Below are 57,671 nucleotides of genomic sequence, written 5' to 3' on the forward strand. Positions count from 1 at the left end.
ACCCTCGCCGTACAGGCCGCCGCGGTCGCCGTACAGACCGGTGTCGCCGCGGCGAGCGAGGTCGCCAACTCCCTGAACGACAACGACGGGATGAAGGGCCACAACCAGTAGCGGCCACGAGGCCGAGAAGCCACGGCCCCGAGCGGGTTCCGGGGCGGCGCGCCTCCCGCCGTCACGGGGGCGGCCACCGCCCCGGAACCCCACCCCAGTCACGTATCCAGCGCTTCGAGCCGGAAGAAGGAACCCCATGTCCACCGACGCCATGACGCGTCCCACGTACGGGAACTGGCGCAGGCCCCGCCGTCCCGGACTCGGTCCGCTGGGTCTGCTCGGCACCGTCGTCGCCTTCGGCGGACTGCTGGTGGCGCTGCTGGCCTCCCTGGTGTCGCTGACGGCCGCGATCGCCGTCCTCGTACCGGTCGGGCTCTTCCTCGCCCCGCTGGCCCTGCGCACGGTCGACGGCCGCAACGTCTACCAGGTCCTCGCGGTCCGCGTCGGCTGGACCCGGCGCAAGTCGTCCGGCTCGCACACCTACCTCTCCGGTCCGCTGTCCAAGCGCCCCGGCGGCCGCTACCAGCCGCCCGGACTGCTCGCGCGCACCCGGATGCACGAGGGCCGCGACGCCTACAACCGTCCCTTCGGCGTGCTGCACCACCCCGGCCGCGGCCTGTACACGGTGGTCCTGGCCTGTGAACCCGACGGCGGTTCCCTGGTCGACCCCTCCCAGGTCGACATCTGGGTGGCCTCCTGGGGCGACTGGCTCGCCCGGCTCTCGCACGAACCGGGCCTGCGCGGAGCCCAGGTCGTCGTGGAGACCGCCCCCGACACCGGGACCCGGCTCGCGGCCGAGGTGCTCCCCCGGATCGCCCCCGACGCGCCGGCCGCCGCGCGCGCCGTGATGGAGGAGGTCGTCGAGCGCTACCCGTCGGCTTCCTCCGAGATGCACACGTACATCGCCCTGACCTACGGTCCGACGGGCGGCCCCAGGCGCGGCACGGACGACATCGTCACCGACCTGTCGATGCGGCTGCCCGGACTGCTGTCCGGACTGGTCGCGGCGGGCGGCGGCAGCGCCTACCCGCTGGCGGCCGACCGGCTCGCCGAGATCGTCCGGGTCGCGTACGACCCCGCCATCGCGCCCGATGTGCTCAGCGCCCGCGCCGAGCACGCCGAGACCGGGGTGGAGTGGGCCGACGCGGGCCCGGCCGCGGCCGTGGAGACCGTCACCGCGTACAAGCACGACTCGGGTGTCTCGCGCACCTGGATGCTGACGCTCGCGCCGCGCGGCACGGTCCGCTCCAGCGTGCTGCGCGGGCTCCTCGAACCGGCCCCTGGCACCCGGCGCAAGCGGGTCTCCCTGATCTACCGGCCGATCGACCCGGCGACCTCGGCCCGCATCGTCGAGTCCGACCGGCGCACCGCGCACTTCATGGCGGGCTCCAAGCGCGGTCTCGTCCAGGCGCGGGCCAGTTCGGAGATGCAGGCGGCCGAGCAGACCGCGGCCGAGGAGGCGGCGGGCGCGGGACTCGTGGAGTTCTCGCTGATGGTGACGGTCACCGTGGACGACGAGGCGCAGTTGCAGGACGCGGGCGTCACCGTGCGCAACCTCCAGGCCTCGTCCCGCATCCTGATGCGCCCCGCCGACCGCATGCAGGCCGCGGCCTTCACCTGCACGCTGCCGGTCGGCCTGCTCCCGTGGGAGCACACCCTCGTCCCGTACCAGATCAGGGAGGCACTGTGAGCAGGCAGCAGGCACCGGGGACCCGGACGGCCCCGGGCGGTCCCGCCGTCGCGCCGCCGCGCGGCTGGTACGGCCCCGCGGGCGGCCAGGTCGGGCACGTCGACCCGCCCGCGCTGTGGCGCGCGACCACCGTGCAGGCGTGCGGGCTGTGGCCGTTCACGGCCGGCTCCGGCGCGCCGATGACCGGCGTCCCGCTCGGCCAGCATCTGCACACCGGCGCGACCGTGTGCGGCGACCCCATCTCCTGGTTCACCCGGGCCCGTTACATCTCCAACCCGTCGCTGTTCATGCTCGGCATGCCCGGCCTCGGCAAGTCGACCCTGGTCAACCGGATGCTCATCGGCATGTCCGCGACCGGCATCACACCGCTGGTGCTCGGCGACCTCAAGCCCGACTACGCCGACACCGTACGGGCGCTGGGCGGCCAGGTGATCTCCATCGGGCGCGGGGTCGGCGGCATCAACGTCCTCGACCCGGGCGCGATGGGCGAGGCCGCGGCCCGGATCGGCGGCGAGCGCGGCCGGATCCTGGCCGCGGAGGCGCACGGCCGGGTGCTGAACATGGTCGCGGCGCTGATCACCATCGTGCGCGGGCGCCCCATGGACGACCACGAGCAGTCGGTGCTGTCCGCCTGTCTGCACCATCTCGCGGAGCGTACGAAGCCGGGGCGGCCGCCGCTCCTGCCGGATCTGCTGAAGGTGCTGGACGAGGGTCCCGACCGGGTCCGCGCGGTGACGCTCGACCGTGGCAACGAGGCCCGCTACCAGGAGGCCGTGGACCCGCTGCACCGCTCGCTGCTCGGCGTGCTCGACGGCCCGCTCGGCGACACCTTCGCCAGCGAGACGTCCACCCGGATCGACCCGGCCTCGCCCGCGGTCTGCGTGGACATCTCCCGGATCGGCGAGGCCGACACCCAGCTGACCGCCGCGGCGATGCTCGCGGCCTGGTCCGACGGGCTCGGCACGGTGGCCGCCGCGCACGCGCTCGCCGACGCCGGACTCGCCCCGCAGCGCTGGTTCTTCACCGTCCTCGACGAGCTGTGGCGCCCGCTGCGGGCCGCCTCCGGCATCGTGGAGCGGATCGACGCGCTGACCCGATTGAACCGGTCGCTCGGCCTCGGCGACGCGAAGATCACCCACACGCTGAAGGACGCCGAGGCCCTCGGCAGCGAGTCCGACCGCGCCAAGGCGCGCGGCTTCGTGGAGCGGGCGGGCATGGTCGTCTGCGCCGGGCTCCCCCGCTCGGAGATGCGGGAGCTCGGCGAGATCGTCGGCATGTCCGAGCGCGAGATCGAGCTCGTGTCGTCCTGGTCGTCGCCGCCCGGCTGGGCCAGCACCGGCGGCAACGAGGAGCCGCCGGGCCGCGGACGCTTCCTGATCAAGGTGGGCGGCCGCCCCGGCATCCCGATCAAGGTGTCCATCACGGACACCGAACGGGCCCTGCACAACACGAACACCCGCTGGTCGGAAGCGGGCAAGCCGTCCTTGCACAAGGGAAGTTCCAGCCCGTCCGGCGTTTGAGGACCCGCGCGGAGCGCGGCAGGGGGGTCCGGGGGCACCACCCCGGAACGGGACGGGCAGGGGCGGCGGGGGCGAGAAAAATCCAACGGGGGAGCAGAGATGCGCAGCACACGCAGGACGGGACCCGGAGCCGGGGAGGACCTCCTCCCCTGGATCGTGCCGGGGACCGCGTTCCTCATCGGCACCGCGTTCTTCGGCGCCTGGCTGGGCGGAACCCTGGGCGCGGCGGCGACCGGCGCGGGCTGGCACCCGCCCCCCTTCGCCCTGTCCACCCTCTCGACCCTGGTGAAGAAGGGCCCGGCCCCCCTGTGGCCGACCACCTCACCGACCGCGCTCGCCGCGGGCATGGCCACCGTCCTCGGCACCGTCGTGGCGGCGATCACCGCCCTGACCGTGCTCGTACGACGCCGGCTCACCGCGCCCACCGGTCTCGCCGGCCGCAAGGAACTGGCCGCCCTCCTGCCCAGGGGCGCCGCCCGGCGGGCCCGTGAACTCCGGCCAGGGCTGGCCAAACTGGGAAAGGTCACCCCTGACGACACCGGGAACCTGATCGGCGACCTCGAACCCCGCGGCCCCGAACTCCGCTCCAGCTACGAGGACGTGGAGCTCGACCTGATGGCACCCCGCGCGGGCAAGTCCACCGGCATCGCGGTCCCGCGCGTCCTGCGGGCCCGCGGCAGCGTGCTGCTGACCTCGAACAAGGCGGACGTGTACAGCGTGACCCGGGCGGAACGCGAACGCGTCGGCCGGGTCTGGACGTTCGACCCCCAGGGCATCGCCCACAGCCCGCGCGGCCTGTGGTGGGACATGCTCGCGGAGGCGGCCACGATCGAGGGCGCCCGCCGGCTGGCCGGGCACTTCGTCGGCGCGGTCAACGACGACGCCTCGCGCCGCGACTTCTGGATCTCCGCCGCCCAGAACACGCTCACGGCCCTCTTCCACGCCGCCCAGCGCGGCGGACGCCCCATCGGCGAGGTCCTCGCCTGGCTGGCCGACCCGGCCGACCGCACCCCCGTCGACCTGCTCCGCGACGCCGGCATGACGGCACTCGCGGACCAGCTGCACGGCACCGTGCAGGGCGCGGTGGAGACCCGGGACGGCATCTACGAGACCAGCCGCCAGTGCGTCGCCTGTCTCCTCGACCCGGGGATCGCCGCCTGGGTCACCCCCGATCCCGCACTCCCCCAGTTCTTCCCCGACCGGCACGTCCTGTCCCGCGACACGCTCTATCTGCTCTCCAAGGACGGCGGCGGCTCCGCGGCCGGTGTCGTCGCCGCCGCCGCGGACTCCGTACTGCGTGCGGGAGTCGTCGCCGCCGAGCGGATGGGCGGACGCCTCGAACCGCCGATGACGGCGGTCCTCGACGAGGCGGCGAACGTCTGCCGCATCTCCGATCTCCCCGATCTGTACTCGCACTTCGGCTCACGGGGCATCAACATCGTGACGCTGCTCCAGAGTTACCGGCAGGGCTCGCGGGTCTGGGGCGAGGCGGGCATGGACGCGCTGTGGTCGGCCGCGACCATCAAGCTGCTCGGCGCGGGACTCGACGACGCCGACTTCGTGGAGAAGGTCTCCCGGCTGGTCGGCGAGCACGAGGTGTCGACGGTCAGCTGGTCCAGGAGCCGGGAAGGACGGTCCCGGTCGACCTCGTACCGCGTGGAGCGCATCCTGCCCGCCGACCGCATCCGCGCCCTGCCCAAGGGCACCGCCCTGCTCCTGGCCACCGGCATCAGACCGGCCCTGGTCCGGCTCCGCCCCTGGTACGCCGAACCGGGCGCCGACCGCGTCGCGACGGCGGCACAGGCCGAGGTGAAGGCCATCACGGCCCGCGCGACAGAGAGGATCACCAGCCGATGACGACCGTCGACTCCGGTCAGCAGTACACCGAGGCACCGCCGTTCATCCTCTGCCTCGACGGCCACGAGTACACCGAGGAGATGGGACGGCTGGCCGTCTGGGTGGCCGATCTGCTCGTGCCCGTCTACGGCCGGGAGGTCAGCTCGCAGCAGCCCTGGTGCCCGCGCTGGTGGGAGCACCCGGAGGCGGTCGCCCGGCTGCACGGGCTGTGGCTGGCCTGGCAGGAGCACACCGACCCGGCGGCCGGCGCGTCAGGACCCGCCGTCTGGCACCGCGACCACCTCGGCGCCGTACTGTCCGAACTGCGTTCCCCCAGTGGCCCGTTCGCGGGCTGCAAGGACGGCAGCCACCGCCCGAAGACACCACCCGCGGTCGAGTCGTACGAGGACGCCGTCGCCGCGTCCCGGCAGCGGCCCGGCCCGGATCCGTACGAGACCAGTCTCTGGTGAAGGAGGAATACTCCGCCCATGAACGACACCCCCGCACCCGGCGCGTCCGCCGCAGGCTCGGCCCCCTCCCTGCGTGCCTACCTCGGCCTCTACGCCGCCGGATTCGTGGAACGTGAGCAGATGATCGCGACCGTCGCCGGCTGGCCCTTCGAGGCCGAGGAAGGGCTCGACGAGGGCCACCCCGAGCCGACCCACCAGGACAACACGCTGTCCGTGCTCGCCGCGGCACGGCTGCTCGGGCAGGTGACCCGCGAGGACGTGGAGGAGATCCAGCGCAGGATCGACGGCCGGCCGGACGGCCCGGCGGACGGGGCCGAGCGGCTGCCATGACCACGGGCGACAGGCCGGAGGCGGGGCTCGGACCCGAATACCGCCCGCTGTACCGGGAGTTGCAGACCCGGATGTCCCCGGGCGGTGATCTCGCGCCGGGCGGCGCCGACACGTTCGGACGGTTCAGGCGCGGTGCGCTGTGGACGCCGGACCGCGAACGGATGCACTCCGCGATTCTGGCGGAGTTCAGGGCGCGCTGCGCGGGCATGCCGCGCGACGGCCACGCCGCCCTGCTCACCGCCGGGGCACCCGGGGCCGGGAAGGGCGGCGCGCTGCGCGCGCTCGACGCGTGGCAGGGGCGCGACGACGAACTGGGCCGGGCCCTGAGACACGCGCACGGCATCGACGTACGCGACTACGTGGTCCTGGACCCGGACGCGTTCAAGGTCGCGATCTTCGAGCACGGCGGATCACCGTATCTTCCGCCGCACGCCCGCGAGTTGTCCGACGGCCGGCCGCTCGCCCCGTCCGAGACGGCCTCGCTCACGCACCGCGAGTCGGCCTTCCTCCAGGGGGTCTTCGAGCAGTGGGCGCGCTCCGAGGGCTACAACCTCCTCTACGACGCGACCCTGCGCGACCAGCACTGGAACGAGAAGCTCCTCGGCGACCTGCGCGCCGACGGCTACGACCGGCGCGTCCTGCTCTCGGTCGAGGTCCCCGTCGAACAGTGCCTCGCCCAGAACGCGGGCCGCTGGCAGCAGGGACGCATCGAGTTCGACGCGGGCCGTGACCCGTACGGGGGTCGCATGGCCCCCGAGGCCATGATCGAGGACCTGTACGCGCGCGGCACCTCGGGGCGCGGGTTCTCGGTCGGCCGCGAGAACGCGGAGAAGCTGGTCGAGGGGGGCCTGGCCACCGCGCTGATCACCTCGGAGCGGGGCGCGTTCCCCACGGGACCGGCCCCGGCGACGGCACCGGGACTCGGCGCGTCGGCCGGGGCGGGGACGGGACTCGGCGCATGGCCGGTCGGGGCGGGTGGGCCGGTGGGGGCCGTGTCCGGGGCGGGTGCGGGTGCGCCGGTGGGAGCGGTGTCCGGGGCGAGCGGGCCCGGTGGGGTGGCGTCAGGGCTCGGTGGCCCGGGTGGGTCGGCGTCCGGGGCGGGTGGGCCGGTCGGGGCCGTGTCCGGGGCCGGTGGGCCCGGTGGTGTGGTGCCGGGGGACGGTGGAGTCGTGTCGGGGGGTGGTGGCGTGGTCGGTTTCCGGCAGGGTGATGCCACGATCCGGGTCGCCACCGCGGCACGCCTGCGGTCGGGAGGCGGGAGCGCCGTCCCGGCGGCCGGCCGGGCACCGGGCACCGCGGGAACCACGGCTCCGGCCGCCGCGGCCGTACCGCGCGCCGCGCCCCGGACCCCGCGGGCGCCGTGAGGGCGGGCAGCACCGGGGGTGCGGGGAGCGCCGGGGGTGCGGGAACCCGGGGGAAGGGGTCAGGCGCCCGGCTGCGGGCCGACGGGGGCGATGCTCTCCAGGATGCGGCGCTTGCGGGCGATGTTCTCCAGGAGCGCGGCCCGCTCGAAGCGGTGCGGGGCCCTCTCGTACTCCTCCCGGCCGCGCTCCGAGGTGAACGACTCCGCCGGGACCCGATCGGCGCCCTGCGGAAGGAACTTGAGGACCTCCTCGACCGCCGCGAGCGCGAACGCGGAGCCCTCGCGCTGCTCGTGCCGCCCGGCGGGCGGGGTGTGCAGCAGCCGCAGCCCCGCGTCCGTGGCCACCTGGTCACCGACCCACAGGAACTCCCCGGGGTCGATGATCCGCGAGGGCTCGGAACCGCCGAACGCCGGTGGCTCGGGCGGGAGTTCGTCGGTGAGCCGGAACGCGAACGAGCGGGCGCTGCCGCACCGGGGGCAGACACCCTCGTACACCGCGACGAGGACCCCGTCACGCTCGTCGAGACGGTGCTCGCGCTCGAAGCCCTCCTCCCCGCACGCACACGCGTGGAGGTCCATGTAGAGGTGTGCTTCCTGCGTCGAACGGGCGATCAGCATGCCAAGATCTTACGTGCCACGAGGCCGTTCAAGGGGGAAAGTGCCAGTGGACCAGGAACCGCTCGGGCCGCGCGCGGAGCCCGTCGTCATCACCGCGACCGACGTCGCGGGCAGCCGTTTCGTCTCGGGCACCGGCGCCGCGCCCGACCCGGGACGGCAGGCGGCCGTCGTCGCGCAGGCGGAGAGCACCCTGCCGATGGTGGTGAGCAGCCTCTACGGACAGCGGCTGGCCTCGGTCGAGCTGCGGTCCGGCGCCGCGGGCGACCGCTTCTTCGCGCTCACCGACGACCGGGGCCGCAACCTCACCCTGCGGCTGGACGCCGTACCGCTCCCCTCCGGCACGGTCGCGCGGACCCACGTCAACACCACCTCGGACCAGCACGTCGTCCAGCTCTCCGACCGGATGGACCCGCGCCAGGTGGGACGGGCGCTGAGCCACGAGGTCGGCGAACTGCTCGCGGTGCGCGACCGGGCGACCCGCGCCGCCGCCGGCGATCCCGGGGCCGCGGGTGTCGCCCCGAACCGCGAGCAGCTGCTCGCCCGCGGCGGGCTCGGGAACGCGGCGCGGCGCCTGAGCCTCACCGAGGAGGACCTCGGCCGGGTCGGTGAGCTCAACCACCTCGCCGCCCGCATGAACGACACCTCTCTCGGCGCCTCCCAACGCGCCGAGTCCAGAGGCGAGTTGTCGGCCCTCATCGACCACCTGGGGCTGCGTCCGCAGGCCCCCGCCGACTCGGACCGCCATACGCCGGAGCTCCGGGCGGCCGACATCCGCCGCGACCTCGTCGACCCCCATCTGACCCCCGCGGCGGTCGGCGCCCTGCGCGAACTGGCCGTCCCCGTCGAGCGGTTGAACGCTGCCGACGCCACCGAGCTGCACGAGTTCCGCTCCCGGGCCGAGCACGCCCGGCCCCTCGGCGCGTCCGCCGAAACCCCTCCCCTGCCCGGGCTGCGGCCCGACGGCTCCCCCGTCCCCCGCGAGCAGCTCGCCGCGGCGGCGGCCGGGGCGGCCGACGAACGCACCCGGGCCGGCGCCGCCACCCTGGACGGGCTGCGCGCGGAGACCGCCGCCACCGGCGAGTGGCCCACCCGCCAGGTCGTCGTCGGCGGCGGCGCCAGCCTCGTCGGACGCGACCCGCGGGCTCTGCTCGTCGACGCACGCGGCCGCTGGCACCTGGACCCGGGCGAGGGCATCGTCCAGTCCCCCGACCAGACGAGGGACATGCGGGCCAACGGGCTCGGCGACGCCCACCAGTTCGCCGATCCGACCGCGCGGGTGCCGCGCGACGCGGTGCGCCTGTGGGAGGACCAGCTCGCCGTGCGCGGACCCCTCGTCGACGGCACCGCGGCCCTGGTCCCGGCCGGCGACGGCCGCCTCTACGCGCACATCCGGCCCGCCGACGGCTCCCCCGACCTCTATGTGAAGGTCGAGGGCACGCCGACCGTGGCCACCGGGCTGCCGCCGGAGATGGTGCCGGGCGTCGACCGCCGGGACGCGGTGGACCTGCCGGAGGCGCTCGACGCCCTACGGGGGCAGCTGCCCGCCGATTCGCCGGCGCGCGCCCGGCTGACCGGGGAGGTCGGCGCGGAGGGGGCGCTGCGGATACTGCGGGAGGAAGGCGTCCTCGACACGCTGCGCTCGGACGGCGGGGCGCGGGCCGCGCTCCAGACCCTCGACGCGACCGCCCGGTGGGAGCAGGCGCGGGCCGCGGCTCCCGGGCGGGTCTTCATCGGCGACGAGATCGCCCTCGGCCGCTTCGACGCGAGTGCCGCGGCGGCGGAGGGTGCTCCGAAGACGTGGCTGGTCGCGGGCGCCGGCGGCACGGGGGTGGCCAACGCCGAGATCATCCTGGAGGCCGACCCCGAGGCGCGGGTCACCATCTACGGGCCGAACCTGCCGCCGGCGCTGGAGAACCAGGTGCAGTTCACGGCGTTGCGGGAGCGGTTCGTGAGCGAGTACGGCGGGGACGGCCGCCTCACCATCGACATCGATCCCGGCAACCGGGTCGGCGCGGTGCGGATGTCCACCGGGGCCGACGGGAGGCCGCGGTTCCGGGAGGGGAACGTGGAGGCGGAGGCGTACGTGGCGAGCCTCGGGCGGACCGCACCGATGCCGGAGGCCCTGCGGGAGCTGAGCGAGCGGACGCGGGCCGGGGGCGGGCAGGTGCGCGGCGACCTGATGTTCGACCGGGACCGGCAGTACCTCGGGTACGGGGTCACCTTCGAGGCGGGGGGCAGGCGGCACCGGGTCGAGGTGACCGGTGCGGCGTCGCAACTGCTGCCCCGGGACGTGTTTCCCCGGGACACCCAGGCCGCCCTGACCGCCATGGCCGTCCGGCAGGTGCCCTCGCAGAGCGGTAACGCCGCTCCGGGGTTCGCTCCGGTGGCCGAGCAGGCGGCGCGGCTAGCGGAGGCGCGGGCGCGGGGGACGGTGGAGCGGCACGCGTCGGTTCCTGAGAGCTGGGGGAGGCCGGCGGTGGCGGGCGCGACGGCCCCGGTCAATCCCGCGGCGAACGCGGCCCGCCTCCAGTCCGGCCGCCGGCCCGCGCCCCCGTCCGGCGCCGCCGCACCCGCCGCTCCGGGCCCGGTCCCCCGGATCCAACGCCCACCACGGCCGAGCAGGTAGGGCCGGTCGGCGTCGCGGGTGCGGGGTCGGTCCGGTGGGTGGGCGGGGCCAAGCAGGTAGGGCCGGTCGGCGTCGCGGGTGCGGGGTCGGTCCGGTGGGTGGGTCGGGGCCGAGCCGGTGCATCAGGCCGTCGCCGTTGGATGAGGTGTGAACGTCGGTGGCAACGGCCATCGATGTACCGGCACGGCCCCGACGGCGCCGCGGCCGACTGCTGGCGCGTCCAGATTTCGGCTCCGGCTGGCGAAAGCTTCAGCCCTGCCCGCTCAGCTTTCAGCCCCGACCGGTCACCCCAGGCGGGGAAAGCTTCAGCCTCCACCGGCCACCCCGGGCAGGGAAAGCTTCAGCCTCCACCGGCCACCCCGGGCAGGGAAAGCTTCAGCCTCGACCGATCACCCCGGGTGGGGAGAGATTCAGCCCCTCCGGCGTTTGAGGAGCGGGGTCTGGGGCGGAGCCCCGGGTACGGGATGGGTAGGGGCGGAGGGGGCGAAAGAAGGCTGTTGGGGGGTCGGCGGGCGGGACTGGGGCCGGGCCTCCGAGAGGGAGAGGGCCCGTCCTGGACAGGTAAATGCGTGTGCATATATTGTTCACGCGTGTAATTGACCACCGCCGCACCCGGGGGGAAACCATGACCCGCAGATTCCTGTTCGTGCTCGGCAGCAGCCGCCCCGGCGGCAACACCGAAACCCTGGCCCGCAGAGCGGCCGACCAACTCCCCGCGGACACGGAGCAGCGCTGGCTCTCCCTCACAGAGCACCAGCTTCCCGACTTCGAGGACCTCCGCCGGGACGGCGACCACGTACGCCCACCGGCGGCGAGCTCGACGGCCCACCTGCTCGACGCCACCCTCGCGGCCACCGACATCGTGATCGCCTCACCGCTGTACTGGTACTCCGTCTCCGGACTGACCAAGCGCTACCTGGACCACTGGTCCGGCTGGCTCCGTACGCCCGGCGTCGACTTCAAGGCCACCCTGGCCGGACGCACCCTCTGGGGCGTCACCGCGCTCGCGCACGAGGAACCCGAGGTCGCCGGCCCCCTGATCGGCACGCTGAACCACACCGCCGCGTACATGGGGATGCGCTTCGGCGGAGTCCTCCTCGGCAACGGCAGCAAGCCCGGCGACGTACTGAACGACACCGGCGCCCTGACCCGCGCGAAGACCTTCTTCGCCCAGGAAGCGCCGCTCGCCCGCTTCCCCTACGAGCGGTGACACGTCCGCTCAGGCGGTGATGTCCTTCGTCGTGAACCGCGCCCACGCGGCCGACCCGAACACGGCGACGTACAGGCCCTGGAGGCCGAGGTCGCGGACCAGGCCGTCCCAGTAGACGGGGTCGCGCATGAGGTCGGCGAAGGACAGCCAGTAGTGCGAGAAGAAGTACGGCTGGAGCGCGTGCAGTTGGGGGATCTGGTCGAGGATCTGGACGGTGATCAGGAGACCGACCGTGGTCGCCATGGCCGCGATGCCGCTGTTGGTGAGCGTGGAGACGAACAGGCCGAGCGCGGCGACCCCGGTCAGTGACGCCGCCACGACCAGGGCGATGAGCAGCGCCCTGCCGAGCCCCTCGCCGAGACCGATCCGGGTCCCGGAGATCGTGGTCAGCTCGCCGAGCGGGAACAGCAGGGCGCCCACCGCGAACGCCGACACCGCCACCACCAGGGTCGCCACCAGGCAGAAGGTCATCGTGGTCGCGTACTTCGTGAGCAGCAGCCGGGTGCGTCCCGCGGGCGCGACCAGGAGGTAGCGCAGGGTGCCGGCGTTGGCCTCGCCCGCGATCGCGTCGCCCGCGATGACGCCGATCGCCATCGGCAGGAAGAAGGGGAGCGTCGCGGCCAGCCCGGTGAAGACCAGGAACAGTCCGTTGTTGGTGATCTGCGCGATGAACGCGGGACCCTGGCCCCGGTCCCCGCCCGCGGACGAACCGCCGTTCGTCTCGATCTTCACCGCGATGCCGATGAGGACCGGGACGGCCGCGAGCACGCCGAGCAGCGCGATCGTCCGCCAGCGGCGGAAGGTGGTGACGAGCTCGTCACGGAAGAGCCCGAAGGTCCACAGCGGGCTCGGCCCGCGCCGGGACCCCGGCTCCACGGCCGTCCGCGCGTCCGCACGCGGCGGACTTTCAGCCCGCGACATCGAATCCCTCCCCGGTCAGTGCCACGAACGCGTCCTCCAGCGAGGCCCGTTCGACTCCGAAGCCGCGGACCCGGACGCCCGCCGAGACCAACGCGGCGTTCACTTCGGCGAGTTCACGGTCCGGCGGCTCCGCGGTCACTCCCGTGACGGTGACGACGGCGTCCAGGACACCCTGCTCCTTGAGGACCCGTGCCGCGTCCCCGGTGTCCGGGGTGGTCACCACCAGGCGGCCCCGCGCGCCGGCCGCGAGGTCGGCCACCGGGCCCTGGACGACGAGCCTGCCCCGGGTCATCACGGCCGCGTGGGTGCAGACCTGCTCGATCTCGTCGAGCAGGTGCGAGGAGAGGAAGACGGTCGTGCCGTCGGAGGCCAGCTCCCTGACCAGGGAACGGATCTCGCGCATGCCCTGCGGGTCGAGACCGTTGGTCGGCTCGTCCAGGACGAGCAGCCGGCGGGGCTGCAGCAGCGCGGCCGCGAGACCGAGCCGCTGCTTCATGCCCAGGGAGTACGCCTTCGCCTTCTTTCCCGCCGCCGCGGACAGTCCGACCCGGTCCAGCGCGGCCTCGACGCGTGCCCTGCGGGTACGGGGATCGGCGGTCGGGTCCGCGGAGTCGTACCGGACGAGGTTGTCCCGGCCGGAGAGGAAGCCGTAGAGCGCGGGGCCCTCGATCAGGGCCCCTACGTGCGGGAGCACGGTGCGCGCGGACCGGGGCATGGGCCGCCCCAGCACGCTCGCCGTGCCCGAGGTCGGCTCGATCAGGCCCATCAGCATGCGGATGGTGGTGGTCTTGCCCGAGCCGTTCGGCCCGAGGAAGCCGAAGACGCTGCCCGCCGGGACGGTCAGGTCCAGGCCGTCGACGGCGAGCTGCCCGCCACGGTACCGCTTGCTCAGGGCACGGGTCGCGATGACCGTGCCCTCGTCCGCGGCACCGACACCGGTACTGGCACCGGCACCGGCGACACCTGGATCGCGTGCCGGGACGGGCTCGTCGGCGGACAGCTCCTCCATGGACTCCCTCGGTTCGCTTCTCCCGGCCGCGCCCGGGATCTGCCTCAGTGGGCCGCGTTCGCGGCCTTCACCAGCGCGGCCTTGGTGACGGCACCGGCGTACACCTTGCCGTCGTTCGTGATCAGCGCGTTGATCAGACGGGTCGAGTAGACCGTGCCCGAACCGAACTTGCCGCTCACGTGGTCACCGAGGGAGTTCAGGAATCCGGCGACGTCACCGTTGCCGGTCGCGCCTGCCGCACCGGACGCGCCGGAGGGCACGCCCTTGCCTCCGGTGTCGAGGACGACGATCGAGTTCCAGCCCTCGCCGATCGTCTTCGCACCGCCGAGACCGCCGGCCGCTCCCTCGTGGCCCTTCGGCGACCCCTTCTCCACGCCCTTGGGCTCGGCGCCCTTCGGGCCCTTGGACTCGCCGCCCTTCGCGCCCTTCGGCGTGTCGCCCTCGGTGACCTTCGCGCCCTTCGGCGGGGTGAAGGCGAACGTGGAGGCGGCCGGACGGGAGAAGTCGACCTGGGTGAAGCCCGCGTCCACGACGGCCGCGCCCCCGCTCGCCGGGGTCAGCGTGAACTTCAGCGGCAGCCCCGTCTTCGCGTCCACCGCGATGCTGATCGCGCCGACCGTGGTGCCGGACTGGCGGGGCTTGATGACCAGCTTGTAGGCGTCGCGGCCAGCGACGTGCGCGGTGCCGTCGACCTTGACCGAGGTCGTGTCGTCGACGGACTTGAGCACCTGGTCGGCGAAGTCCTTGGGGGTGGCCGGGACATCCCGCGGGGCCTTCCCCTCGGTCTTCCCACCGGCTTTTCCGTCGGCGTGCCCGGACTCGGCGGACGTCGAGTGGTAGACCTCGTTCGACTTGCTGTCGTAGCCCCAGACGTCCTTGCCGTCGTGGATGACGCTGTACTCGGCGGCGTTGTCCAGGAGGGAGACCTTGCCCCGGTCCGGTCCGTCGGCCGCCACGCGCAGTGTGTGGGTGCCGGAGGCCAGTTCGAGGAGCTTGGACTGCGGGTCGGCCGACGAACCGCCCTGGCCCTTGGCCGCGCCGGACAGCAGACCGCTCTCCAGACCGCCCAGGTCGGGCAGCCCCAGATCCGTGCTGATCTTGACCGTGCCGGACAGCTGCTGCACGTCCGACTTGGCGATCTTCTCGATGAGTTGCTGCGCGGTGACCTTCGGAAGGTTCGGGTCCCCGGAGTCGGCGAGTGCCGGGACGAGTCCGATCGTCGCCGCCGCCACCCCCACCACCGCGACCGGAACGACGTACCGCGCGGCCTTGCGTCGCCCGTCGAGCCTGTCGTCGGCCTCCGCGGCCCTCGCGCTGTCGTCGGATTCGTACGGTGCCATGTGTGCCTTACCTCCGTCGTCGGCGGCGGCCCTGCCCTCGTTCCGTGCTCCACCCCTAAGCCGCCATTCTCACCCGGACCGGTGAGGAGTGGTGTTCTCCATCTGACCAAATACGGCGGATGAAAGCGTCAACCCGCGGGCTCAACTCCGCGTAGTCCTGCGGTATGACGTGAGACCGCGGTACCTCCCCCCGACCCGTAGGGGTCACCCCTTTCCCCGCCCGTGTCACCCGGAAGGCATCAAGCACCTCGGTCATTCGAGTAAAAAACGGTGCGAATCCGTACTTACGGGTGGCAGCGATCGGATCGCACAGCTCTTCAGGGTTCGAGGGAACGAAGGATCGAAGATCGAGGGATCGAGGGATCGTCATGGTTGCCGTCAGGCACGTCACGGGATACGCCGCCATGGGCGCCGCCGTTCTGGCGCTCACGCTCGCGGGATGCGGAGGAGGGAGCGGCGGGAGCAGCAGCAAGAGCAGCGGGAGCAGCACCCCGCAGAGCAGCAGTTCGGCGCAGAACGCCGGCACGGGGTCGGCGACGTCGATGCTGACCACCGCCAACGTCGCGAAACTGGGCACGGTCGTGACCGACGGCAAGGGGTTCGTCCTCTACCGCTTCGACGCGGACTCGGCGAACCCGACCAAGGTCAGCTGTTACAGCACCTGCGCCGCGCTCTGGCCCGCGGCCACGACCACGACCAACGGCTCGGTGACCACGAAGGGCATCGACAAGAGCCTGGTCTCCACGGTCAAGCGCAACGACGGCAGCACCCAGATCACCCTCGCGGGCTGGCCCCTCTACCGGTACGCCAAGGACGACTCGCCGAAGGAGCCGTACGGCCAGGGTGTGGACGGGACCTGGTGGGCCGTCACCCCCAGCGGGGCAAAGATCACCACACCCACCGCGTCGACGTCCTCCGCACCGTCACCGGCCACGACGGGCACGGGGAGCAACGGAGGGTACTGACGGCTGATGGCGGCTGCTGAAGGTGGCTGACGGCAGCAGGCAGTGGCTCCGGGCAGTGGCTCCGGCGCGTCGCGGTACCGGCCGGTGCCGGACGCCCCCCGGGGAGGGGATCACAGGGCCGGCCTCGGCCGGCCCTGGACCGGTGACCCGCGCGCCGGGCTCGTACACGGCCCGCGCCGGCGTGTCAGCCGGCCCGGTGCACCACCGCGTCCACCAGTTCCACCAGCGCGGCCTTCGCGTCGCACTCGCGCAGCGGGGCCAGCGCGGCGCGCGCCTCCTCCGCGTAGCGGACGGTGTCACGGCGCGCCTGCTCCAGCGCGGGGTGCTCCCGCAGCCGGGCCAGCGCCTCCGCGTGCCGCGCGTCGTCCGTCAGGTCGGAGTCGAGCAGCTCGCACAGCGCGATGTCCTCGGCGAGGCCGAGGCGCTCCGCGCGCTCGCGCAGGCGCAGCACCGGCAGCGTGGCGATGCCCTCGCGCAGGTCCGTCCCCGGCGTCTTGCCGGACTCGTGCGAGTCGGACGCGATGTCGAGGACGTCGTCCGCGAGCTGGAAGGCGACGCCCAGCCGCTCCCCGTACTGCGTGAGCACGTCCACGACCGTCTCGTCGGCGCCCGACATCATCGCGCCGAACCGGCACGCGACCGCGACCAGCGATCCGGTCTTGCCGCCGAGCACGTCGAGGTAGTGGTCGACCGGGTCGCGGCCGTCGCGCGGCCCCGCGGTCTCCAGGATCTGCCCGGTCACCAGGCGCTCGAACGCCTCGGCCTGGATCCGGACGGCCTCGGGACCGAGGTCGGCCAGGATGTAGGAGGCACGGGCGAACAGGAAGTCGCCGGTCAGGACGGCCAGCGAGTTGCCCCAGCGGACGTTGGCGCTGTCCACCCCGCGCCGGACCTCGGCCTCGTCCATCACGTCGTCGTGGTACAGCGTGGCGAGATGGGTCAGCTCGACGACCACGGCCGAGGGCACGACACCCGGCGCGTAGGGGTCACCGAACTGGGCGGCGAGCATCACGAGCAGCGGCCTGAACCGCTTGCCGCCGGCCCGCACGAGGTGCTGGGCGGCTTCCGTGATGAACGGGACCTCGCTCTTGGTGGCTTCGAGCAAACCCTCCTCGACAGCCGCCAATCCGGCCTGGACATCGGCTTCGAGAGCCTGGTCCCGCACGCTCAGCCCGAACGGCCCGACGACGGTCACGAGAGGTTCTCCTGTCTGCTGACGATCACATGGCGAACTCGGTCGATCATTCGGTCGATGACACGGTTTGTCGATGTGTCGCTGCCATCACTCAAGTCAGCGTATCCGGTCACGTTTCGATCACCGCGAGCGCCCACCGTCCCCCGGCCCACTTCGCTCCGCCAGGAGGTATGAGGGAGTACACCCGGAAGGCATACGGGAAGCACCTGCGTGCCCCAACGGCGGGTACCCCGGTTCACGGGCGCCACCCGATCACGGACGGTATGTTCATGATCGGATGATGTGATCAGATTTGCGATGGTCTGCGAAGAAGCACCCGGAAGGGGTGACTGTGTCCGACGGTCGCACCCGCTCCCCCGCACGGCCGGGACCCGACGGCCCGTCCCGCGTACGACCGGTACCCGACGGTCCCGTACGACCGGTACCCGACGGTCCCGTACGGCCACTGTCGGGCCGCCCCGCTCCCGGGCCCGGCGCGCGCCGCCGCTCCGTACGGCGCGGTGCCGCGTGCCGCCGTGGGGTGCGCCACCAGGGGCTGCGCCACCACTTGGTGGCGTTCGGCGCGCCGCCGTTCCGTGCCGTGCCGCACGATGTCTTCCGTCCACCGAGGTGACGCTCATGCACATCCGTACGTCCTTCCCCTACGAGACCACTCACGAGGACGCCCTCGTCCCCCTCCCGGACGGCACCCGTCTGTACGCCCGGATCTGGCGGCCGCTGACCGAGGAGCCCGTGCCGGCGCTCCTGGAGTACCTCCCGTACCGCCTGACCGACGGGACGGCCCCGCGCGACCAGCAGCGCCACCCCTGGTACGCCGGGCACGGCTACGCATCCGTCCGCGTGGACGCGCGCGGCCACGGGAACTCGGAGGGCGTACCGGGGGGCGCGTCCCCGGGGGCCGATCCGGACGACGCGGTCGAGGTGGTCTCCTGGCTGGCCGCCCAGCCCTGGTGCACCGGCCGGGTCGGCATGTTCGGGATCGCGTGGGGCGGCCTGCTCTCCCTCCGCGTCGCGGCCCGTGCCCCCGGGCCCCTCAAGGCGGTCGTCACTGTCTGCTCGGCCGACGGCCTCCATGACACCCGCGGCCCCCACGACCCGTACGACACCCATGACCCGTACGACCTCCACGACCCGTACGACCTCCACGACCCGTACGACCTCCATGACCCTTATGAGAACGACGCGCACCGAGTCGGAGGTTCCGTCTCCGCCGTCGGCACATACGCCCGGTCGGCCGCCCGCCTCGCCTTCGCAGCCCGCCCGCCGGACCCCGCCCATGTGGGCGAGGGCATGTGGCGGGACATGTGGGAGAGACGACTGGAGGCCGCCCTCCCCTCCACGCGCAGCGGGCCGGGCCACCGGACCGAGGATGCGCACGGGCACGGGCACCACGAGAGCGCCGTTGAGGAGTACGGGGCCGTTCGCGCGGCGGTCCTCGCGGTCGGCGGCTGGCACGACCCTCACCGCGACGCCGTGCTGCGCCTGGTGCGGAACCTGCCGGCGGACCGCGTACGGGGTCTCATCGGCCCCTGGTCCCGCCAGTACCCGGACCGCGACCTGCCGCCCGGGCCCGCGATCGGCTTCCTCCAGGAGACGCTGCGCTGGTGGGACCACTGGCTCAAGGAAGAGGACACGGACGCGCTGGCCGTCCCCCTGCTGCGCTCCTACGTGATGGACGCGCACCCTCCGGCGACCGTGTACCCCCGGATCGCCGGCCGCTGGGTGGGGGACCCCGCCTGGCCCTCCCCCTCGGTGACCCCGGTCGCGTACGCGCTCCAGGGCGCCCCGCTGCCGGTGCGGTCCCCGCAGCACACCGGGGTCGACGCGGGCCGCCTCGTCCCGTTCGGCGACGACGCGGACCTGCCGCCGGACCAGCGGGAGGAGGACGCCCGGTCGGCCTGCTTCGAGTTCGAGGTGCCGGAGGAGACCTGGGTGCTGGGCCGGCCCCGGGTCAGTCTGCGGCTGACGTCCGCGGCGCCCGGGGGCCAGGTGATCGCCCGGCTGTGCGACGTGGCTCCGGACGGAGCGTCCACACTCGTCACCCGGGGCGCCCTGAACCTCTCGGCGCGAAGAGGCCCCGGCCGGACGGCTCCCTGGAGTCCGGGCACCACGGAGAACGTGGTCCTCGACCTGAACGCCATCGGCTACGCGTTCCCTGCCGGCCACCGCATCCGGCTGGGCGTCTCCTCCGCGTACTGGCCCTGGATCTGGCCGGAACCCGGATCGGAGGCGGGCTTCACCCTGGAGCCGATCGGCAGCGTCCTCGAACTCCCCGTACGGGCAAGGGAGTCGGACCCCACGATCACCTTCGCGGAGCCCGAGGAGTCCGAGCCGCTCGGGGTGACCGTCTCCGCGACCCTGGACGAGCCCCGGCCGCAGCGCCTGGTGGTGCGCGACGTGGCCGCGGGGACCTGGAGCCTGGAGGTGACCCCGGGCCCGGGCGGCACCCGCGTGCACCCCGACGGCCTCGCATGCACGGAGGAGGGGCTGGAGACCTACACGATCGAGTCGTCGGACCCGCTGTCCGCGCGCACCCGCTCGACCTGGTCGATCCGGCTGCACCGCCCGGACCTGCCGTGGGAGGCCCGCGTCGAGACGGTCTCCGTCGTCAGCTGCGACGCGCGGGACTTCATCACGAGCGGCGAACTGGTCTGCAAGGACGGTGACGAGGTCGTGTTCCACCGCACCTGGGAGAAGAGAATCCCGCGCACCTCCATCTGACACGACTCAAGAGGCTTACGGGACAAGGGATTTCACCACCTCCCTTCCGCTGACCATCGACAACACCGCTGCCGCGAGCCGGACTTCGCGCCGCCCCCGCCCGGACCGGCCCGGACTCCCGGCCGGCACCCCCTCCCCTCTCCACGAGGGGAGGCACGCGCCCCTGACGTGGCCCACGCCACAATTCCCTTCCCACAAGGGGCCGCTCGGCACCTCCCAGGAGGCTCGGCGGCGCCCTTCGGCGCGAACGCGATGCCCGAATTACCCCTCATGCGGCCTTGGCGCCCTTTGCTCTCGTGAGTTGAGTCACCGGGCCGCCCTGCCGCCGCCCCGCGCCCTCTCCGACGCAACCCCTTCGCTAAAGGCAAGTTGAGGATCCAATTCCGGCACAATCGGACTTTTTACCCTCGCCTTAACCAGGAGAAAGCGATCTTCGCGGTCAAATCTCGCCTTGTTTCGGACATGTGCTCTCGCATACGTTCTGGTCGACCCCGGGCGGATCGCCGAATCCTGCCGCCGCCCGGAAACCCATCGACCCACGCACGGCAGGAGCGGGGGAACCACAGGTAAGCCGCCGATCCGGACAAACCGGACCGGCTTGGGGTGAAGCCGCGCTCACAGCGCGGCCGGGCATCTCCCGCCCGAACCCGACAGCTCACCTCGCAGGCGTCGGAGAGGACATTCGTCATGCCCGTACGAGGCAAGCACCGCAGCAAGAAGGCCAACGTCATCACCCGCGGCATGATCGCCGCCGGCACGGGCGGCATCGCCCTCGCCCTTCCGCTCGTGAGCGCGACCGGCGCCAGCGCCGCCACCCCGGCCCAGGCCCCCCAGGTCGCGAAGACGGCCCACACCGCGGTGGTCCCCAACGTGCAGCTCGTCACCTACAAGGTCGTCGCCGGCGACACCCTGTCCAAGGTGGCGAAGAAGTACCCCAAGAGCGGCGGCTGGAAGAAGCTGTACGCGGCGAACCGCGCGGTCATCGGCGACAACCCGGCCCTGATCCGCCCGGGCCTGAAGCTGACCGTCGGCACCAAGTCGCTGGGGACGACGACCGTCCGCACCACGGCGAACGCGACCTCCGCCGTCGCCAAGACCTCGGCGACCACCGCGACGACCGCCGTCCAGGCCTCCGCCAAGACGTACGCCAACAACCTCGACGGCTGGATCAAGGAATCCCTCGACGTCATGGCCAAGGCGGGCATCCCCGGCAGCTACGACGGCATCTACCGCAACGTGATGCGCGAGTCCTCCGGCAACCCCAACGCCATCAACAACTGGGACTCCAACGCCGCCGCGGGCATCCCCTCCAAGGGTCTGCTCCAGGTCATCGACCCCACCTTCCAGGCGTACCACGTCGCCGGCACGTCGATGAACATCTACGACCCGGTCGCGAACATCACCGCCGCCTGCAACTACGCGGCCAAGACGTACGGCTCCATCGACAACGTCAACGGCGCCTACTGATCCACCCCGCCCCACCCCGTTCTTCACCGCACCCGCCGACGCTCCTTCCGGACCGTCGGCGGGTGCGGTTGTGTTCAGGGGGTGCTTCGTGAGGGGGGCGTTTCGTGAGGGGGGCGTTTCGTGAGGGGGGCGTTTCGTGGGCCGGTGGGCCCCGCCGGTGCCGCCGTCAGAAGCCGAAGACGCGCTCCAGCACCACCGCGATCCCGTCGTCCTCGTTCGACAGCGTGATCTCGTCGGCCACCGCCTTCAGTTCCGGATGGGCATTGGCCATCGCCACACCCCGGGCCGCCCAGTCGAACATGGGGATGTCGTTGGGCATGTCCCCGAAGGCGAGCGTCCCGCACGCGGAGAGCCCGAGGTGCGCCGCGGCCAGGGCGAGTCCCGTCGCCTTGGTCACCCCGCATGGCTGGAGTTCGACGGTGCCGGGCCCGGACATCGTCACCGTCGCCAGCGAACCGACCACTCCCCGTGCCGCCGACGCCAACTCGTCGTCGGACAAGGACGGGTGACGGAGCAACACCTTGCTGATCGGCTCCGCCCAGAGGTCGTCCCGGCGCGGCACCCGCACCGCGGGCAACGTCGGATGCGGCATGACGTATCCCGGCTCGATGAGCGTCAACCCGTCCACGCCGTCCTGGTCGACCGCCGCGTACAGCATCCCGACCTCCGCCTCGATCTTGCCGAGCGCCGTCTCCGCCAGCTCCCTGTCCAGGGTCACCGACCACAGCATGCGGTCCGCGGCGGCGTCGTAGAGCTGTGCCCCCTGTCCGCACACCGCCAGTCCCTCGCCGCCGAGTTCATCGAGAAACGGTCGCACGCGCGGCGCCGGTCGACCCGTGACCACGAGATGCCGGGCACCTGCCCGGGTCACCTTCGCCAACGCGGCGCGTGACCGGTCGGAGAGTGTGTCGTCGCCGCGCAGCAGCGTTCCGTCCAGGTCAGTGGCGATGAGTGAATATGCAGTCGGAGCGGCCATGATCCGAAGAATACGGATCCCGCGACTCATCGGCCCGGCGTGAACCGGACGACGTCCGGTATCCCGTCTGCAACGCCGTTCACCGCACGGCGGTAAGCGCGTTGCGACCGATTCGGATCACCCACGCTCCGCTTCCGCCCACACCGACTTTCCCGAACACGACCGACCACAACACCCCAACACCCCCTGAACACAAGGCAACCAGCGTTCCCGCGCCGCCAACACACCTGCCCGGCAAACGAATTAGCCCCCGGACGCCTCCCGGATCGCGCGACGGACGTGAACTCCGCCCCGCGCGCCCGGCGCATCGAAGGACCGGAAGGGCCGCGCGAAACGGACTCGGCGCAGAACGAGCACCGGGGAGCCCCCCCCCCCCCCCCCCGCGGCAGAAATCCGATCCCAGGAAGCACGGGGCAGCCCAACGCGGCCTGGCGCGGCCCAACACAGCCCGGCGCAGCCCGACGAAACCCTGCCAAGCCTGACGACACCAGCGAAACTCCGCGAAACCCCTCACAGCGAAGGGCGCGAAGCCCCGCCACGGCTGCCACCCGCGGCTCGCGGAGCCGGAATCACCGCGTCCGACCTGGCCAATTCGGACATTGGGCACCCTTTAGGCCCTGCCACAGCAGGGTCTCTCCCCCGTAACGTGTGCCCCGACCACATGAAACGCGTGGAACGCATGGCCCACATGGCGAGTACGAATCCGAAAGCGAGGCACCAACCGATGCCCCCCTTCGATGTCCCCGAGGGCGATCCCTTCGGCCCGCACAACCTGCCGTACGGCGTGTTCTCCCTGACCGACCCGGCCGGGGACCCCGAGCGACGCGTCGGCGTACGGCTCGGCGACCACGTGCTCGACGCGGGCGCCGCCGCCCGTTCGCTCGGCTCCCCCTACGCCGGGCTGCTCGCGCAGCCGACCCTGGACCGGCTGCTCGCCGCGGGCCGCACCGCGTGGTCCGACGTCCGGCGGGCGCTGACGGCCTGGGTCACCGTCCCGGCCCACCGGGAGACCCTCGCTCCCCATTTCCACCCTCTGTCCGACGTGACGCTGCACCTCCCGTTCACCGTCGCCGACTACGTCGACTTCTACGCCTCCGAGAACCACGCCCGGAACGTCGGCCAGATCTTCCGCCCGGACGCCGCCGACTCCCTCACGCCCAACTGGAAGCACCTGCCGATCGGTTATCACGGCCGCTCCGGAACGGTCGTGGTGTCCGGCACGGACGTCGTCCGTCCCTCAGGCCAGCGCAAGGCTCCCGCGGACGCCGCCCCGGTCTTCGGTCCCTCGGTCCGCCTGGACATCGAGGCGGAGGTCGGCTTCGTCGTCGGCACCCCCTCGCAGCAGGGCCGGCCGGTGCCCCTGGGCGACTACCGCGACCACGTCTTCGGCCTGTGCTTGCTCAACGACTGGTCGGCGCGCGACGTCCAGGCCTGGGAGTACGTCCCGCTCGGCCCGTTCCTCGGCAAGTCCTTCGCCACCTCCGTGTCGGCGTGGATCACCCCGCTGGACGCGCTCGACGACGCCCTCGTGGCCCCGCCCGTCCGCACGCACCCCCTCCTTCCCTACCTCGACGACGCCTCCGAGGAGCCGGGCGGCTACGACCTCCGGATCTCCGTGGCCGTCAACGGCCACGTCGTCTCCGAACCCCCCTTCTCCACCATGTACTGGACGGCCGCCCAGCAGCTGGCCCACATGACGGTCAACGGCGCTTCCCTGCGCACCGGTGACCTCTACGGCTCCGGGACCGTCAGCGGACCCACCGAGGGCGAGCGCGGCTCCCTGCTCGAACTCACCTGGAACGGGCGCGACGCCCTCGAACTCCCCGACGGAAAGCGCACGTTCCTCGAGGACGGCGACGAGGTCACCCTGACGGCCTGGGCACCCGGACCGGGCGGGACCCGGGTGGGCCTCGGCGAGGTCCGGGGCCGCATCACCCCGGCCGTCTCCCTGTAGGGGACCCGGGAGCCGCCCCGCAGGGGGAACGAGGTCCGTGTCACGGTGGCCAGAGCCCTGGCCACCGTGCCCTGCGGAGCCCGGAGTGCCGGCGGCGCCGACGGAGCCGACGGAGCCCGGAGGGGCGGGCGGAACCGGCGGAACCCGGAGGGACCGGCGGAGCCTCGCCTCCGCCGCGCGCCTGCCCGTGCCCCTGCCGTGAACCCGCTACATCCAGTCCTCGGGCGGCTCCTGGTCCAGCTCGGGCCAGTCCGGGTCCGGTCCTGCGGCGGGCACCGGAGCCGGTGCGGCCGCGGGTCTTCCGGCGGTCGGAACGGCCCGAGTGGCCGGGGCAGTCCGAGTCGTCGGAGCGGTCGGAGTCGCCGGAGTGGTCGCGGGCGGGCCGTCGGCCAGGGAGGCCAGGACCGCGACGACGCCCTCTCCATAGGTGGCCAGCTTCTTCTCGCCCACCCCGCTGATGCCGCCGAGGTCCTTCACGGAGGTCGGCCACACCGTGGCGATCTCCCGCAGCGTGGCGTCGTGGAAGATCACGTACGCCGGGACGCCCTGTTCGCGGGCCTGCTCACCGCGCCAGGCCCGCAGCGCCTCGAACGCGGGGACGAGCTCGGCGGGCAGATCGGCCGCGGCGGCCTTGGCCTTGCGCTCGCCCTTGGACGCCGACGACCGGGACGCGGCCGGCTTCGCCGTCTCCTTGCGCAGCGGCACGTCACGCTCGCGCCGCAGCACGGTCCCGCTGGCGTCGGTCAGCACCAGCGTTCCGTACTCGCCCTCGACCGCGATCAGACCCTGGGCCAGCAACTGCCGTACGACACCGCGCCATTCGGCCTCCGCCAGCTCCTCGCCGATACCGAAGACGGACAGCTGGTCGTGGTCGAACTGGATCACCTTGGCGGTCTTCCGCCCCAGCAGGATGTCGACGATCTGGCCCGCGCCGAACTTCTGCCCCCGCTCCCGCTGGAGGCGCACCACCGTGGACAGCAGCTTCTGCGCGGCGACCGTGCCGTCCCAGGTCTCCGGCGGGGTCAGACAGGTGTCGCAGTTGCCGCAGGCCGGGGTGTCGGGGTCCTGGCCGAAGTAGGCCAGGAGCTGGGAGCGCCGGCACTGGACCGTCTCGCACAGGGCGAGCATCGAGTCCAGATGGCTGGCGGCCCGGCGTCTGAACGCCTCGTCGCCCTCGGAGCCCTGGATCATCTTGCGCTGCTGGACCACGTCCTGGAGTCCGTACGCCATCCACGCCGTGGAAGGGAGTCCGTCGCGGCCTGCGCGGCCCGTCTCCTGGTAGTAGCCCTCGACCGACTTCGGCAGGTCGAGGTGGGCGACGAACCGGACGTCCGGCTTGTCGATGCCCATGCCGAAGGCGATCGTGGCGACGACCACGAGGCCCTCCTCGCGCAGGAAGCGGGACTGGTGCGTGGCACGGGTGCCCGAGTCCAGGCCCGCGTGGTACGGCACCGCCTCGATGCCGTTGCGGGAGAGGAACTCCGCCGTCTTCTCGACGGAGTTGCGCGAGAGGCAGTACACGATGCCCGCGTCGCCCGTGTGCTCCTCGCGCAGGAAGGACAGCAGCTGCTTCTTCGGGTCGGCCTTGGGAACGATCCGGTACTGGATGTTGGGGCGGTCGAAGCTCGCCTCGAAGTGGCGGGCCGCGGGCATGCCCAGGCGCTGGGTGATCTCCTTGTGCGTCGCGCGGGTGGCGGTGGCCGTGAGCGCGATGCGCGGGACGTCGGGCCAGCGCTCGCCGAGCAGCGAGAGCGCCAGATAGTCGGGACGGAAGTCGTGGCCCCACTGGGCCACACAGTGCGCCTCGTCGATCGCGAAGACCGAGATCTTCCCTCGGGACAGCAGGTCCAGCGTGCTGTCGAGCCGCAGCCGCTCGGGGGCGAGGTAGAGCAGGTCGAGCTCTCCGGACAGGAACTCCGCCTCGACCACGCGCCGCTCGTCGAAGTCCTGCGTGGAGTTCATGAACCCGGCGCGCACGCCCAGCGCCCGCAGCGCATCCACCTGGTCCTGCATGAGCGCGATCAGCGGGGAGACGACCACACCCGTACCCGGTCTGACCAGGGAAGGGATTTGGTAGCAGAGGGACTTTCCGCCGCCGGTCGGCATCAGGACGACGGCGTCACCCCCCGCCACCACGTGCTCGACGATCGCTTCCTGCTCGCCGCGGAAGGCGTCGTACCCGAAGACCCGGTGGAGGGTGGCCAGTGCCTCGCTCTCGCCCGGCTTCTCCGTCGCGTCCGCTTCGGTCATCACACCCGTCCCGCCCATCGTTCCGTCCCCCGTACGCCGCATCTCGACCACTGCGTCCACGATAGGGGTCCGCGCCGACAGTCCGAGAGTTGTCCACAGGCTGCGACCGGCCGGCTTCCCCGCGTACCGGCGCCCGGCGCGTCTCACTCCCCCGCGCGGCGCGCCCCGGCCGGGTTCAATCCGTTGGCCCCGCCCGCATGGCGGCGGTTCCGGGCCGAGGGCCATGCTGCTCGGGCGGGAGGAGGGGGCCCGCAGCCGACGGACCCGTGCAGTCCGTACGCCTCTCTCGTGCTCTAGGAGTCATCGCATGTCCCAGCGTCCCCTCAGGACCGCCCTCACCCTCGTGACAGCCGCCGCGGCCTCGCTCACCCTGTCCGCCGCCCCGGCCCCGGCCGCGGCCCGTCCGGTCGATCCGAAGGCCGTGCGGGATCTGGTCACCGCGTACGTGTCCAGCGTGAAGTACCTCGACGAGAAGACCGCCCTGGCCGACGGGTACGTCCCCCACCAGTGCTCCTCGGATCCCGCGGGGCACGGCAGCATGGGCTACCACTACTTCAACGAGTCCCGCTACGGCTCGCTGGATCCGGCGAAGCCCTCGGCGCTCCTCTTCGAGGACGGCAAGGACGGGAAGCGCCATCTCGCCGGGGTCGAGTGGATCGTGCTGGACTCCGACCAGAACATGAAGACCACCAAGGACCGACCGTCGATGTTCGGCGGGCAGAAGTTCGACGGTCCGATGCCGGGCCACTATCCCGGTATGCCGATCCACTACGACCTGCACGTCTGGCTGTGGAAGCAGAACCCGAACGGCCTGTTCGACCGCTGGAACCCCCGGGTGACGTGCCCGGCCGCGCCTGCCCACACCGGCAAGATGGACATGGGGCACACGAGCTCGTCCGGGACGGCCCACACCGGCTCGTCGTCCACGGCCCACACCGGCTCGTCGTCGGCCGCGCACAAGGGGTCGTCCTCCACCGCGCAGACCGGTTCCATGGGCGCCGCCCACACCGCCCACACCGGTCACGCCGGTCACGCCGGTCACTGAGAACGGCTCGGGCCCCGCTCCCCCCGAGGGAGCGGGGCCCGAGCCGCGGGCGGCCTCGCTCAGCGCACGAAGACCCCGGCCTGGCCGGCCAGGTTCAGGAAGTACTGCGGGGCCACACCGAGCACCACCGTGACCGCCACGCCGAACGCGATGGCCGTCATGGTCAGCGGCGACGGCACGGCGACCGTCGGCCCCTCGGGCTTCGGCTCGCTGAAGAACATCAGCACGATCACGCGGATGTAGAAGAACGCGGCGATCGCCGACGAGATCACACCGATCACGACCAGCGCGCCCGCGCCGCCCTCGGCCGCCGCCTTGAACACGGCGAACTTTCCGGCGAATCCCGAGGTGAGCGGGATGCCGGCGAAGGCCAGCAGGAAGACCGCGAACACCGCGGCCACCAGCGGCGACCTCCGTCCGAGACCCGCCCACTTGGACAGGTGCGTGGCCTCTCCGCCCGCGTCCCGTACGAGCGTGACGACGGCGAAGGCGCCGATCGTGACGAAGGAGTACGCGGCCAGGTAGAAGAGGACCGACGAGACGCCGTCGGGCGAGGTCGCGATGACACCCGCGAGGATGAATCCGGCGTGCGCGATCGACGAGTACGCCAGGAGCCGCTTGATGTCGGTCTGGGTGATCGCGACGATCGCGCCGCCCAGCATGGTGACGATCGCCACGGCCCACATGACCGGCCGCCAGTCCCAGCGCATGCCCGGCAGGACGACGTACAGCAGGCGCAGCAGCGCGCCGAACGCCGCCACCTTCGTCGCCGCGGCCATGAAGCCGGTGACCGGGGTCGGCGCGCCCTGATAGACGTCGGGCGTCCACATGTGGAAGGGCACCGCGCCGACCTTGAAGAGCAGGCCCATGACGACCAGGGCCATGCCCATGAGCAGCAGTACGTCGTTGCCCATGGTGCCGGCGAGCGCCGGGTCGACGTTGGTGATCGTTCCGTCGACGACGTGCGCGATCGTCGCGTACGACACGGAGCCCGCGTAGCCGTAGAGCAGGGCGATGCCGAAGAGCGTGAACGCGGAGGCGAAGGCGCCGAGGAGGAAGTACTTGACCGCCGCCTCCTGCGACATCAGCCGCTTGCGGCGGGCCACGGCGCACAGGAGGTACAGGGGCAGGGAGAAGACTTCCAGGGCGACGAACAGGGTCAGCAGGTCGTTGGCCGCGGGGAAGACCAGCATGCCGCTGATCGCGAAGAGCAGCAGCGGGAACACCTCGGTGGTGGTGAACCCGGCCTTCACGGCGGCCTTCTCGCTGTCGCTGCCGGGTACCGAGGCGGCCTGCGCGGCGAAGGCGTCGACCCGGTTTCCGTGGGCCTGGGGGTCGAGGCGCCGTTCGGCGAAGGTGAAGACGCCGAGGATTCCGGCGAGCAGGATCGTGCCCTGGAGGAACAGGGCCGGTCCGTCGACGGCGATCGCGCCCATCGCCGCGATGTGCGCCTTCGTGGTGCCGTATCCGCCGGCCGCCAGTGCGACGACCGCGGAGAAGGCCGCGGCCAGGGCGACGACGGCGATGAACACCTGTGCGTAGTAACGGGACTTGCGCGGCAGGAAGGCCTCGACCAGAACCCCGAGGACCGCCGCGCCGAGGACGATCAGAGTGGGCGACAATTGCCCATATTCGATCTTCGGTGCGTCGATCTTGGAGATCGGCTCGGCCGCGGTTGCCGCTGTTGTCCACAGGCTGTGGACGGCTGATGCGCTCACTTGGCCGCCTCCACCGCGGGCTGGGGGTCCGTCTTGTGTACGTCTGACATGGTCTGCTTGACCGCCGGGTTGACGATGTCGGTGAGCGGCTTCGGGAAGACGCCCAGGAAGATCAGCAGAGCGATCAGCGGGGCGACCACCAGGAGCTCGCGCACCCTGAGGTCCGGCATCTCGGCCACCCCGGCCTTGACCGGGCCGGTCATCGTCCGCTGGTAGAGGACGAGGGTGTACAGGGCGGCGAGGACGATGCCGAAGGTGGCGATGATGCCGACCACCGGGTAGCGCGTGAACGTGCCGACCAGGACCAGGAATTCACTCACGAAGGGCGCGAGCCCCGGGAGCGAGAGTGTCGCCAGGCCGCCGATCAGGAAGGTGCCGGCGAGCACCGGGGCCACCTTCTGCACCCCTCCGTAGTCGGCGATCAGACGCGAGCCACGCCGCGAGATCAGGAAGCCGGCCACCAGCATCAGCGCGGCGGTCGAGATCCCGTGGTTGACCATGTAGAGCGTCGCGCCCGACTGGCCCTGGCTGGTCATCGCGAAGATGCCCAGGATGATGAACCCGAAGTGCGAGATCGACGCGTAGGCGACCAGGCGCTTGATGTCCCGCTGTCCGACGGCGAGCAGCGCCCCGTAGACGATGCTGATCAGCGCCAGGACGAGGATCGCGGGCGTCGCCCACTTGCTGGCCTCCGGGAAGAGCTGGAGGCAGAAGCGGAGCATCGCGAAGGTGCCGACCTTGTCGACGACCGCCGTGATCAGCACGGCGACCGGTGCGGTGGCCTCACCCATGGCGTTGGGCAGCCAGGTGTGCAGCGGCCACAGGGGCGCCTTCACCGCGAAGGCGAAGAAGAAGCCGAGGAAGAGCCACCGTTCGGTGCTGGTCGCCATGTGCAGCGAGCCGTTGGCCCGTGCCTGGACGATCTCCTGGAGCGAGAAGCTCCCGGCCACCACGTAGAGGCCGATCACCGCGGCCAGCATGATCAGGCCGCCGACCAGGTTGTAGAGGAGGAACTTCACCGCGGCGTACGAGCGTTGGGTCGCCGCGGCCTCGTCGCCGTGCTCGTGGGCCCGGTCCCCGAAGCCGCCGATGAGGAAGTACATCGGGATCAGCATGGCTTCGAAGAAGATGTAGAAGAGGAAGACGTCGGTGGCCTCGAAGGAGATGATCACCATCGCCTCGACGGCCAGGATCAGGGCGAAGAAGCCCTGGGTCGGGCGCCAGCGCCTGCTTCCGGTCTCGTGCGGATCGGCGTCGTGCCAGCCCGCGAGGATCACGAACGGCATCAGCAGCGCGGTGAGCGCGACGAGCGCCACCCCGATGCCGTCCACGCCCAGTTGGTAGCGCACCCCGAAGTCTGGGATCCAGGCGTGGGACTCGGTGAGCTGGTAGCGGGCACCGCCGGGGTCGAAACGCACCAGGGTGACCGCGGCGAGTGCCAGTGTGCCCAGGGAGACGAGCAGCGCCAGCCATTTGGCCGCGACGCGCTGCGCGGCCGGCACGGCGGCCGTGGCGATCGCCCCGAGGGCCGGGAGCACCGCCGTCGCTGTCAGCAGAGGAAAGGACATCGGTATCAGACCGCCCTCATCAGCAGGGTCGCGGCGACGAGGATCGCCGCGCCGCCGAACATCGAGACCGCGTAACTGCGCGCATAGCCGTTCTGGAGCTTGCGCAGCCGTCCGGAGAGACCGCCCACCGAGGCGGCCGTCCCGTTGACGACCCCGTCGACCAGCGTGTGGTCGACGTACACCAGGGAGCGGGTGAGGTGCTCACCGCCGCGTACCAGCACGACGTGGTTGAAGTCGTCCTGGTAGAGGTCGCGCCTTGCGGCGCGGGTGAGCAGGGAGCCGCGCGGGGCGACCACCGGGACGGGGCTGCGTCCGTACTGGAGGTAGGCGATGCCGGCGCCGACGACGAGCAGCACCATGGTGGCCAGGGTGACGGTGAGGGCGCTCACGGGCGAGTCGCCCTCCGAGTGTCCGGTGACCGGCTCCAGCCAGTGCAGGAAGCGGTCGCCGATGCTGAAGAAGCCGCCCGCGAAGACCGAGCCGAAGGCCAGCACGATCATCGGGATCGTCATGGAGCTGGGCGACTCGTGCGGGTGCGGCTCGTGGCCCTCCGCGTCGGGCTGCCAGCGCTTCTCCCCGAAGAACGTCATGATCATCACGCGCGTCATGTAGTACGCGGTGATCGCGGCGCCCAGCAGGGCCACGCCGCCGAGGATCCAGCCCTCAGTGCCGCCCTTGGCGAAGGCCGCCTCGATGATCTTGTCCTTGGAGAAGAAGCCGGACAGGAAGGGGAAGCCGATGATCGCGAGATAGCCGAGGCCGAAGGTCACGAACGTGATCGGCATGTACTTCCTGAGGTTGCCGTACTTCCTCATGTCGACCTCGTCGTTCATGCCGTGCATGACCGAACCGGCACCGAGGAAGAGGCCGGCCTTGAAGAAGCCGTGCGTCACCAGGTGCATGATCGCCCAGACGTAGCCGATCGGGCCGAGGCCGGCCGCCAGCACCATGTAGCCGATCTGGGACATGGTCGAGCCGGCGAGCGCCTTCTTGATGTCGTCCTTCGCGCAACCGACGATCGCACCGAACAGGAGCGTGACCCCGCCGACGACGGTGACGACGAGCTGGGCGTCGGGTGCCGCGTTGAAGATCGCGGCCGAACGGACGATCAGGTACACGCCCGCGGTCACCATGGTGGCGGCGTGGATGAGGGCCGAGACCGGGGTCGGGCCCTCCATCGCGTCCCCGAGCCAGGACTGGAGCGGCACCTGGGCCGACTTGCCGCACGCGGCGAGCAGGAGCATCAGCGCGATGGCGGTGAGCTTGCCCTGGGTGGCGTCCCCGGCGATCCCCGCGTGCCCCTCGGTGCCGAGCAGCGGCCCGAAGGCGAAGGTCCCGAAGGTCGTGAACATCAGCATGATGCCGATGGACAGGCCCATGTCGCCGACGCGGTTGACCAGGAAGGCCTTCTTGGCGGCGGTGGCCGCGCTGGGCTTGTGCTGCCAGAAGCCGATCAGCAGGTACGAGGCGAGACCGACGCCCTCCCAGCCGACGTACAGCAGGAGGTAGTTGTCGGCGAGGACGAGCAGCAGCATCGCCGCCAGGAACAGGTTCAGATAGCCGAAGAAGCGGCGGCGGCGCTCCTCGTGCTCCATGTACCCGATCGAGTACAGGTGGATGAGCGAGCCGACGCCGGTGATCAGCAGGACGAACGTCATCGACAGCTGGTCGAGCTGGAAGCCGACGTCCGCGCGGAAGTTTCCGACCGCGATCCAGCTGAACAGATGCTGGGTGAACGTCCGGTCGTCCGGGCTCTTGCCCAGCATGTCGGCGAAGAGCACGACGGCGATCACGAAGGAGGCGGCCGCGAGCACGGTGCCGATCCACTGGCCGACGGCGTCCAGCCGCCTGCCGCCGCACAGCAGTACGGCCGCTCCGAGCAGAGGCGCCGCGACGAGCAGCGCAATCAGGTTCTCCACGATTCAGCGACCCCTTACAGCTTCATCAGGCTGGCGTCGTCGACCGAGGCCGAGTGGCGGGAACGGAACAGCGACACGATGATCGCGAGCCCGACCACGACCTCCGCGGCGGCGACGACCATCGTGAAGAACGCGATGATCTGGCCGTCGAGATTGCCGTGCATCCGGGAGAAGACGACGAAGGCGAGGTTGCAGGCGTTGAGCATCAGCTCGATGCACATGAACACCACGATCGCGTTCCGTCTGATCAGGACACCGGTGGCGCCGATCGTGAACAACAGAGCGGCGAGGTAGAGGTAGTTGACCGGATTCACTTGGACGCCTCCTCCGGCTTCGTGCGCTCCAGGCGCTCCTCGGAGCGCTGCTCCAGCGCCTTCAGGTCCTTCAGCGCGTCGGCCGACACGTCACGGATCTGTCCGCGGTCGCGCAGCGTCTTGCTGACGGTCAGCTCGGACGGGGTGCCGTCCGGGAGCAGGCCCGCGATGTCCACCGCGTTGTGCCGGGCGTAGACACCCGGTGCCGGCAGCGGCGGCACGTGCCTGCCCTCGCGCACGCGCTGCTCGGACAGCTCGCGCTGGGTCCTGGCCCGCTCGGTGCGCTCGCGGTGGGTGAGCACCATGGCGCCGATGGTGGCCGTGATGAGCAGGGCGCCGGTGATCTCGAAGGCGAACACGTACTTCGTGAAGATGAGGGCGGCCAGGCCCTCCACGTTGCCGGCGGAGTTCGCCTTGCCCAGGCCGTCGAAGTCCTTGATCGACGCGTTGCCGATCCCGGCGAACAGCAGGATGCCGAAGCCGAGTCCGCAGAGCAGGGCCAGCCAGCGCTGCCCCTTGATGGTCTCCTTCAGCGAGTCCGCCGCGGTGACACCGACGAGCATGACGACGAAGAGGAAGAGCATCATGATCGCGCCGGTGTAGACGACGACCTGGACGATGCCCAGGAAGTAGGCGCCGTTGGCGAGGTAGAACACCGCCAGGATGATCATGGTCCCGGCGAGGCACAGCGCGCTGTGCACGGCCTTCCTCATGAAGACGGTGCACAGGGCGCCGATCACCGCGACGGTCCCGAGGACCCAGAACTGGAAGGCCTCCCCGGTGGAGGTGGAGTACGCGGCCAGGTTGGCGGTCATGCCTCCGCCCCCTCTCCGGCGGACGGTCCCGCGGACGGTCCCGAGGGGGTCGCCGAGGGGTGCAGCTCGCCCTTGGAGACGGCCACCTGGCGCTCGGTGCCGGGCGCCGCCTCGGTCACCAGACCGCGGTAGTAGTCCTGCTCGTCCGTGCCCGGGAAGATCGAGTGCGGCGTGTCGACCATGCCTTCCTGGAGTCCGGCGAGCAGCTGCTCCTTGGTGTAGATGAGGTTGGCGCGGCTGCTGTCCGCGAGCTCGAACTCGTTCGTCATCGTCAGCGCGCGCGTGGGGCACGCCTCGATGCACAGGCCGCACAGGATGCAGCGGGCGTAGTTGATCTGGTAGACGCGGCCGTAGCGCTCGCCCGGGGAGTAGCGCTCCTCCTCGGTGTTGTCCGCGCCCTCCACGTAGATGGCGTCCGCGGGACAGGCCCAGGCGCACAGCTCGCAGCCGACGCACTTCTCCAGTCCGTCCGGATGGCGGTTGAGCTGGTGCCGGCCGTGGAACCGCGGTGCGGTGGTCTTCTGCTGTTCCGGGTACTGCTCGGTCAGCCGCTTCTTGAACATGGCCTTGAAGGTCACGCCGAAACCGGCGACGGGGTTCTGGAAACCCTGCTTGGTCTCCTTCGGCTCCTCAGCCATCGGACCCCTCCTTTCCGTCACGAGATCCGGTGACCGATCCATCACTCGCAGTATCGGACCCGCCACTGACAATCAGCTCCCGCTCCCGGCGCGGACGGCGCCGCGGTACGGGCGGCAGCTCCTGGCCGGGCAGCGGGGGCACGGGGAATCCGCCGGCCATCGGGTCGAAGGCGACGGGTTCGGCGGGCTCTTCCCGGCCCTGCTTGTCGCGGAAGATGTCCGCCACGAACGAGAGCAAGAGCAGGACGAGGACGCCTCCGCCCACGTACAGGGCGATGTCCGCGAAGTCGTAGTGCTCGTTGCGGAGCGTCCGTACCGTCGCGACGAGCATCAGCCAGACCACGGAGACCGGGATGAGCACCTTCCAGCCGAGCTTCATCAGCTGGTCGTAGCGGACGCGCGGCAGCGTGCCGCGCAGCCAGATGAAGAAGAACAGCAGCAGCTGCACCTTCACCACGAACCAGAGCATCGGCCACCAGCCGTGGTTGGCGCCCTCCCAGAAGCTGCTGATCGGCCAGGGTGCCCGCCAGCCGCCCAGGAAGAGCGTCGTGGACACGGCCGAGACCGTCACCATGTTCACGTACTCGGCGAGCATGAACAGCGCGAACTTGATGGACGAGTACTCGGTGTTGAAGCCGCCGACCAGGTCGCCCTCGGACTCCGGCATGTCGAACGGGGCCCGGTTGGTCTCGCCGATCATCGTCACGACGTAGATCAGGAACGAGACGGGCAGCAGGACGATGTACCAGCGGTCGTGCTGCTGCTCGACGATCGTCGAGGTCGACATCGAACCGGAGTAGAGGAACACGGAGGCGAACGCGGCGCCCATGGCGATCTCGTACGAGATCATCTGGGCGCAGGAGCGCAGACCGCCGAGGAGCGGGTAGGTGGAGCCCGAGCTCCAGCCGGCGAGCACGATCCCGTAGATGCCGACCGAGGCCACCGCGAGGATGTAGAGCATCGCGATCGGCAGGTCGGTGAGCTGCATCGTGGTGCGCTGACCGAAGATCGAGACCTCGTTGTCCGCGGGCCCGAAGGGGATCACCGCGATCGCCATGAAGGCCGGGATCGCCGCCACGATCGGCGCGAGGACGTAGACGACCTTGTCCGCGCGCTTGACGATGACGTCTTCCTTGAGCATGAGCTTCACGCCGTCGGCGAGCGACTGGAGCATGCCCCAGGGCCCGTGCCGGTTGGGCCCGATGCGCAGCTGCATCCAGGCGACGACCTTGCGCTCCCACACGATGGAGAAGAGCACGGTCACCATCAGGAAGGCGAAGCAGAAGACCGCCTTGACGACGACCAGCCACCAGGGGTCGTGGCCGAACATCGAGAGGTCTTCCGCGGCGAGGTACGGCTTCATGCCTCCACCTCCTTGGGGGCCTCGGCGGCGATGGTCGCCGGGCCGATGCGGACGAGTGCGCCGGGCAGCGCCCCGGTGTCGGAGGCGACGCCCCCTCCGGTCGAGTTCAGCGGGAGCCAGACCACGCGGTCGGGCATCTCGGTGATCTGGAGCGGGAGTTCGACCGCTCCCCCGGGACCGGTCACGGCGATGAGGTCGCCGTCCTTGACCCCGGCCTCGGCGGCGGTGGCGGCCGACACGCGCGCGCGTGCGGCGTGCCGGGTCCCGGCGAGCGCTGCGTCGCCCTCCTGGAGACGCCCCTGGTCGAGCAGCAGCCGGTGCCCGGCCAGTACGGCCTCTCCGGCGTCCGGCCGCGGCATCGGCACCCCGGTCTCCCGGGGCTCGCCGGCCCGCGGACCGTCCCAGGCGCCGAGCCGGTCGATCTCCCCGCGCGTGGTGCGCAGATCCGGCAGCCCGAGGTGTACGTCCATGGCGTCGGCCAGCATCTGCAGGACGCGGGTGTCGGCGGGCGCGAGCCGCCGGGTCATCTGGTCGGGCTTGAGGGCGGCCTCGAAGGAGCGGACCCTGCCCTCCCAGTTGAGGAAGGTTCCGGCCTTCTCGGCGACCGCGGCGACCGGCAGGACGACGTCGGCGTGCTCGGTGACCTCGCTGGGCCGCAGTTCGAGCGACACCAGGAAGCCCACCTCGGAGAGGGCCTCACGCGCGCGTGCCGGATCGGGAAGGTCGGCGATCTCCACGCCCGCGACCACCAGGGCGCGCAGTTCGCCGCCGACGGCCGCTTCCACGATCTGGCCGGTGTCCCGGCCGTAGCGGTGCGGGAGTTCGGAGACGCCCCAGGCGGCCGCGACCTCGTCCCGCGCGCGCGGGTCGGTGGCCGGGCGGCCGCCCGGCAGCAGCGACGGCAGCGCGCCGGCCTCGATCGCCCCGCGCTCCCCGGCCCGGCGCGGGATCCACACCAGCCGGGCGCCCGTGGCGGTCGCGGTCCGCACGGCCGCGGTCAGGGCGCCCGCGACGGCGGCCAGCCGCTCGCCGACGACGATCACGGCGCCCTCGGCGCGCAGCGCCTCGGCGGCCCTGGAGCCGTCGTCGTCCAGGCCGACGCCGCTCGCGAGCGCGTCCAGCCACTCGGTCTCGGTGCCGGGCGCGGCCGGCAGCAGTGTGCCGCCCGCCTTCTCCAGACCGCGGGTGGCGTGGGTGGCGAGGGAGAAGGTCTTCTGTCCGTGCCCGCGCCAGGCCTTGCGCAGCCGCAGGAAGACGCCGGGCGCCTCCTCCTCGGACTCGAAGCCCGCGAGCAGGACGGCGGGTGCCTTCTCCAGGGAGGTGTACGTGACACCGGTGGCGTCGAGGTCCCGGCCGTGTCCGGCGATCCGGGCGGCCAGGAAGTCGGCCTCCTCGGAGCTGTGCACGCGCGCGCGGAAGTCGATGTCGTTCGTGTCGAGGGCCACACGCGCGAACTTGCTGTACGCGTAGGCGTCCTCGACGGTGAGCCGGCCGCCGGTGAGGACGCCGGCCCTGCCGCGGGCCGCCGTCAGCCCTTGCGCGGCGGCTTCGAGTGCCTCCGGCCAGGAGGCGGGTTCGAGGACACCGTCGGCGTTGCGGACCAGGGGGGTGTCGAGGCGGTCGCGCTGCTGCGCGTACCGGAACCCGAACCGGCCCTTGTCGCAGAGCCATTCCTCGTTGACCTCGGGGTCCGGGGCCGCGAGGCGCCGCATCACCTTGCCGCGCCGGTGGTCGGTACGCGTGGCGCAGCCGCCGGAGCAGTGCTCGCACACGGAGTGCGAGGAGATGAGGTCGAAGGGGCGCGAGCGGAAGCGGTACGCCGAGGACGTGAGCGCGCCCACCGGGCAGATCTGGATCGTGTTGCCGGAGAAGTAGGACTCGAAGGGGTCGCCGTCGCCGGTGCCGACCTGCTGGAGCGCGCCCCGCTCGACCAGTTCGATCATGGGGTCGCCCGCGATCTGGTTCGAGAAGCGGGTGCAGCGGGCGCACAGCACGCACCGCTCGCGGTCGAGCAGGACCTGTGTGGAGATGGGGACGGGCTTCTCGTAGGTCCGCTTCCTGCCCTCGAACCGGGACTCGGCGTTGCCGTGCGACATCGCCTGGTTCTGGAGGGGGCACTCGCCTCCCTTGTCGCAGACCGGGCAGTCCAGCGGGTGGTTGATGAGCAGCAGCTCCATCACACCGTGCTGTGCCTTCTCGGCGACCTGGGAGGTGAGTTGAGTCCTGACGACCATCCCGTCCGTACAGGTGATCGTGCAGGATGCCATGGGCTTGCGCTGGCCCTCGACCTCGACGATGCACTGGCGGCAGGCGCCGGCCGGGTCGAGGAGCGGGTGGTCGCAGAACCGGGGGATCTCGATGCCGAGCTGTTCGGCGGCCCGGATGACGAGGGTGCCCTTGGGCACGCTCAGCTCGACGCCGTCGATCGTCAGCGAGACGAGGTCCTCCGGCGGGACCGACGCCTCCCCGCCTCCGGAGGGAGCGCTGGTGGTCACTGTCATGCGTTCACCTCCGTGTGCTTGTCCGCCCAGGCCGTGGACCTGGCGGGGTCGAAGGGGCAGCCGCGGCCCGTGATGTGCTGCTCGTACTCCTCGCGGAAGTACTTGAGCGAGGAGAAGATCGGCGAGGCGGCGCCGTCGCCGAGGGCGCAGAAGGACTTGCCGTTGATGTTGTCGGCGATGTCGTTCAGCTTGTCGAGGTCGGACATGACGCCCTTGCCGGCCTCGATGTCGCGCAGCAACTGGACGAGCCAGTAGGTGCCTTCGCGGCAGGGGGTGCACTTGCCGCAGGACTCGTGGGCGTAGAACTCGGTCCAGCGGGTGACGGCGCGGACGACACAGGTCGTCTCGTCGAAGCACTGGAGTGCTTTCGTGCCGAGCATGGAACCCGCGGCGCCCACTCCTTCGTAGTCAAGAGGGACGTCGAGGTGCTCCTCGGTGAACATCGGGGTGGAGGAGCCGCCCGGCGTCCAGAACTTCAGCCGGTGGCCGGGGCGCATCCCGCCGCTCATGTCGAGGAGTTGACGAAGAGTGATGCCGAGCGGTGCCTCGTACTGGCCGGGGCTGGCGACATGGCCGCTGAGCGAGTAGAGCGTGAAGCCCGGAGACTTCTCGCTGCCCATCGACCTGAACCATTCCTTGCCTTTGTGGAGAATTGCGGGAACCGACGCGATGGATTCGACGTTGTTCACAACAGTTGGACACGCATAGAGACCCGCGACAGCAGGGAAAGGAGGGCGGAGTCGCGGTTGGCCACGGCGGCCTTCGAGCGAGTCGAGCAGCGCGGTCTCCTCACCGCAGATGTACGCGCCCGCGCCCGCGTGCACGGTGAGCTGGAGGTCGAGCCCGCTGCCCAGGATGTTCTCGCCCAGGTAGCCCGCCGCGTAGGCCTCGCGCACGGCCTCGTGCAACCGCCGCAGCACGGGGACCACTTCACCGCGGAGATAGATGAAGGCATGCGAAGACCGAATGGCATAGCACGCGATCACAATGCCCTCGATGAGGCTGTGCGGGTTCGCGAAGAGGAGCGGGATGTCCTTGCAGGTTCCCGGCTCCGATTCGTCGGCGTTGACAACTAGATAGTGAGGTTTGCCGTCTCCCTGGGGAATGAACTGCCATTTCATTCCGGTCGGGAATCCGGCCCCGCCGCGGCCGCGCAGTCCGGAGTCCTTGACGTACGCGATCAGGTCGTCCGGCGACATGGCGAGTGCCTTGCGCAGGCCCTCGTACCCGTCGTGCCTGCGGTAGACGTCCAGCGACCAGGACCTGTCCTCGTCCCAGAAGGCCGACAGCACGGGTGCGAGCAGCTTTTCGGGACTCGTCTCGTTGATCTCGGCTGCCAAGGTCATCACTCCCCCTCCTCTGCCACGGGACCCGCCGGGTGGGACGGGTCGGAGGCCGACGTGTCCTGCGGCGCGTCGTGCGAGCTCGGGTGCTCGGCGGGCCGCTGGTTCTGAGGTGCTCCTCCGCCGCGCGGGTGCACCACGCGCGCGGGGGCGCTCTCCCCCTTGGCCAGCCGCAGGCCCACCAGGGAGGCGTGGCCCGCGCTGCCGCCGGCGTCCACGGCGCCCTCGCGCTCGTCGGGGAAGCCCGCCAGGATCCGGGCGGTTTCCTTGAAGGTGCACAGCCGGGCGCCGCGGGTCGGGTCGACGTCGGCGCCGGCGCGCAGGTCGTCGACGAGCCGCTTGGCCGAGTCGACGGTCTGGTTGTCGAAGAACTCCCAGTTCACCATCACGACGGGCGCGAAGTCGCAGGCCGCGTTGCACTCGATGTGCTCCAGGGTGACCTTGCCGTCGCCGGTGGTCTCCCCGTTGCCGACGTCGAGGTGGTCCTGGAGGGCCTCGAAGATGGCGTCGCCGCCCATGACGGCACACAGGGTGTTGGTGCAGACACCCACCTGGTAGTCACCGCTCGGCTTGCGCCGGTACATCGAGTAGAAGGTGGCGACGGCGGCGACCTCGGCCGTCGTCAGGTCCAGTACCTCCGCGCAGAACCGCTGTCCCGTGCGCGTGACATGGCCCTCCTGCGACTGCACGAGATGCAGCAACGGAAGGAGCGCCGAGCGGGAGTCGGGGTAGCGGGCGATGATCTCGCGCGCGTCCGCCTCCAGCCGGGCCCGGACGTCGGCCGGGTAGTCGGGCGCGGGCAGTCGGGGCATGCCCAGGCTGACGCCCTCGGGGGTGGTGGTCACCGGTCGACGCCTCCCATCACGGGGTCGATGGACGCGACGGCGACGATGACGTCGGCGACCTGGCCGCCTTCGCACATCGCGGCCATGGCCTGAAGGTTGGTGAAGGACGGGTCACGGAAGTGGACCCGGTAGGGGCGGGTGCCTCCGTCGGAGACGACGTGCACCCCGAGCTCGCCCTTGGGCGACTCGACCGCCACGTACGCCTGTCCCGGCGGTACGCGGAAGCCCTCGGTCACCAGCTTGAAGTGGTGGATCAGGGCCTCCATGGAGGTGCCCATGATCTTCTTGATGTGGTCGAGGGAGTTGCCGAGACCGTCGGGGCCGAGCGCGAGCTGGGCGGGCCAGGCGATCTTCTTGTCGGCGACCATGACCGGGCCGGGCTGGAGCCGGTCCAGGCACTGTTCGATGATCCGCAGCGACTGGCGCATCTCCTCCAGGCGGATCAGGAAGCGCCCGTAGGAGTCGCAGGTGTCGGCGGTCGGGACCTCGAAGTCGTAGGTCTCGTAGCCGCAGTAGGGCTGGGACTTGCGCAGGTCGTGCGGCAGGCCCGCCGAGCGCAGGATCGGGCCGGTGGCGCCGAGGGCCATGCAGCCGGCCAGGTCGAGATAGCCGACGTCCTGCATGCGGGCCTTGAAGATGGGGTTCCCGGTGGCGAGCTTGTCGTACTCGGGAAGGTTCTTCGTCATCTTCTTCACGAACTCGCGGATCTGGTCCACGGCGCCCGGGGGCAGGTCCTGGGCGAGTCCGCCGGGGCGGATGAACGCGTGGTTCATCCGCAGGCCCGTGATCAGCTCGTAGATGTCGAGGATGAGCTCACGGTCACGGAAGCCGTAGATCATGATCGTGGTGGCGCCCAGCTCCATGCCTCCGGTGGCGATGCACACCAGATGGGAGGAGAGTCGGTTCAGCTCCATCAGGAGCACCCGGATGATCGAGGCGCGGTCCGGGATCTGGTCGGTGATGCCGAGGAGCTTCTCGACGCCGAGACAGTAGGCCGTCTCGTTGAAGAACGGCGTCAGGTAGTCCATGCGCGTCACGAACGTGGTGCCCTGGGTCCACGTGCGGAACTCGAGGTTCTTCTCGATGCCCGTGTGGAGGTAGCCGATGCCGCAGCGGGCCTCGGTGACCGTCTCGCCGTCGATCTCCAGGATGAGCCGGAGCACGCCGTGGGTGGACGGGTGCTGCGGGCCCATGTTGACGATGATGCGCTCGTCGTCGGACTTGGCCGCCGACTGGGCGATCTCGTCCCAGTCGCCGCCGGTGACCGTATATACGGTGCCCTCGGTCGTCTCGCGGGGCGAGGCGTCCGATGCCCCGGAAGGGGTCTGCGTGCTCATGAGTACGACCTCCGCTGGTCCGGAGCCGGGATCTGGGCGCCCTTGTACTCGACGGGGATGCCGCCGAGGGGGTAGTCCTTGCGCTGCGGGAAGCCCTGCCAGTCGTCCGGCATCATGATCCGCGTCAGCGCGGGGTGGCCGTCGAAGATCAGGCCGAAGAAGTCGTACGTCTCGCGCTCGTGCCAGTCGTTCGTCGGATAGACGGAGACGAGCGAGGGGACGTGCGGGTCCGCGTCCGGGGCGCTGACCTCCAGCCGGATCAGCCGGTTGTGGGTGATCGAGCGCAGGTGGTAGACGGCGTGCAGCTCGCGGCCCTTGTCCTGCGGGTGATGCACGCCGGAGACACCGGTGCACAGCTCGAACCGGAGGGCCGGGTCGTCGCGCAGTGTCTGGGCGACGGGGAGCAGGTACTCGCGTTCGATGTGGAACGTGATCTCGTCGCGGTCGACGACCGTCTTGTCGATGACGTTCTCGGGGACGAGTCCCTGTTCCTCCAGGGCGCCCTCCAGTTCGTCGGCCATCTCGTCGAACCAGCCGCCGTAGGGGCGGGTGGCCGCTCCGGGCAGCCGGATCGAGCGGACCAGGCCGCCGTACCCGGAGGTGTCGCCTCCGTTGTCGGCGCCGAACATGCCGCGCTGGACGCGGATCTCCTCGCCCTTGTCGCCTCGCTGGCCGGGAAGGTTGGAGGCGCCCAGGTCCTTCTCGGGGTTGACCCCGTTGCCGTTCGCGTCGCTCACCGCAGCAGGCCCTTCATCTCGATGATGGGAAGCGCCTTGAGCGCCGCTTCCTCCGCCTCGCGGGCCGCCTCCTCGGCGTTGACGCCGAGCTTGGTGCTCTGGATCTTCTGGTGGAGCTTGAGGATCGCGTCCATCAGCATCTCGGGCCGCGGAGGACATCCGGGCAAATAGATGTCGACCGGGACGATGTGGTCGACTCCCTGCACAATGGCGTAGTTGTTGAACATTCCGCCCGATGAAGCACAAACCCCCATGGAAATGACCCACTTGGGGTTGGGCATCTGGTCATAGACCTGCCGCAGCACCGGCGCCATCTTCTGGCTCACCCGGCCGGCCACGATCATCAGGTCGGCCTGGCGGGGCGACCCGCGGAAGACCTCCATGCCGAAGCGGGCCAGGTCGTAGCGCCCGGCGCCGGTCGTCATCATCTCGATGGCACAGCAGGCGAGCCCGAATGTCGCGGGGAAGACGGACGCCTTGCGCACCCAGCCCGCGGCCTGCTCGACGGTCGTCAGCAGGAATCCGCTCGGCAGCTTTTCTTCGAGTCCCATGTCTTAAAGGCCCCTCAGTCCCATTCCAGGCCGCCGCGCCGCCACACATACGCGTAGGCGACGAAGACGGTGAGCACGAAGAGCAGCATCTCCACGAGCCCGAAAACACCCAGGGCGTCGAAGGTGACGGCCCAGGGGTAGAGGAAGACGATCTCGATGTCGAAGACGATGAAGAGCATCGCCGTCAGGTAGTACTTGATGGGAAAGCGCCCACCGCCGACCGGCGTGGGGGTCGGCTCGATGCCGCACTCGTACGCGTCGAGCTTGGCGCGGTTGTACCGCTTCGGACCGATCAGCGTGGCCATGACCACGGAGAAGATCGCAAAGCCTGCCCCGAGGGCTCCCAGTACGAGGATCGGCGCATACGCGTTCACGCTCCTCGCTCCTCTCAGTCGGCACTGACTGGTGGCGGTTCGGCGAGCCTGCACCCCTGCCTCGCCAGCACCGCGAACCCCGCCCGTCCCGGCGAAGATCACGGACATGTGAAGCAGGTCACAAGCCCAACTGCCTCGCATCTTATGCCCGGCGGTCTGTGATCTGCGACACGGGGTATTGCCTTAGCTTTGTGATCTCCACCACCTGACGAACGATCATGAAGTCGGATGAGCAGTGATCTTCACACGCGAAGCGTCAGGTCGGTCACCAGACGTGACATTTTCGTTCATCTCCGCAGGCCCGGAGGGTCGTCTCAATATCAAGAGACTTCCCCTGCATGCAAATTGGCGCTGGACGCACCCCCTTGATAGAGGAGCGCGTTCACACTTCGGAGCGACCGAGGGGAGCGATGTGGACGCGTGCACGCGTTCACGAGCGGCGGCGAACCGGAGGCGGCCGGTCTTCACGCGCGGGACGCCACCGCCCGGGTGACCGTTCCGTGACCTGCGCCACATCTACCTATGGGTCAGATAAGCCGGGCTTGGCCAACCTCTTCAACCGGTGGTAGGCGGCGGGCAATTCGGACGTATTACTGAAAGGCCATGATCACGGCCCTGATGGACAGTGTCCGCAATGCCCGTTACGGCGTCAATAAAGAGTTACAGGCGACGAATTCGGCGGCCGATTGAACAACTGTGGCGCACCACACGTTTCTTGAAGGTATGGAGGAGCCCCTGGTACCGCTAGTACCCATGTCCCACACCGCACACATACGAAGCCACCGGAAGCCCCGTCGCAACGCCCCGTCGCTCGCGATGCGCGCCGGAGTTGCCGGTGGCGTCCTCAGCACCCTGGCCGTGGCCGCGGCGGCAGGTTCGGCGAGCGCCGCCGAGCCCGTCACGCAGACCATGGAACTGCCGACCCTGACGGCCGACCTGGCCACGCAGGTCGCCGAGTCCGCGGACGCCACCCAGCAGGCCGCGGCCAACTACCAGCTCGACGCGGAGCGCGACGCGGCGGCCGCCAAGGCCGCCAAGCAGGCCAAGGCCGACCTGGCGGACGCCAAGACGAAGGCCGAGGCCAAGAAGAAGGCCGAGGCCGCCCGCAAGGCCGCCGCGGCCGACGCCGTCTCGCGCTCCTCGGCGCGGTCGGTGCTCTCCGCCAGCGCCTCGACGTCCACGAACGTCGCCGCGCCGGCCAGCGGCAGTGTCGCGACGGTCATCGCCTTCCTCAAGGCACAGGTCGGCGACGCGTACGTCATGGGCGGCACCGGACCCAACGCGTGGGACTGCTCCGGTCTGGTGCAGGCGGCGTTCAAGCAGGTCGGCGTCGACCTGCCGCGCGTCTCGCAGGACCAGTCGGTGTCCGGTACGCCGGTTTCCCTGTCCAATGTCCAGGTCGGCGACATTCTGTACTGGGGTGCGGCGGGTTCGGCGTACCACGTCGGTGTGTACATCGGTAACGGTCAGTACCTCGACGCGGCCAACCCGTCCAAGGGCGTCGTGATCCAGGACCTCTCGGGCTACCCGGCCACGGGCGCGGTGCGCGTGCTCTGACCCGCGACTGACAGCCCGAAGGACCGCTTCCTGTGCGGGGAGCGGTCCTTCGGGCTGTTCCGGGCCCGGTGGCCGGTGCCGACGGCGTCCGGAGCCGCCCCGGTGACCACCGGGGCGGCACGTGTGGGTCAGGCCTTCGGGGCCACCTTCGAGAGGCCGTTGATGATGCGGTCCATCGCGTCGCCACCGGTCGGGTCGGTGAGGTTCGCGAGCATCTTCAGGGTGAACTTCATCAGCATCGGGTGGGTCAGACCGCGCTGCGCGGCGATCTTCATGACCTTCGGGTTGCCGATGAGCTTCACGAAGGCGCGGCCGAGCGTGTAGTAGCCGCCGTAGGTGTCCTTGAGGACCCGCGGGTAGCGGTGGAGGGCCAGTTCGCGCTGGCCGGGAGTGGCACGCGCGTGGGCCTGGACGATGACGTCGGCCGCGATCTGGCCGGACTCCATGGCGTAGGCGATGCCCTCGCCGTTGAAGGGGTTCACCAGGCCGCCGGCGTCACCCACGAGCAGCAGGCCCTTGGTGTAGTGAGGTTGACGGTTGAAGGCCATCGGCAGGGCCGCGCCGCGGATCGGGCCGGTCATGTTCTCGGGGGTGTAGCCCCAGTCCTCGGGCATCGAGGCGCACCAGGCTTTCAGGACCTCGCGCCAGTCGAGCTCCTTGAAGGAGTCGGAGGTGTTGAGGACACCGAGGCCGACGTTCGAGGTGCCGTCGCCCATGCCGAAGATCCATCCGTAGCCGGGCAGCAGCCGGTCCTCGGCGCCCCGGCGGTCCCACAGTTCCAGCCACGACTCCAGGTAGTCGTCGTCGTGACGCGGTGAGGTGAAGTACGTACGGACGGCGACGCCCATCGGGCGGTCCTCGCGGCGGTGCAGGCCCATCGCGAGGGAGAGACGGGTGGAGTTGCCGTCCGCCGCCACCACCAGCGGGGCGTGGAAGGTCACCTCCCGCTTCTCCTTGGAGTCGGCGTCGCCCAGCTTGGCGTTCACGCCGATGATCCGGCCGGTGCGCTCGTCGAGGATCGGGGAGCCGACGTTGCAGCGCTCGTACAGCCGCGCGCCCGCCTTCTGGGCCTGCCGGGCCAGCTGCTCGTCGAAGTCGTCGCGCTTGCGGACGAGTCCGTAGTCGGGGAAGGAGGCGAGATCCGGCCAGTCGAGCTGGAGGCGGACACCGCCGCCGATGATGCGCAGGCCCTTGTTGCGGAGCCAGCCCGCCTCCTCGGAGATGTCGATGCCCATCGACACCAGCTGCTTGGTGGCGCGCGGGGTCAGTCCGTCACCGCACACCTTCTCGCGCGGGAAGGCCGTCTTCTCCAGGAGCAGGACGTCGAGCCCCGCCTTCGCCAGGTAGTAGGCGGTGGTGGAACCGGCTGGCCCGGCCCCGACGACGATGACGTCGGCGGTGTTCTCGGAGAGCGGCTGGGGCTCGGTCACGGCGGGGTCTCCCCAAGACTCGAAATCAACGTGCCGACGGGCACTGGACATGGGCAGTCTATGCAGCGGTACCGATCACCCGGCTGAAGGGCTGCCCCGTGAACCGAGCTCTCCCCGAAGTACGACTGCGCGTGCCCACCGACGAGGACGCCCTCGCCTGGCACCGGGTCTTCGACGACCCCGAGGTCATGGAGTTCCACGGGGGCCGCGCGGCCGAGCGGTCCGTCTACGAGGAACTCACCGCGCGCCAGCGGCGGCACGACGCGGAGCACGGGTTCTGCCTGTGGACGATGCTCGGTCCCGGGGACGAGGTGCTGGGCTTCACCGGGGCGCAGCCGTGGCCGCACGGCTGGGGTCCGGCCGGGAAGATCGAGATCGGCTGGCGGCTGGGGCGGGCGCACTGGGGCAAGGGGTACGTCACCGCGGCTGCGCGCACCACCCTGGAGCGGGTCCGCGCTGCGGGCGTCACCGATGTCGTCGCGATGGTCAACGCGGGCAACGCCCGTTCCATCGCGGTGACGAGGCGGCTCGGGATGGAACTCGCCGAGCGGTTCACCCTGCCCTCGTCCCAGCAGGAGGGGCACCGGTACCGGCTGGCCCTGTGACCGCCTGGCGGGACCGGGGCCCAAGCGGGGACCCGGCGCGTCTTCCGACGGCTTCCGGAAGGGCGGGGCGAGGCTTACCCTTCCGGTACCGCTGGGGGTGACGTCTGTGCGCATAACACCCAAGACACCCGAAATACGCGTACCGCGGCTCGTCGGTCTGATGGCCGTGGACGCGCGTGAGACGGCTGAGGCTCGCGGTGTTCTGCTCGCCGCGCCCGACCGGCCCGATTTCCATCGGACGGTCGTCGACTACGTCGTACGGCAATTTCCGCAGCCCGGGGCCGAGGTGCCGCGCGGAGCCGTCGTCACGGTGTGGTTCGACCTCGGGGACGCGGAGGGGGGCGCCGGGGTGCGCGAGCCGCGCCCGCCACGCCCGCCGTCGGGCGGGCTGCGCCGCGAACTCGACCTGCCCGGCGACCCGTTCGCCGTCCTGAGGTAGCTGGCCCTGCCGAGATCCTCCCTGGCAGGGCTCGGGACGGCCGGTTCAGGCCTGCTTGTAGCCCCGGTGGAGGGCCACGATGCCGCCCGTCAGGTTGCGCCAGGCCACCTTGGACCAGCCGGCCTTGATCAGCCGCTCGGCCAGTTCCGGCTGCGTCGGCCAGGCGCGGATGGACTCGGCGAGATAGACGTAGGCGTCCGGGTTGGAGGAGGCGGCGCGGGCGACCGGGGGCAGCGCGCGCATCAGGTACTCGGTGTAGACCGTGCGGAACGGCGCCCAGGTGGGGTGCGAGAACTCGCAGATCACGACGCGCCCGCCCGGCTTGGTCACCCGGTACAGCTCGCGCAGAGCGGTGTCGGTGTCCTGGACGTTGCGCAGTCCGAAGGAGATCGTGACGGCGTCGAAGGTGTCGTCCTTGAACGGCAGCTTCGTCGCGTCGCCCGCGGTCAGCGGCAGCCAGGGGTGGTTGCGCTTGCCGACGCGGAGCATCCCGAGGGAGAAGTCGCAGGGGACGACGTACGCGCCGGTGCGGGCGAAGGGGAGCGACGAGGTCGCGGTGCCGGCCGCGAGGTCCAGGATCTTCTGCGCGGGGCGCGCGTCGACCGCCTTCGCGACCTCCTTGCGCCACGCCCGGTCCTGGCCGAGCGACAGCAGGTCGTTCGTGAGGTCGTACCGTTCCGCCACGTCGTCGAACATCGAGGCGACTTCGTGCGGCTGCTTGTCCAGGGATGCGCGGGTCACCGTCCCATTGTGGCAGTACGGTCCCGGCCGCTCCGCGGCGCCCGGCCGCGGAGCCGCTCCGAGGACGGAAGCGAGAGGCGCCGCACCCGGCCCCGTGGAGCACGGGAAGGGGTGCGGCGCCGCGCGGCGGCCTCGGTGACCGGCCGCCGGGTGGTGCTGGGGGTGCTACTGCGGGGGCTCCGGGATCTCGGTGAACAGCGCGGTGATGGTGTGGTTGGCGTTCATCGTGATCGTGTAGTTGGGCGTGGTGTCCGTCTGGGGCACGCCGTCGACCTCCCAGCCGCTGAACCGGTAGCCGGGGTCCGCCTCGGCGGTGACGGTGACCTGCGTACCGGGGTCGTACGGGCCGTACTCGCTCGGCTTGAGCCTGCCTCCGGCGACGGGGCTGGAGTTCATGGTGAGGGAGACCCGGTTGGTGACCAGGGAGGTCCGGTAGCCGGCCAGGAACTCCGCGGCGCGCGTGGCGACGGCGGCGTTGTTGTTGTTCTCGTCGCCGAGGGCCTCCCCGTTGAGCAGGTTGACGGTGTTGGAGTACTGGTTGACGACCGTGCACGCCTGGGTGCAGGCGCTGGAGTAGGCCATGATCGTGTGGTGCCGCTGGTCGGCGGTGACCCAGCCGTAGTTCTGGGTGCCTACGGGGGTCGTGCCGCCCTGCGCGATCACGGTCTTGCGGTCGTGCATCAGACCGAAGTTGTGGCCGATCTCGTGCGCGAGGTTCTCCCACGCGGTGATGGAGAAGGCGCTGGTGACCGAGAACGCGTTGTTGCTGGTCCCCGTACCCGCCGGGTTGGGCAGGTTCGCCTGCCCGGAGCTGTCCTCCGGCGGGATGGCGGCGATGAGCGCCACCAGGTCCGCGCCGAAGGCCGTCCGCTGGGCGGCGGCCGTGAGACCGAGCGTCGTGTTCGCGGGGTTGCTGAGCATGCTCAGCAGGGTGCCGGCGTTCTCACGGGCGACGCCGGTGGCCTGGGTCTGGTAGGTGTTCACGACATGCACGCTGGCGGGCACCTCGCTGGTCGCGAGCGCCCTGTTGAGCTGGTTCACGCCGTACCGGATACGGCTCTGGACCGCGGAGACCGAACCGAGTTCGGTGACGGTGGCCGGGGTGTAGGCGACGACGATGTCGATGGCCGCCGGGTTGTCGGGGGTGGCGATCCGACGGCCCGGCTGCGGCCTGACCGACCTGGTCGGAGGCGCGGTCACCGTGTCGACGCCCTGTCCGCTCGGGGGCAGCTTCAGGGCGTCGATCTCCTGGAGCAGATACCGGCCCGGCCGCTTGGGCAGCGGCTTGTAGACGTACTGGCGGAAGCCGTCCTCGATCTCGCCGGACAGGGTGACCGGACCGGCCGCGCACGCTCCGATGATCGACACGGAGATCGTGTTCTCCGGGTGCTTCGGGTCGTGGCCCGACCAGAAGACCGTTCCGTCCGGGTCCTGCCGTTTGAAGTCCTCCATCGCCGTGAAGCCCCTGCTGTGCTCGAACAGCGGGAAGGTGCGGATCTCGGGCACCCCGTCCTTCTGTCTCCTGCACAGCGAATGGAAGTCCTTGGGATTCGCCCGCATCACGGCGCTGCGCTTCACCCAGGGCTCGGGTTCGTGTCCACGGCCGGCTCCGGCGGCGGCGGGTGTGTTCAGGGCCAGGGACAGGGCGGCGGCAAGAGCGGTCGCCGCGGTGGACGCGGCGAGCAGGGAACGACGCATGGGGAACGTCAGCCTCTCTGTGGGGATTTCTCCCATGCTCCGTAACCAAGATCGCACCTGGCTCGTTGTACACGTCCATGCACGGCCAACTGGGGCCAGATTCACCCTTCGAGCGGCTACGGCGGCAGGTCGGGCCCCTTCCGGGCGGTCGGGCCCCTTCCGGGCGGTCACACCCGGGACCCGGCCGGACAAGGGGGTGGCCGTCAGGATCAGTACCCGGCCGACAGCGGACACTTCCGGTCGGGACGCCACCATCCCCATCCGTCCCGCGTCAGACATGACGAGCCGTCCGGAAACATCACGAGAGCGGGTGCGTGCACGATGCGGAGTCTCCTGGAACCGGCCGCCGGGCTGGTGTGTCTGGTGGCCCTGGCCTGTACGGGGTGCTCCTCGGGCGGCGGCGCGTCGGACCCGTCGGCGGGGACCGGCCGGAAGGCGGCGGCGGCCGCGGACCCCGGCGCGGCGAAGGGGTCGGCCACCTCGTACGCCCCGTACGTGAGCGCCACGACCCCCGCGGGCACCGACTCGGCGGGGTCGCCGACGACGTACAACCTGGCCTTCGTCATCTCGGACGGCAGAGGCTGCACACCGAAGTGGGACGGCATGTACGCGATCGGGGACCCGGCCGTGAAGTCCCGTGTCGCGGCGCTCGCGAAGTCCGGGGCCGGCGTGCGGGTGTCCTTCGGCGGCGCGTCCGGCAAGGAGCTGGCGTCGGCCTGCGACAGCGCGAGCGCTCTGGCCGCCGCCTATGGCGCGGCACTGGACGCGGCAGGCTCCACCCGGGCCGACTTCGACGTCGAGGGCGCCCAGTTGAGCGACGCCGCCTCGGTCGCCCGGCGCTCCGAGGCCATCGCGCTGCTCCAGAAGAAGCGTCCCGGGCTGACGGTGTCCTTCACCCTGCCGGTGATGCCCTCGGGCCTGGACTCCGACGCCCTGGCCCTCCTGGAGTCCGCCGACGACCACTCCGTGGACGTCTCGACGGTCGACATCATGACCATGAACTACGGCAGTTCGTACGCGGGGGACATGGGCGACTACGCCGTCGCGTCCGCCGAGGCGGCCCACACCCAGCTGAAGAAGGTGTTCGCCCTGTCGGACGCCGACGCCTGGCACGGGCTCGCGCTGACCTCGATGATCGGCGTCAACGACGTGCGCGAGGAGACGTTCGGGCTCGCGGACGCGGCGCGGGTGAGGGCGTTCGCCGAGAAGAAGGGCGTGGCCTGGGTGTCGATGTGGTCGACGTTCCGGGACCGCCCGTGCGAGAAGGGCAGCTCCACGGCGGGCGACGCGGCGACCGACTGCAGCGGTGTACGGCAGAGTCCGGGGGCCTTCGCACGGGCGTTGGCGGGCTGAGGCGACGGCCTTCGCGGCGCACCCGAGCGGGGGCCGACCCGAACGGGAGCCGACCCGAGCAGGGGCTGATCTGAGCAGGGGCTGATCTGAGCAGGGGCTGATCTGAGCAGGGGCTGACCCGCGATCAGCGGGCGCGGTACACCAGTCGTCCGCCGATCACGGTCGCCACGCAGGTCCCCGCACCGCGCCGGACCAGTTCGGCGCGGTCCGCGACGTCGAACACGGCGAACCGGGCGGGACCGCCGGGCACCAGGGCCGGCAGCAGGATCAGTGGGGCCGGGGACAGCGCCGGCGGACCCGGGAGCCGGTCGGGCCTCCGGCCCACCGCGAGTCCGGCCCTGCGCACCGCGTCGGCCACCGAGCGCGACCGCAGTTCCCCGGCCACGGCCACCGTGCCGTGCGCGAGCATCCGCTGGATCCCGCGCCGCGCGCTCGCGCCGAGGCGGGTGGGGTCCGCGCGGAAGATCCGCTTGGCCCGTTCCCCGCCGATGGGCTCGGTGCCGAAGCCCTCGGCCTCGCGCGGGTCCGGGTGGTACGTGGCCTCCAGCAGCTCGGGGCCGTACGGGTTCAGCAGCCCCGGCGTCAGGATGCCGGGCCAGCGCCGCACCTTCGCCTCCGGATGGGCGGCGGCGAGTTCCTCGTACGGGCCGATGGCGGCGACGGTCGCCCCGTCGGCCAGGACCGCCGTCCCGGCCGACTCCTCGGCCACGTGAATCGTCGGCATGGGTGCGTCAGTTGGAGGCGAGCAGCTTGAGCTCGGGGTGCGCCGTGCCGCCCTCGATCGCCGTCGAGGAGATGTGGGACATGACGCGCTCGTCGACCGGGTCGTTCGCCGGGTCGTCGTGGACGACGATGTGCTCGTACGTCGTGGTCCGCTGGGCGGGGACGCGGTCCGCCTTGCGGATCAGGTCGATGATCTCCATGCGGTTGGAGCGGTGCTTGGCTCCGGCGGAGGAGACGACGTTCTCCTCCAGCATGATCGAGCCGAGGTCGTCCGCGCCGTAGTGCAGGGAGAGCTGGCCGACCTCCTTGCCGGTGGTCAGCCAGGACCCCTGGATGTGGGCCACGTTGTCCAGGAACAGACGCGCGATCGCGATCATCCGCAGGTACTCGAAGAGCGTCGCCTGCGTACGGCCCTTCAGGTGGTTGTTCTCGGGCTGGTAGGTGTACGGGATGAACGCGCGGAAGCCGCCCGTCCGGTCCTGTACGTCACGGATCATCCGCAGGTGCTCGATGCGCTCGGCGTTGGTCTCGCCGGTGCCCATCAGCATGGTGGACGTCGACTCGACGCCCAGGCCGTGCGCGATCTCCATGATCTCCAGCCAGCGCTCGCCGCTCTCCTTGAGCGGGGCGATCGCCTTGCGCGGGCGGGCCGGGAGCAGTTCGGCGCCGGCGCCCGCGAAGGAGTCGAGACCGGCCGCGTGGATCCGCTGGACGGCCTCCTCGACGCTCACCTTGGAGATCCGGGCCATGTGCTCGACCTCGGAGGCACCGAGGGAGTGGATGACCAGCTCGGGGTAGGCGCCCTTGATCGCGGCGAAGTGCTTCTCGTAGTACTCGACGCCGTAGTCCGGGTGGTGACCGCCCTGGAACATGATCTGCGTGCCGCCGAGCTCGACGGTCTCCGCGCAGCGGCGCAGGATGTCGTCGAGGTCGCGGGTCCAGCCCTTGGCGGTGTCCTTGGGGGCCGCGTAGAAGGCGCAGAACTTGCACGCCGTGACGCACACGTTCGTGTAGTTGATGTTGCGCTCGATGATGTACGTCGCGATGTGCTCCGTACCCGCGTACCTGCGGCGCCGTACGGCGTCGGCGGCGGCGCCGAGCGCGTGCAGCGGGGCGTCGCGGTAGAGGACGAGCGCCTCCTCCGGGGTGATCCGCCCACCCTCGGCAGCACGGTCCAGCACGGACTGAAGGTCGGCCTTCTCGGTCACCGGGAGCGTCCCTTTCGTAAGGGTTGTGGACAGACTCAACCACCCTACGCCAGCTCACCGCACGGGCCGACGCCAGCCCACCGCAGCGGGCCGACGCCGGCCCACCGCATGGGGCGGCACCGGCCCACCGCACCGGGCGGCACCGGTCCCGGCCGCCCGGGCCGGCGTCAGGCCGCGTACGCCCCGATCAGCAGTCCCACGTACGCGCCCGCGATCAGGAACGGGCCGAACGGGATCGACGTCTTGCGCCCCGCGCGCCGCGCGATCACCAGCGCCAGCCCGTACAGCGCGCCGAACAGGAACCCGGCGAAGGTGCCCAGGACGACCGTGCTCCACCCGTACCAGCCGAGCACCGCGCCGAGGCCGAGTGCGAGTTTCACGTCGCCGAAGCCCATGCCGTTCGGATTGACGAGGAACAGCACGAAGTACGCGCCGCCGAGCACGAGCGCCCCCAGCAGCGCCGTCAGCCACTCCCCCGCGTGTTCGGGCAGCAGGGCGGCCGCGCCGAGCAGCACCAGCGCCGCAGCGGCGAGCGGCAGGGTCAGCGCGTCCGGCAGCCGCTGCACCCGGAAGTCGACCACGGCGAGCAGAACGCCGAGCGGAGCCAGCAGCAGCCAGACGCCGAGCTCGGGGCGCGTACCGGTGGCGAGGGCGAGCCCCGCGCAGAGCAGGGCGGTGACCGGCGGGACGAGGAGAACGCTGGGGCCGTAGCGGGTCCCGCCCGGGGAACGGGCGAGCCCCAGCCACCCGCGCGCGGCCCCGGTGATCGGCCGGCCCTCGGGGCAGCGGTCCCGCCACGGCTCGTCCGGGTCGACGGCGAAGCGGTAGGCGGGCCGGGGCACCAGGAGCCCCGCCGCGGCGCCCCACAGCGCGGCGGCGACGGTGATCCAGAGATCGAGATCCACGCGTTCCCCCCAGGAACAGTCCGGTACGACGACTCCGGTACGACTAGCACTGAAGAGGCGGCGGCCGGTACGGGCGGCCGCGGCCGCGGCCACCGGGGCGACCAGGCCGACGACGGCGGGCCGACCGGGGTGACCGGGCCGACCGGGGCCGACCGCGGCGACCTCCGGCGCGGCCCGGTCGGGTCAGCCCACCGCCGCCGCGCCGCTCCGCCAGGCCGGCAGCAGCTCGTCGAGCAGCGCCTCCGTCCGGGGCGGCAGCCCCCGCGTACCGCTGCGGGCCACCAGGTCCGCAGCGAGCCGCTTCACCTTGTCCTCGTCCCCGGTCGCGTGCGTCGCGCGCAGCAGCTCATTCCAGAGCCGTTCGTCCGCCGGTGCCGAGTTCATCGACGCGTTCAGCGCCTCGATCGCCTTCTCCGCCCGGTCCTTCTCCAGATGGAACGCGGAGAGCGCGAGCCCGATGTCCGCCACGAGCAGCGGCAGTTGGGCGTCGATGATCTCGTGGGTGAGCCAGCCGTAGCGGCCCTCGGGGCGGTCGGCGAGCAGCGGGCCGCGGACGAGGACGAGCGCGTCGGTGAGCAGCCGCCCGCGGACGACCCGGCTGTCGACGCCCTTGCCCTGGGTCGCCTCGTGGTAGAGCGAGCGCAGGACGTCCAGGTCGGAGACGACGGACTTGGCGAGCGTGAGCCGGCCGGTCGCGTCGGAGCCGAGGCGGGGGGTGCCGTCGGGGTCGTCGCCGAGCCAGCCGCGCAGCCGCTCCACGAGCGCGTCCCGCACGTCCTCGGTGACCCCGCGCGGCCACAGCGCGGCGGACAGCACCCGCGGGTGCACTCCCTCGCGGTGCAGCAGGAGCAGCGCCAGCGCCTCGTGCAGCAGCGGACTGCGTTCGCCGTCGGGCGTCTCCAGGCCGATGATCTCGTACGGGCCCACGAGCCGCGCGTACACGGCGGGCCGCCCCTGTTCGCTGATGTCGACGAGGAACGGCGGGGAGTCGGTCGGGTCGTCGGGCCCGCCCTCCGGGTCCGCCTCGACGAAGAGTTCCACGACCGCCTGCTGCTGGGCGACCGGCAGCAGTTGTGCGTCGAGTTCGAGGCCGAGGAGCGGGGCGAGCAGCCTGCCGTCGCGGGTGATCTCCATCTCCCAGGCCGCGCCCGGCAGTTCACCGGATTCGGTCCCGACGAGATAGCCGATCCCCAACCGGGCGGCGTCCGCTGCGAGTTCGGCGAGACGAAGGGCGTCGTCCGGGGAGGGTTCGGCGGCGAGGAGGACCAGGTGCGGGGCCCAACGGGTGTGCTGGGCGGGCCCGGTGCGGCCGGTGAGCACGGAGTCGTGTCCGGCGGCGCCGAGCGCTCCGCGGCGCTGGCGCGTCTCGGCCTCCATGGTCTCGACGAGGGCCTCGACGCCGTCGAGGTGGCGCAGCCGGTTGGGCGCGAGCGGGGTCAGGTCCTCGCCGAAGCCGACGAGGGTGATCGTCATGCGGTCCGACCAGCCGTTGGTGGCCAGTTCGGCGGCGACGGAGGCGAAGACGGCCGCGCGGTCGGCCGGGCTCCCGCTCAGGGAGACCATGCCGGGCACGGCCTCCAGGTTGAGCAGCAGCCGCGAGTCGTCCATGGTGCCGAGGCTGACGAGCCCGGGGTAGGGGGCGGCGGTGTCGACCTCTTCGTACCGCTCGGCGTCCGTCCTGGCCAGCATCCAGAACGTCTGGTCCTGGCCGAGCTGCCAGGGCGCGGGCGGCTTTCCGGCGGGCTGGGCGAGCTGGAGGTGCAGATCGCCGTTGCCGCCGAGCCAGGCCGCGTAGACGGTGGGCAGCGGGCGCGACTCGGCGGTGAGGGCGGAGGCGAGTCCGCGCAGCGACAGATCGAGGAGGCGTACGGCCTCGGGGTCGGCGCCGACGAGCAGCGCGTCCTGGGCGTCCGCGGCGGATCCGGTCGGAACCGGCGGTTCCATGCCGCGCCGCCCGGCGACCGCGCCGAGCGCAGACTGCCACAGGGCCTGGCGGCGGCGCCGGCCCAGCGCGCCGAGGAGGCCCGCGGCGAGGAGGGGGGCGCCGAGGAGCGCCTCGGGCAGGCCGAAGGAGGAGCCGCTTCCCTCGGCGGCCGACCGGGTGCCGTGTCCGTCGCGCGCGGTCGCGGAGGCCTCGTCGGAGGTGGCGCCGTCACGCTGCCGGCCGTGGTCGCCGCCGGCGCGCTGCTGGGGAACGCGGAACTGGGCGGTGTCCTGGTCGCCACGGCCGCTCTGCCCGGCCTGGCTGCCCTGACCGCCCTGCTGGGCGTCCCCCTGCCGCTGGTCGCCGGTCTTGGCGTAGTCGTGGATCTGGTGCTTGACCTGCTCCGGGATCCCGGGCTTCGCGTCGGGCAGCTCGACGAGCTCGCCGCCGTGGGCGTCACCGGGCATCTCCATGATCCAGCCGGGCCGGATGAGGCTGGCCTCGGACAGCTTGGACCCGTCGGGCTGCGTACGGTCCTTGTTGAGCTCGTAGATCTCCTTGTACCGGCGTCCGTCGCCGAGGTGGCGCTGCGCGATCTCCCAGAGCGAGTCGTGGTGGCGGCCCTCGGGGGGCTGGATCCGGTAGAACTTCGTGTCGCCGTGCCGGGCGGAGGTGCCGCCGTCCGCGCGGGCGGCGGCCCGGGACGCGTCGGCGGCCTGTTCGGCGACCGCGGCCGCGGCTCCGGAGGCGGCCCGCTCCTGCTGCTGCGCGAAGAGCCCGCCCGGAGTCTGCTGGGCGGCGGCGACGGAGCCTTGGCGGCCGGTCTCCGGGCCCTGGCCGAGCTGGGAGAGGCCCGGGGTGAAGCTCGCGGCGGCGGCACCGACGAGGAGCAGGGCCGCGACGAGCTGACGGGCGAGCAGCTGGCTCGGCCCGGCTCCCGGAACGCGGTTCGGCAGCCCGACGCCCGACAGCGCGGCCTTCATCTCGACGAGGACACAGGCGGCGAACTGCGCCCAGGCGAACCAGACGAGGACGGTCAGCACATGGATGAACGTGCCGACGGTGATCTCCTGCTGGAGCCAGTCGAGCGAGGGCGCCCCGTGCGGCAGGGGCCAGCCCACGGCGACCACCAGCGCGGCGGGCACGCCGACGAGCAGCACCAGCAGGGCGGCGAACGCCCCGAACGCCTTCACGAAGTCCCCGAACGTCCGGCGGCGCCGGGGCAGCGGCTGCGGCGTCCGATTCCTCGGACCCGGCGAGCCGCCCGGAGGACTGGAGTTGGTACGTCGGGCCATGGCGGGTGTCCTGGGTTCGTATGGGAAGGGCGTGAGTTCGGGGGTGAACCGAGCCTACTGAGAGTCTAGAGAGGGTGTCGAAGCCCGGCAGATGGCAGGGACGACGACCCGCTCAATAGGTCACCACCCGCCCGGGTCACCCGAGTTACCCCATCACCCTGTCCCCCGCCGCCCACGTCGACCCCGCACACCCTTCACAACATCCGCAAGAGG

45 protein-coding genes and 1 riboswitch are annotated in these 57,671 nt (G+C 71.4%); of the genes, 17 read left to right on the forward strand and 28 right to left on the reverse strand.

Annotated features, from left to right (window positions below; all coding sequences use genetic code 11):
* Window positions 1–247 precede the first annotated feature (247 nt).
* From ACFWI4_RS11005 to ACFWI4_RS11030, 6 genes are all read left to right on the forward strand, one after another.
* Window positions 248–1,741, forward strand: a complete 1,494-nt coding sequence (locus ACFWI4_RS11005) for an SCO6880 family protein (RefSeq protein WP_387193676.1) — start codon at window positions 248–250, stop codon at window positions 1,739–1,741.
* On the forward strand, window positions 1,738–3,261 hold the full coding sequence (locus tag ACFWI4_RS11010) for an ATP/GTP-binding protein (protein ID WP_387193679.1): 1,524 nt from the start codon (window positions 1,738–1,740) through the stop codon (window positions 3,259–3,261). The genes ACFWI4_RS11005 and ACFWI4_RS11010 overlap by 4 nt, the downstream gene beginning before the upstream one ends.
* A 99-nt stretch (window positions 3,262–3,360) precedes the next feature.
* Window positions 3,361–5,118 carry a type IV secretory system conjugative DNA transfer family protein gene (locus ACFWI4_RS11015; protein WP_387193682.1) on the forward strand — a complete coding sequence of 586 codons (1,758 nt, stop codon included), beginning with the start codon at window positions 3,361–3,363 and terminating at the stop codon, window positions 5,116–5,118.
* Window positions 5,115–5,567, forward strand: coding sequence for a DUF4913 domain-containing protein (locus ACFWI4_RS11020; RefSeq protein ID WP_387193685.1), 453 nt, complete (start codon window positions 5,115–5,117; stop codon window positions 5,565–5,567). Before ACFWI4_RS11015 ends, ACFWI4_RS11020 begins: the two co-directional genes overlap by 4 nt.
* An 18-nt stretch (window positions 5,568–5,585) precedes the next feature.
* The gene (locus ACFWI4_RS11025) at window positions 5,586–5,897 is read left to right on the forward strand and encodes a hypothetical protein (RefSeq protein WP_385408989.1); all 312 of its coding nucleotides are present in this window, start codon (window positions 5,586–5,588) and stop codon (window positions 5,895–5,897) included.
* Entirely contained in the window at window positions 5,894–7,261 is a 1,368-nt protein-coding gene (locus tag ACFWI4_RS11030) for a zeta toxin family protein (RefSeq protein WP_387193689.1), read from the forward strand. The genes ACFWI4_RS11025 and ACFWI4_RS11030 overlap by 4 nt, the downstream gene beginning before the upstream one ends.
* Before the next feature lie 59 nt (window positions 7,262–7,320).
* Here ACFWI4_RS11030 and ACFWI4_RS11035 read toward each other — a convergent pair whose 3' ends face one another.
* Window positions 7,321–7,878 carry a hypothetical protein gene (locus ACFWI4_RS11035; protein WP_387193693.1) on the reverse strand — a complete coding sequence of 186 codons (558 nt, stop codon included), beginning with the start codon at window positions 7,876–7,878 and terminating at the stop codon, window positions 7,321–7,323.
* 46 nt (window positions 7,879–7,924) lie between these two features.
* On the opposite strand from ACFWI4_RS11035, the gene ACFWI4_RS11040 reads away from it, so the two are divergent.
* Complete coding sequence (locus ACFWI4_RS11040; protein ID WP_387193697.1) at window positions 7,925–10,504, forward strand: hypothetical protein; 2,580 nt, start codon at window positions 7,925–7,927, stop codon at window positions 10,502–10,504.
* A 625-nt stretch (window positions 10,505–11,129) separates the two neighbouring features.
* A complete protein-coding gene (locus ACFWI4_RS11045; protein WP_387193700.1) occupies window positions 11,130–11,714 on the forward strand; it encodes a flavodoxin family protein in 585 nt (194 codons plus the stop codon).
* Between the two features lie 9 nt (window positions 11,715–11,723).
* On the opposite strand, the gene ACFWI4_RS11050 is transcribed toward ACFWI4_RS11045, so the two are convergent.
* From ACFWI4_RS11050 to ACFWI4_RS11060, 3 genes are read right to left on the reverse strand one after another with little or no spacing between them, the layout of a single operon-like run.
* Entirely contained in the window at window positions 11,724–12,635 is a 912-nt protein-coding gene (locus ACFWI4_RS11050) for an ABC transporter permease (protein ID WP_387193703.1), read from the reverse strand.
* A complete protein-coding gene (locus ACFWI4_RS11055; RefSeq protein ID WP_387193706.1) occupies window positions 12,622–13,644 on the reverse strand; it encodes an ABC transporter ATP-binding protein in 1,023 nt (340 codons plus the stop codon). Before ACFWI4_RS11055 ends, ACFWI4_RS11050 begins: the two co-directional genes overlap by 14 nt.
* Before the next feature lie 44 nt (window positions 13,645–13,688).
* The gene (locus tag ACFWI4_RS11060) at window positions 13,689–14,984 is read right to left on the reverse strand and encodes an outer membrane lipoprotein carrier protein LolA (protein WP_387193709.1); all 1,296 of its coding nucleotides are present in this window, start codon (window positions 14,982–14,984) and stop codon (window positions 13,689–13,691) included.
* 368 nt (window positions 14,985–15,352) lie between these two features.
* Between ACFWI4_RS11060 and ACFWI4_RS11065 the strand changes: the two genes are divergently transcribed.
* Window positions 15,353–15,949 (forward strand): hypothetical protein, encoded by a 597-nt coding sequence (locus ACFWI4_RS11065; RefSeq protein WP_387193712.1) that lies wholly within the window; start codon window positions 15,353–15,355, stop codon window positions 15,947–15,949.
* 184 nt (window positions 15,950–16,133) lie between these two features.
* Here ACFWI4_RS11065 and ACFWI4_RS11070 read toward each other — a convergent pair whose 3' ends face one another.
* Window positions 16,134–17,144: a polyprenyl synthetase family protein gene (locus ACFWI4_RS11070; protein ID WP_328554042.1), complete on the reverse strand. Its 1,011-nt coding sequence runs from the start codon at window positions 17,142–17,144 to the stop codon at window positions 16,134–16,136.
* Window positions 17,145–17,762: 618 nt separating this feature from the next.
* On the opposite strand from ACFWI4_RS11070, the gene ACFWI4_RS11075 reads away from it, so the two are divergent.
* Both ACFWI4_RS11075 and ACFWI4_RS11080 read left to right on the forward strand, forming a co-directional pair.
* Complete coding sequence (locus ACFWI4_RS11075; RefSeq protein ID WP_387193715.1) at window positions 17,763–19,865, forward strand: CocE/NonD family hydrolase; 2,103 nt, start codon at window positions 17,763–17,765, stop codon at window positions 19,863–19,865.
* Between the two features lie 491 nt (window positions 19,866–20,356).
* Window positions 20,357–20,549, forward strand: a riboswitch (cyclic di-AMP (ydaO/yuaA leader).
* A 3-nt stretch (window positions 20,550–20,552) separates the two neighbouring features.
* The gene (locus tag ACFWI4_RS11080) at window positions 20,553–21,332 is read left to right on the forward strand and encodes a transglycosylase SLT domain-containing protein (protein ID WP_387193718.1); all 780 of its coding nucleotides are present in this window, start codon (window positions 20,553–20,555) and stop codon (window positions 21,330–21,332) included.
* A 166-nt stretch (window positions 21,333–21,498) separates the two neighbouring features.
* On the opposite strand, the gene ACFWI4_RS11085 is transcribed toward ACFWI4_RS11080, so the two are convergent.
* Window positions 21,499–22,308: an HAD family hydrolase gene (locus ACFWI4_RS11085; RefSeq protein ID WP_385401983.1), complete on the reverse strand. Its 810-nt coding sequence runs from the start codon at window positions 22,306–22,308 to the stop codon at window positions 21,499–21,501.
* A 724-nt stretch (window positions 22,309–23,032) separates the two neighbouring features.
* On the opposite strand from ACFWI4_RS11085, the gene fahA reads away from it, so the two are divergent.
* Entirely contained in the window at window positions 23,033–24,262 is a 1,230-nt protein-coding gene (fahA, locus tag ACFWI4_RS11090; RefSeq protein ID WP_387193721.1) for a fumarylacetoacetase, read from the forward strand.
* Between the two features lie 207 nt (window positions 24,263–24,469).
* Here fahA and recQ read toward each other — a convergent pair whose 3' ends face one another.
* On the reverse strand, window positions 24,470–26,530 hold the full coding sequence (gene recQ, locus ACFWI4_RS11095; protein WP_387194011.1) for a DNA helicase RecQ: 2,061 nt from the start codon (window positions 26,528–26,530) through the stop codon (window positions 24,470–24,472).
* 289 nt (window positions 26,531–26,819) lie between these two features.
* Here recQ and ACFWI4_RS11100 point away from each other — a divergent pair, with 289 nt between their 5' ends.
* The gene (locus ACFWI4_RS11100; protein ID WP_387193724.1) at window positions 26,820–27,557 is read left to right on the forward strand and encodes a hypothetical protein; all 738 of its coding nucleotides are present in this window, start codon (window positions 26,820–26,822) and stop codon (window positions 27,555–27,557) included.
* Between the two features lie 59 nt (window positions 27,558–27,616).
* On the opposite strand, the gene nuoN is transcribed toward ACFWI4_RS11100, so the two are convergent.
* The 14 genes from nuoN to ACFWI4_RS11170 are packed head-to-tail and all read right to left on the reverse strand — an operon-like array spanning window position 27,617 to window position 43,580.
* Window positions 27,617–29,275, reverse strand: a complete 1,659-nt coding sequence (nuoN, locus tag ACFWI4_RS11105; protein ID WP_387193727.1) for an NADH-quinone oxidoreductase subunit NuoN — start codon at window positions 29,273–29,275, stop codon at window positions 27,617–27,619.
* Window positions 29,272–30,843: an NADH-quinone oxidoreductase subunit M gene (locus ACFWI4_RS11110; RefSeq protein WP_387193731.1), complete on the reverse strand. Its 1,572-nt coding sequence runs from the start codon at window positions 30,841–30,843 to the stop codon at window positions 29,272–29,274. Before ACFWI4_RS11110 ends, nuoN begins: the two co-directional genes overlap by 4 nt.
* Window positions 30,844–30,848: 5 nt before the next feature.
* Window positions 30,849–32,762, reverse strand: coding sequence for an NADH-quinone oxidoreductase subunit L (gene nuoL, locus ACFWI4_RS11115; RefSeq protein ID WP_387193734.1), 1,914 nt, complete (start codon window positions 32,760–32,762; stop codon window positions 30,849–30,851).
* 14 nt (window positions 32,763–32,776) lie between these two features.
* Window positions 32,777–33,076, reverse strand: a complete 300-nt coding sequence (gene nuoK / locus ACFWI4_RS11120; RefSeq protein ID WP_009190046.1) for an NADH-quinone oxidoreductase subunit NuoK — start codon at window positions 33,074–33,076, stop codon at window positions 32,777–32,779.
* Window positions 33,073–33,891, reverse strand: a complete 819-nt coding sequence (locus ACFWI4_RS11125) for an NADH-quinone oxidoreductase subunit J (protein WP_387193738.1) — start codon at window positions 33,889–33,891, stop codon at window positions 33,073–33,075. The genes nuoK and ACFWI4_RS11125 overlap by 4 nt, the downstream gene beginning before the upstream one ends.
* A complete protein-coding gene (gene nuoI / locus ACFWI4_RS11130; protein ID WP_387193741.1) occupies window positions 33,888–34,529 on the reverse strand; it encodes an NADH-quinone oxidoreductase subunit NuoI in 642 nt (213 codons plus the stop codon). Before nuoI ends, ACFWI4_RS11125 begins: the two co-directional genes overlap by 4 nt.
* The gene (gene nuoH, locus ACFWI4_RS11135; RefSeq protein ID WP_385401964.1) at window positions 34,522–35,892 is read right to left on the reverse strand and encodes an NADH-quinone oxidoreductase subunit NuoH; all 1,371 of its coding nucleotides are present in this window, start codon (window positions 35,890–35,892) and stop codon (window positions 34,522–34,524) included. The genes nuoI and nuoH overlap by 8 nt, the downstream gene beginning before the upstream one ends.
* Window positions 35,889–38,393, reverse strand: coding sequence for an NADH-quinone oxidoreductase subunit G (locus tag ACFWI4_RS11140; protein WP_387193745.1), 2,505 nt, complete (start codon window positions 38,391–38,393; stop codon window positions 35,889–35,891). The genes nuoH and ACFWI4_RS11140 overlap by 4 nt, the downstream gene beginning before the upstream one ends.
* Window positions 38,390–39,742, reverse strand: a complete 1,353-nt coding sequence (nuoF, locus tag ACFWI4_RS11145; RefSeq protein ID WP_387193748.1) for an NADH-quinone oxidoreductase subunit NuoF — start codon at window positions 39,740–39,742, stop codon at window positions 38,390–38,392. The genes ACFWI4_RS11140 and nuoF overlap by 4 nt, the downstream gene beginning before the upstream one ends.
* The gene (gene nuoE / locus ACFWI4_RS11150) at window positions 39,739–40,548 is read right to left on the reverse strand and encodes an NADH-quinone oxidoreductase subunit NuoE (RefSeq protein ID WP_387194014.1); all 810 of its coding nucleotides are present in this window, start codon (window positions 40,546–40,548) and stop codon (window positions 39,739–39,741) included. The genes nuoF and nuoE overlap by 4 nt, the downstream gene beginning before the upstream one ends.
* A gap of 29 nt (window positions 40,549–40,577) precedes the next feature.
* On the reverse strand, window positions 40,578–41,918 hold the full coding sequence (locus ACFWI4_RS11155; protein ID WP_385401956.1) for an NADH-quinone oxidoreductase subunit D: 1,341 nt from the start codon (window positions 41,916–41,918) through the stop codon (window positions 40,578–40,580).
* On the reverse strand, window positions 41,915–42,655 hold the full coding sequence (locus tag ACFWI4_RS11160) for an NADH-quinone oxidoreductase subunit C (protein ID WP_387193752.1): 741 nt from the start codon (window positions 42,653–42,655) through the stop codon (window positions 41,915–41,917). Before ACFWI4_RS11160 ends, ACFWI4_RS11155 begins: the two co-directional genes overlap by 4 nt.
* Window positions 42,652–43,206, reverse strand: a complete 555-nt coding sequence (locus ACFWI4_RS11165; RefSeq protein WP_339130849.1) for an NADH-quinone oxidoreductase subunit B family protein — start codon at window positions 43,204–43,206, stop codon at window positions 42,652–42,654. Before ACFWI4_RS11165 ends, ACFWI4_RS11160 begins: the two co-directional genes overlap by 4 nt.
* A 14-nt stretch (window positions 43,207–43,220) precedes the next feature.
* On the reverse strand, window positions 43,221–43,580 hold the full coding sequence (locus ACFWI4_RS11170) for an NADH-quinone oxidoreductase subunit A (protein WP_037627175.1): 360 nt from the start codon (window positions 43,578–43,580) through the stop codon (window positions 43,221–43,223).
* Window positions 43,581–44,303: 723 nt separating this feature from the next.
* Between ACFWI4_RS11170 and ACFWI4_RS11175 the strand changes: the two genes are divergently transcribed.
* Window positions 44,304–45,137 (forward strand): C40 family peptidase, encoded by an 834-nt coding sequence (locus ACFWI4_RS11175; protein ID WP_385401950.1) that lies wholly within the window; start codon window positions 44,304–44,306, stop codon window positions 45,135–45,137.
* Window positions 45,138–45,265: 128 nt separating this feature from the next.
* Here the strand turns inward: ACFWI4_RS11175 and ACFWI4_RS11180 are convergent, their stop codons facing one another.
* Window positions 45,266–46,567, reverse strand: a complete 1,302-nt coding sequence (locus ACFWI4_RS11180; protein ID WP_385401948.1) for a geranylgeranyl reductase family protein — start codon at window positions 46,565–46,567, stop codon at window positions 45,266–45,268.
* Between the two features lie 98 nt (window positions 46,568–46,665).
* Between ACFWI4_RS11180 and ACFWI4_RS11185 the strand changes: the two genes are divergently transcribed.
* On the forward strand, window positions 46,666–47,172 hold the full coding sequence (locus tag ACFWI4_RS11185) for a GNAT family N-acetyltransferase (RefSeq protein WP_385401945.1): 507 nt from the start codon (window positions 46,666–46,668) through the stop codon (window positions 47,170–47,172).
* A gap of 106 nt (window positions 47,173–47,278) precedes the next feature.
* A complete protein-coding gene (locus tag ACFWI4_RS11190; RefSeq protein ID WP_385401942.1) occupies window positions 47,279–47,611 on the forward strand; it encodes a PASTA domain-containing protein in 333 nt (110 codons plus the stop codon).
* A gap of 45 nt (window positions 47,612–47,656) precedes the next feature.
* On the opposite strand, the gene ACFWI4_RS11195 is transcribed toward ACFWI4_RS11190, so the two are convergent.
* Both ACFWI4_RS11195 and ACFWI4_RS11200 read right to left on the reverse strand, forming a co-directional pair.
* A complete protein-coding gene (locus ACFWI4_RS11195; RefSeq protein ID WP_387193759.1) occupies window positions 47,657–48,352 on the reverse strand; it encodes a demethylmenaquinone methyltransferase in 696 nt (231 codons plus the stop codon).
* A gap of 165 nt (window positions 48,353–48,517) precedes the next feature.
* Entirely contained in the window at window positions 48,518–50,050 is a 1,533-nt protein-coding gene (locus ACFWI4_RS11200) for a reprolysin-like metallopeptidase (protein WP_387193762.1), read from the reverse strand.
* Between the two features lie 321 nt (window positions 50,051–50,371).
* On the opposite strand from ACFWI4_RS11200, the gene ACFWI4_RS11205 reads away from it, so the two are divergent.
* On the forward strand, window positions 50,372–51,403 hold the full coding sequence (locus ACFWI4_RS11205; protein WP_387193765.1) for a chitinase: 1,032 nt from the start codon (window positions 50,372–50,374) through the stop codon (window positions 51,401–51,403).
* 124 nt (window positions 51,404–51,527) lie between these two features.
* Here ACFWI4_RS11205 and ACFWI4_RS11210 read toward each other — a convergent pair whose 3' ends face one another.
* The 4 genes from ACFWI4_RS11210 to ACFWI4_RS11225 form a co-directional block, all read right to left on the reverse strand.
* Window positions 51,528–52,127: a hypothetical protein gene (locus ACFWI4_RS11210; protein WP_387193768.1), complete on the reverse strand. Its 600-nt coding sequence runs from the start codon at window positions 52,125–52,127 to the stop codon at window positions 51,528–51,530.
* Window positions 52,128–52,134: 7 nt separating this feature from the next.
* On the reverse strand, window positions 52,135–53,334 hold the full coding sequence (mqnC, locus tag ACFWI4_RS11215; protein WP_351863092.1) for a cyclic dehypoxanthinyl futalosine synthase: 1,200 nt from the start codon (window positions 53,332–53,334) through the stop codon (window positions 52,135–52,137).
* A 167-nt stretch (window positions 53,335–53,501) separates the two neighbouring features.
* Window positions 53,502–54,239, reverse strand: a complete 738-nt coding sequence (locus tag ACFWI4_RS11220; RefSeq protein WP_387193772.1) for a prepilin peptidase — start codon at window positions 54,237–54,239, stop codon at window positions 53,502–53,504.
* A gap of 183 nt (window positions 54,240–54,422) precedes the next feature.
* Entirely contained in the window at window positions 54,423–57,458 is a 3,036-nt protein-coding gene (locus ACFWI4_RS11225; protein ID WP_387193775.1) for a BTAD domain-containing putative transcriptional regulator, read from the reverse strand.
* Between the last annotated feature and the right edge of the window lie 213 nt (window positions 57,459–57,671).

Origin of the sequence: Streptomyces sp. NPDC127038, assembly GCF_042725875.1 — a bacterium.
GTDB lineage: Bacteria > Actinomycetota > Actinomycetes > Streptomycetales > Streptomycetaceae > Streptomyces.

Coding starts and splice junctions, on each gene's coding strand:
- ACFWI4_RS11005 (WP_387193676.1), top strand. CDS start 248: ATGTCCACCGACGCCATGACGCGTCCCACGTACGGGAACTGGCGCAGG.
- ACFWI4_RS11015 (WP_387193682.1), top strand. CDS start 3,361: ATGCGCAGCACACGCAGGACGGGACCCGGAGCCGGGGAGGACCTCCTC.
- ACFWI4_RS11020 (WP_387193685.1), top strand. CDS start 5,115: ATGACGACCGTCGACTCCGGTCAGCAGTACACCGAGGCACCGCCGTTC.
- ACFWI4_RS11025 (WP_385408989.1), top strand. CDS start 5,586: ATGAACGACACCCCCGCACCCGGCGCGTCCGCCGCAGGCTCGGCCCCC.
- ACFWI4_RS11030 (WP_387193689.1), top strand. CDS start 5,894: ATGACCACGGGCGACAGGCCGGAGGCGGGGCTCGGACCCGAATACCGC.
- ACFWI4_RS11035 (WP_387193693.1), bottom strand. CDS start 7,878: ATGCTGATCGCCCGTTCGACGCAGGAAGCACACCTCTACATGGACCTC.
- ACFWI4_RS11045 (WP_387193700.1), top strand. CDS start 11,130: ATGACCCGCAGATTCCTGTTCGTGCTCGGCAGCAGCCGCCCCGGCGGC.
- ACFWI4_RS11050 (WP_387193703.1), bottom strand. CDS start 12,635: ATGTCGCGGGCTGAAAGTCCGCCGCGTGCGGACGCGCGGACGGCCGTG.
- ACFWI4_RS11055 (WP_387193706.1), bottom strand. CDS start 13,644: ATGGAGGAGCTGTCCGCCGACGAGCCCGTCCCGGCACGCGATCCAGGT.
- ACFWI4_RS11060 (WP_387193709.1), bottom strand. CDS start 14,984: ATGGCACCGTACGAATCCGACGACAGCGCGAGGGCCGCGGAGGCCGAC.
- ACFWI4_RS11065 (WP_387193712.1), top strand. CDS start 15,353: ATGGTTGCCGTCAGGCACGTCACGGGATACGCCGCCATGGGCGCCGCC.
- ACFWI4_RS11075 (WP_387193715.1), top strand. CDS start 17,763: ATGCACATCCGTACGTCCTTCCCCTACGAGACCACTCACGAGGACGCC.
- ACFWI4_RS11080 (WP_387193718.1), top strand. CDS start 20,553: ATGCCCGTACGAGGCAAGCACCGCAGCAAGAAGGCCAACGTCATCACC.
- ACFWI4_RS11085 (WP_385401983.1), bottom strand. CDS start 22,308: ATGGCCGCTCCGACTGCATATTCACTCATCGCCACTGACCTGGACGGA.
- fahA (WP_387193721.1), top strand. CDS start 23,033: ATGCCCCCCTTCGATGTCCCCGAGGGCGATCCCTTCGGCCCGCACAAC.
- recQ (WP_387194011.1), bottom strand. CDS start 26,530: ATGGGCGGGACGGGTGTGATGACCGAAGCGGACGCGACGGAGAAGCCG.
- ACFWI4_RS11100 (WP_387193724.1), top strand. CDS start 26,820: ATGTCCCAGCGTCCCCTCAGGACCGCCCTCACCCTCGTGACAGCCGCC.
- ACFWI4_RS11110 (WP_387193731.1), bottom strand. CDS start 30,843: ATGTCCTTTCCTCTGCTGACAGCGACGGCGGTGCTCCCGGCCCTCGGG.
- ACFWI4_RS11125 (WP_387193738.1), bottom strand. CDS start 33,891: ATGACCGCCAACCTGGCCGCGTACTCCACCTCCACCGGGGAGGCCTTC.
- nuoI (WP_387193741.1), bottom strand. CDS start 34,529: ATGGCTGAGGAGCCGAAGGAGACCAAGCAGGGTTTCCAGAACCCCGTC.
- nuoH (WP_385401964.1), bottom strand. CDS start 35,892: ATGAAGCCGTACCTCGCCGCGGAAGACCTCTCGATGTTCGGCCACGAC.
- ACFWI4_RS11140 (WP_387193745.1), bottom strand. CDS start 38,393: ATGACAGTGACCACCAGCGCTCCCTCCGGAGGCGGGGAGGCGTCGGTC.
- nuoE (WP_387194014.1), bottom strand. CDS start 40,548: ATGCCCCGACTGCCCGCGCCCGACTACCCGGCCGACGTCCGGGCCCGG.
- ACFWI4_RS11155 (WP_385401956.1), bottom strand. CDS start 41,918: ATGAGCACGCAGACCCCTTCCGGGGCATCGGACGCCTCGCCCCGCGAG.
- ACFWI4_RS11165 (WP_339130849.1), bottom strand. CDS start 43,206: ATGGGACTCGAAGAAAAGCTGCCGAGCGGATTCCTGCTGACGACCGTC.
- ACFWI4_RS11175 (WP_385401950.1), top strand. CDS start 44,304: ATGGAGGAGCCCCTGGTACCGCTAGTACCCATGTCCCACACCGCACAC.
- ACFWI4_RS11200 (WP_387193762.1), bottom strand. CDS start 50,050: ATGCGTCGTTCCCTGCTCGCCGCGTCCACCGCGGCGACCGCTCTTGCC.
- ACFWI4_RS11205 (WP_387193765.1), top strand. CDS start 50,372: ATGCGGAGTCTCCTGGAACCGGCCGCCGGGCTGGTGTGTCTGGTGGCC.
- ACFWI4_RS11210 (WP_387193768.1), bottom strand. CDS start 52,127: ATGCCGACGATTCACGTGGCCGAGGAGTCGGCCGGGACGGCGGTCCTG.
- ACFWI4_RS11225 (WP_387193775.1), bottom strand. CDS start 57,458: ATGGCCCGACGTACCAACTCCAGTCCTCCGGGCGGCTCGCCGGGTCCG.